This is a genomic window from Leifsonia sp. Y862 (genome assembly GCF_057669585.1).
Genome location: NZ_JBYHFR010000002.1, coordinates 396,047 through 453,717, shown reverse-complemented (window position 1 = coordinate 453,717; position 57,671 = coordinate 396,047). Strand labels below are relative to the sequence as shown.

The following is a 57,671-nucleotide window of genomic DNA, read 5'->3' as shown; positions in this document are numbered from 1 at the left end:
CGGGCAACGGCGCGGGTGATCTTGCGCGTGACGAAGGTGTCGCCGCGGCGCGGGGACTCGTGGTTGAACAGGATGCCGTTAACCGCGAACATTCCATACGCTTCGCGGTAGTTGCGGGTGATCCAGTAGGAGTAGACCTTGGCGACGCCGTATGGCGAACGCGGGTAGAACGGGGTGTCCTCGTTCTGCGGCGGGGGCGTTGCGCCGAACATCTCTGAGCTGCTGGCCTGGTAGAAGCGGCAGTGCAGACCGGTCATGCGAATGGCTTCGAGCAGGCGGATGGTTCCCATGCCTGTCGTGTCACCGGTGTACTCGGGCTCGTCGAAGCTCACGCGAACGTGCGACTGGGCAGCAAGGTTGTAGACCTCGTCTGGGCGGATCTGGTCAAGCAGCGTGACGAGGCGTGAGCCGTCAGTCAGATCGCCATAGTGCAGGAACAGGCGAGCGCCAGACTCGTGCGGGTCCTGGTAGACGTGATCGATACGACTCGTGTTAATGGTCGACGAACGGCGGATGAGGCCGTGCACTTCGTAGCCCTTGGACAGGAGCAGCTCCGCGAGGTAGCTGCCGTCCTGACCGGTGATGCCGGTAATGAGAGCGCGCTTCAGCTGTGTTTCGGTCATTTGGATGTTATTCCCCGTAATTTTTTCCACGGACGTCGTTAGATTGCCGAATCGCCCACTCGTCAATACTGAACCAGCTTACCCCAGCAGAGTTTGCGAGCCGTCAAAGGTCTCGCGGCCGAGTCGCAGGGACAGCTACCGGGCCGCGAGCGAGCGTGCTCGTGCGCTCACACGCTTGGCTGCAACGGATGACGCCCAGCGCACGGGAAGCAACCACAGCGGGCTGATCGGCCGTAGCGCCTTCGGCAGGTGGCGGCGCTTGACCAGCTCGGCTTCCTTGCTGGAGTTCAGACGACCAGCGACCGTGAGCGAATCGGGGTGCCAGCGGAACGCCGACACCGTCTCGCGGGTGGAGATGAACTCGCCGTGCGAACGGAGGGTGAGGAAGGCATCCAGGTCCATCGTGTACTTCAACGTTGAGTCGAAGCCGCCGATGGCCTGCAGCGCGTCGAGCCGGATCATGGTTCCGGGGTGGGGAATGAGGTCTGGACCCCACGGCAGGAGGAACTTCGCCAGTGCGCCGGCGTTGCTCGTGCCAATCGTCAGCCCATTGGGATCGATGTAGTCGCAGCCACCGTACGCGAGCACGGCCTTCGGCCGGGCATCGAGCATCCGCTTGAGTCGAAGCAGACCGCCCGGGCGGAACAGGTCGTCGTCGCCGATCCAGGCGTAATACGTCTCGACCGTGCGCTCGGCCAGGCCACAGTTGATCGCGTCGGAGATGCCCGTCTTCGGGTCATCGACCACGACCGCGCCGGCCGCAAGTGCGAGCTCGCGAGCCGCGGTGGCACCGGCAGGCATGACAGCGACGAGGGTGAGCTCGACATCCTTGCGTTGCGCAGCCACCGTCTCCAGGGTCTGCGCCAGCATTTCCAACCGGTCGCCGAGCGTGGGCAAGACAACGAGCACCTCTGGGTGAGGCATTGAATAGATCCCTTCGATTTTCACAGAGTTGACGCCCGCAATGACAGGGGCGGAGAGCTTCTGCAAGCTCAAACGAGTATAACGAGGCGGTTGATAGCGAGCTGGGTGGGCGCTGGGTCTCGAGACGGCCTGGCGGCCTCCTCGACCAGCGGAAACCCGTCGATTGAGGAGCGCCCGAGGAACGAGGACGCGTCTCGAAATCGCAGTAAGTAGTCTCGAGACCGCCTGGCGGCCTCCTCGACCACCGGGCCGAGAGCGAGCAGTTAGGCCGGCTGCAGCAGGTCACGCAGGATGTCGGTACTGCCCTGGCTCGCGTATCGACCGTAGTCGCGGCTGAGTGCCCGACCGAGCACCGGGAAGATGCGACGGATGCGCCCAGCCGGCAGGTCAGCACGGAATTGCTCGAACGATGCCTTGCCACGCGCCGTCTTCACCAGCTGGGCGCCCCGCTTGCCGTCCAGCTGTCCGTCGCGCTGCAGTGCCTCGCATCGCTCTCGCAGCAGGCGTGAGCGCACGGCGAGATCGCGGTTGCGCTCCCCGCGTGGCTGCAACACGCGCCGCGCCTTGTTGCGGAAGGTCGGCTCCCGCACGCCGATCTCATTGTTGCCGTGCTGGCGGTAGTCGGTGAGCTCGAGTTCGATGAGGTCGACCCTCCCGGTGGCCGCCGCGATGATGGCGAGCCATTCGTCGTGGATCCACTCTGCCGGAAAGGGCATCGCCCGTTCGAGCAGGCTGCGCCGGAACATGACGGTGGCCCCCGTGACGATATTGCGTCGCAGGAACACGGCGAACGCGTCACCGTGACGCACGGCAGTACGGGTCTCCGGGCCGACCTCAAGCGTGGTGAAGAGAGAGGTACCGAGCGGCGCCCCCGCCTCGTCGACCAGGCGAGCGTCCCCGAATACCAAAGTCAGCTCTGCCTGTGACTCGAACGCGGCCAGTTGCAGGGCGATGCGGTCTGGCCTCCACACGTCGTCCTGGTCGCTGAGCGCGATGAAGTCAGACCGGCAGGCCGCGACAGCCCGCTCAAAGTTCTTCGTGACGCCGTTTCCGCCAGGGCCGTCCAGGATCCTGAACTCGATCGTGCTGCCAGCGGCCTTCGACTCTGCGGCGATGGCGCGCACGATGTCGAGCGTCGCATCCGCTGAACCGTCGTCTGCCACAACGATCTCGGCGATGCGTTCACCCTGCGCCAGGATGCTTCGCAGCTGCGGCGCGATGAAGCGCGCGCCGTTATAGGTGCAGAGCGCGACAGAGACCATGGCGCCCGGCGTTGAACCAGATGTCGGCATTACCGCAGGCGCCGCAGACGGCTCTGAACCTTCTTCACCACAACCTTGGGGCCGCCGTGCCTCAGGTAGTGCACGAAGAGGCCAGCGTCGTGACGGATGCCGTGCTTCTTACGACGGATGGCGGGCTTCCGCGCTCCCTTGCCTGAACCGCCAGTGACAGCGCCGCTGGCGACGAGGTCTGGGGCGTGCTGCGGGCTGGCCACGAAGTCAACGAGCGGTGCGAGAACGGTGTCCCACACATAGTCCTCGCGCACCCGCGAGGTGTTCTTGCGGGTCTCCGCTGCGAAGGCGTCGTCGTACAGCACCTTCTCGAGGGCGTCGGCGAGAGCGTTGACATCGGTCGGCGGGACGACAACGCCCAGCTTCTCGGCGGCGATCAGCTCGGCGAAGTGATCGCCTTCCGTGACGACCATGGGCAGCTCGGCCCACAGGTAGTCGAGAATGCGAGTGCGGAACGAGAATGTGGTCTCGACGTGGTCGAAGTGCGTGCTGACACCGGCATCCGCTTCAGCGAGATAGTTGTGTCGGTCTGCGTAGTCCACCCAGGATGCGTTGAAGAAGACTGACGTGTCGAGCACGCCCAGCTCCCTGGCCAGGGCACGTGACTCGGCAACGATGCCCATCTCTGGAACGCCGGGGTGCGGATGCTTGGTTCCCTGGAAGAACAGTCGCACGTTGTCGTGCGTCTCTGACAGCTTGGCCACGGCGCGAATGAGGGTCTTCGGATCGAACCAGTTGTACAGGCCGCCGCTCCAGAGCAGCACCTTGTCGTCTGCATCGATACCGGGCAGCACGCCGCGGAGAGCCGGCTTGGTCTGCGCGGGGAACGTCTCGTTCAGGCCGAACGGCACAACGCTGATGAGGCTGGTGAGGTCGGGGTCTGTGGCGTAGTTGGCCGGGTTGATGCGGCCAAGCGCGGCCAGCTGACCGAGGTAGAAGTGGCGCTGGCGTTCTGAAGCGCACAGGAAGAAGTCACCGCGCAGGAGCTGCTCGTTGAGCACATCCGTTGCATCGCCCACCTGCTTGTTCCACTGCTCTGAACCCAGCTCGCGACCCTGCTCCAGCTGCTCGAGGTGCATGGGGTCATAGATGTCGGCGACGATGATCTTGTCGCTCGTGCGCAAACTGTCGAACAGCGCCATGGCCAGGCCCTGGAAGACGATGACATCTGCGTCGCGCTCCAGCTTGCCCATCGCGCGGTCGTCACCGGGGCGCACGTGCACAATGTCGAACGGGGCGGAGACCGGCTCTGCGCCGGCCAGCGTCACGAGCGTGACGTGGTTGTTGTTCGAGAGCGCTTCGGCCATGTTCCAGGCGCGGATCGCAGGACCGGCCATCTTGGCGCCGATCGGGTCGCCCGTGATCACGATCACACGAGTGACAGCCGGTGACTCGGTCACACCGAAGGTCGTGACGATCTTGTCGTACCCCTCGAGGTAGTGCTCCGACTGGTAGGAGGGGGCATCCGTTTCACCGAAGAGCCGCCAGAGGCGGTTGTCGGTCACGACGCGGGAGGACTGGATCTCGTCGCGTGATTCGCGCAGCGATGGCAGGTTCTCGACGAACTGGTCGATGGCGTACACACCGGCCATCGTCTCCTTGGCGACCTCCATGGTCGGGCCGTTGTCCGCGCCCTTCCGCAGGTCGAACTCGGTGGAGTCGAGGCCGCCGCGGGCGACAGCGCGGCGAACGGCCAAGGCGAGGGTGGCAGGGAGAGCCTGGGCGAGGGCTTCGTCGCCGAGGTTCTTGTACTGCGTGAAGAGCGCGTTGCGCTCGAGCAGGTAGGTCTCCTTGAAGGAGCCGAACGACGACATCGACGCGTGGTGCTTGTGGTACGCCAGCGATGCCGGCTCGTACACGTAGCGCCAGCCGCGCAGGTTGAGACGCCAGCCGAGGTCGACGTCTTCGAAGAACATGAAGTAGCGCTCGTCGAACCCGCCGAGGGCTTCGTAAACGGAGCGGCGCACGAACATGGCGGATCCGGTGCCGAAGAGCACGTCATGCACGCGGTCGGGTTCGCTGGGAACGGGCTGCGCGGTGAGCGGCTTGTAACCCTGGCCGAACCAGGTCATGGCCGAGCCGATGTAGTCGACCAGGTTGCCATCCCAGTCGAGAACCCGGCTGGCGACAGCGCCGATGACGGGGTTCTCTGCGAAACGCTCGACGGCGGCGCGCACCCAGGCGGAGTCCGGCTTCGCGTCGTTGTTCAGGAAGGCGATGAACTCGCCGGATGATGCCTTCACGCCGAGGTTGCAGCCGCCGGCGAAGCCGAGGTTCTTCTTCGACTCGATCAGCAGCACGTGGGGGGCGGCGGCACGGATGCGCTCTGCGCTGTCGTCGCCAGAGGCGTTCTCAACGACGACGATCTCCAGCAGATCGGACGGCCAGTCCAATTTGCCGAGTTTGTCGATGGCTTCGATGGTGTCATCGGTCCCTCGGAAGTTCACAAGGACAACGGAAACGACACCGGGTCGCAGCTTAGGCATGCGGGCCTTTCTATAAGGGAATGGCAGATTTGAGTGTACCAATCGGATTCCTCGTAATCTGAGTGGCACCTCACTTCTGCGCGCAAGTGCTTGACTTCTGCGTTCAGGAGGTGGCAAGAAACCCGTGTTAGTCTCCTGAATTGCCTTGCCGACCGACTCGATCCCCGTTTAAGCGGCCCGGCCACACACCGCTCATCACGTGTAGAACGAGGTATCCCGTTGCAACGCAAAGTCCTTATCATCACCCCGGACTCGATCGGGGTCAAGATGGCCGGTCCTGCGATCCGCGCATTTGAGATGGCGAAAGTCCTCTCCGCCTCCAACGCCGAAGTCCGCCTCGTGTCGAGCGTTCATGCTGAGTTGTCGCATGATGCGTTCTCCATTGAATTTGCACCAGAATCCTTGATGCGCGTCTACGCCGACTGGGCAGACGTCATTGTTTTCCAGGGGCATGTACTCGCTAGCTTCCCGTGGCTGCTTGACCCGCGCTACGTGCTGGTCGCCGACATCTACGACCCCATGCACCTCGAGGTTCTCGAGCAGGGCAAGGACCTCAGTCCCACCGACCGCTACGCCCTGTCGCTGCAGACCGCCGAAGTGCTGAACGTGCAGATTGAACGCGCTGACTTCATGCTGTGCGCTTCTGAGAAGCAGCGCGACTTCTGGCTCGGCCAGCTGGCCGGGCTGTATCGCATCAACCCGTCGACATATGACACCGACGAGAGCCTCCGCTCCCTGCTGGATGTTGCGCCGTTCGGCATTGAAGACAACGCACCTGTGCAGACCAGGCACGGCATCAAAGGCGTCGTACCCGGAATCTCCGAGACCGACACTGTGGTGCTCTGGGGCGGCGGAATCTACAACTGGTTCGATCCGCTGACGCTCATCAGGGCCATTCACGCCCTGTCGCAGCGGCACCCCGACCTTCGTCTCTTCTTCCTGGGCGTCAAGCACCCGAACCCCAGCGTTCCGGAGATGGCTGTCTCGCTGCGCACCCGCGAACTCGCCGAGGAGCTGGGCCTGCTAAACACTGTTGTGTTCTTCAACGAAGGCTGGGTGCCATACGAGGAGCGCTCCAACTTCCTGCTTGACGCCGATCTCGGGGTCAGCACGCACTTCGACCACCTGGAAACCGCGTTCAGCTTCCGCACGCGCATCCTCGACTACTTGTGGGCATCGCTGCCGATTGTGAGCACCGACGGCGACACGTTTGCGAGCATCATCCGGGAGCACGATCTCGGCCGCATCGTCCCGCCTGAGGACGTCCCGGCACTCGAAGCCGCCCTCGAAGACGTGTTGTACAAGGACGGCGAGAAGGAGCGAATCACGGCGAACGTCGAGCGCTTCGCATCAACGATGAAGTGGTCAACTGTGCTCGCACCGCTGGTGGCCTTCTGCACCAACCCGCGCCCTGCGGCCGACAACGTACGTACCGTGATGACCCCGCGAAACGTGCTGCTGCACGAATTGCAGCTGCGCGTTGACGGTCTGGAGCAAAGCACCTCGTGGAAGATCACCCGTCCGCTCCGCTGGGTCACGTCGGCCGTTCGATCTCGTACGCTTCGTCGCTGAATCGCGATGCCCTCTGTTATCGGTAGTCTGATGCCAGCTGTCACGGGGCAGTCGGGGCGGACACGCCGAGACAGGGAGATCAATGACGATCGCACGTCGCTCAACCGCGCGCAGGATTCGCACCCACATGAGGCGTTACACCATGATTAATTCCTACCTCCTCCCTCTCGACCGCTACCGGCAGATCACGGCCATTGAGCGCTCGCCACTCGTTGACCAGGAGTTCTACGAGGTACAGGCGGAAACGACGTTCCGCACCCGTCGTGACGCCGTCATCCACTTCTTCAACACCGGTCTGGCGGCCGGGTTGTCCCTGACGCCGCTGTTCCAGGATGAGTGGTACCGCTTCCACACGTCCCGCGATGAGGAGCCCAGCTTCCTCTCCTTCTTCTTCGGCGCGGAACAGCTCAACACCACCTCGCCATTCTTCGACGCCCGCGTGTTCGCCACCCAGCGCGACAACGCAGGACGGCCGGTTCCCGGAAATGTGCGGGAGGCGATGGAGCAGTTCATCACGACCGCCTCGGATTCCACGGTGTTGCCGACGCCGCACTGGGCCGTCGGCACGCCCACCTGGGGAGAAGCCAGGGCTTTGGCGCTGACCTCAGCGAAGCTCATCAACAAGCGCTCACACTACGTACGCCCGAGGCTCACATCAGAGTGGGCGCCAGACCCCTCCCTGCCGACATCGGTTGCGCCAGCGCAGTCCGAGCTCGTGGTCTCTGCGATCATGCCCGTTCGCAACCGTGCCGGCATCATCGCGGATGCCATCCGCTCTGTGATCGGGCAGACGCACGCCGCGTGGGAACTCATCATTGTCGATGACGGGTCCACCGACGACACGGCCGATGTCGTCAGAAAGTTTGCGGCTGAAGACTCGCGCATCCGGCTGGTCGAACAGTCGCAGAGCGGCGTCTGCGCTGCACGTAACAACGGGTTGGATCGCGCCGCCGGCGAATACGTCGCCTTTATCGACTCCGACAATGCCTGGCTGCCCGACTTCATCGAGGTGAGCCTGCCCGCGTTCTCCGACCCCGGTGTCGTCGCAACCCACGCTGCCGTCGAACTCACAGACGAGCGCGGAGAGCACTCGTTCCTCGCCATGAGCGGCGACCGCGACGATCTGGTCAACGGTGGCAACTTCATCGACCTCAACACCCTCATCGTGCGCCGCTCCGCGGCCATCGAGATCGGCGGGTTCGACAACGACCTGCGACGCTGGGTGGACTACGACCTGGTCATCCGTCTCAGCGCGCTCGGTCGGATGCAGTTCGTACCGGCGATCGGGGTCGCTTACAGCCACCGCGGCGACATCAAACGCATCAGCACCACAGAGCCCAACGGCTGGGAACAGGTTGTTCTCACGAAATATCTGCTCGACTGGCCGGCTATCAAGCGCGGTGCAGCAGAGCGGAACGCTGGCCTCGTTTCGATCGTGATGCTGACATATGCCGATTGGCGTATGACAGTGGATGCCGTGCGATCCATCATCGAGAATTCTGGCGATATCGACTTCGAACTCGTCGTGCTCGACAATGGCTCGCCCCGGTCCGTGCGCGAAATCCTGACGGCCAGTCTCACCTGTAATCCTCGTGTACGCCTGGTTTCCGTTCCCCGCAACACGAATTTCGCGCTCGGTTCAAACCTTGCCTTCGCCGAGACGACGGGCAGCCTCGTGGTGTTCATCAACGACGACGTCGTCGTCGAACCAGGCTGGCTGGCACCACTCGTCGCGGCCATGAACGACGATGAGACGCTCAACGGTGCGCAGGCGGTCATCCGCTCACCTGCAGGACAGATCGAAAGCGCCGGCCTTGTTGTTGATCCAGGCACGGGTCTCCCCCGCGACCTCGAAGAACTCCCCGCTGACGAGGTAGCTCCGCTGGCAATCTCCGGGGTTGCCTGCATCTACCGAGCAGCCGAGTTCGCAGCGGTACGGGGTTTCGATCCGCTGTATTCGAACGGTTTCGAGGATGCCGACCTCGCGCTGCGTCTGGACGCGGCATCGGCACGCACGCCGCGCTTCGCCGTCGTACCCGACTCACGGGTCACCCACTTCAGCGTCTTCAGCCCCGGCCGATTCGCACAGGAATTTAACAACGAGCGGGTCTTCCGTGCCCGCTGGGACAGCGTTCTTCAGGGGTGAGTGTGCGCCACAGCGCAGTCAGGGTCTTCGGAGAGTGCCGCACTATAATCGTGACAGTCCATTGCCCCGAAATGAAATGAACCCGAATGTCAGCTCAGGACCGCTACGCCGCTCTCGCCCAGCAGGAGTTGGTGACGGTGGGCTCCGGTGCCGGCTCAGGCAAAGGAATCATCGCCTCGATTCGTGAAATTTCGAAGCAGCGCGAGATGCTCTCGCTGCTCATCAGGCGTGACCTGAAGTCACGCTACAAAGACAGCGCACTCGGCTTCCTCTGGACGCTGGTGCGACCCATCACGCAGCTGGTCATTTACTACGTGGTGATCGGCCACTTCCTGAAGGCCGCAGACGGAATCCCCGACTTCGCCATCTATGTCTTCACCGGCCTCACCGCGTTCGGGCTCTTCAGCGAGATCATTGCGAGTTCGACCTCCTCGATCGTCGGCAACGCCGGCTTGATCAAGAAGGTCTACCTTCCGCGTGAGATCTTCCCGCTCGCCAGCGTGGGCTCCGCAGTCTTCAACTTCGTGATCCAGCTCGGCATTCTCCTCGTTGCCACAATCCTCCTTCGCGCTTTCCCGATCTCACCTGAGCTCGTCTACTTCATCCCGTCACTGGCCGTCCTGCTGGTGTTTGCCACCGCATTTGGCATCCTGCTGTCGGCGGTAAATGTCTACCTCAGGGACATCCAGTACCTGGTCGAGGTCGCGCTGCTTCTCATGATGTGGGCCTCCCCCATCGTGTATGCCTGGGGAATGGTCAAGAACGCCCTCGGCCCTGGCCTGCTCCTCGAGATCTACACCAACAACCCGGTGACACTGGCCGTGCTCGGCTTCCAACGGACGTTCTGGGTGGCTGGCCACGATGTCGTGCCATACCCCGAGTTCCTGATGCTCAGGCTCGGCATTGCATTCGTCGTCGGCGTGATCCTGATCGCCGTCTTCCATCGAGTCTTCGCAAAGTTGCAGGGCAACTTCGCGCAGGTTCTGTAGCAGGAAGCGACAAGTCGAATGACGCAGGTATACGAAACGGAATCCAAGCCCATGAGCGAAGCCCCCGACATCATCACGATTGACGATGTGTCCAAGCGCTTCGTGCTGCGCAAGGACAACTCGCTCAAGGAACGCCTGACCGGCTTCGGTCGAGGCAAGCAGCACAAAGAAGAGTTCTGGGCACTCAAGGGCGTCAACATCACCATCCAGGCCGGTCACACCGTTGCCCTCATCGGCCACAACGGATCTGGGAAGAGCACGCTGCTGAAGGTCATCGGCGGCATCATCGACCCGAGCAGTGGCCGAGTCGCGCGGCGCGGTCGTATTGCCGCCCTCCTCGAGCTCGGCGCTGGCTTCCACCCCGACCTGACCGGGCGCGAGAATGTGTTCCTGAACGCGTCGATCATGGGTCTCAGCCGGGCCGAAGTCGAGTCGCGCTTCGACGACATCCTCGATTTCTCTGAAATCGGCGAGTTCATCGACACCCAGGTGAAGTACTACTCGTCTGGCATGTACGTGCGCCTCGCATTCGCGGTCGCCGTGCACACCGACCCTGACCTCCTGCTCGTCGACGAAGTTCTCGCCGTTGGTGACGAGGCATTCCAGCGCAAGTGCCTCGACAAGATCCGCTCCTTCCAGGAGGAGGGGCGCACGATCATCCTGGTCACGCACTCGCTCAGCCAGGTGCCCGAAATGTGTGACAGGGCCATCCTGCTCAACAAGGGCGAAGTCGTTTTCGACGGCGAACCGCACGAGGCTGTCGCCGAATTCCGTGACATCCTCGAAGACCGCCGCGTCGCCCACGTGGCCGCCGTCGCCGATCACACCCCGGAAGCTGCAATGCCCGCTGCCCGTGAGGCCGTCATCCATGACGTGGTGGCATACGCTGACGGTCGCGATCCAGACGCCGACGTGAAGCAGGGTGACGACATCCTGATCACGATGTACATCGAACACTTCACCAGCACGGATGACTGGATGTGCGCCATCCAGATCGACAACACCATGGGCCAGGTTGTGTACGGCACGACCACCAAGCGCCTCGGTATCGCGCTCGGCCATTTCGAGGGCAAGCGTCGCGTGCAGTTCCGCTTGAGCGACACGCACTTCGGCACTGGCAAGTACTTCGTGAACGCATCGATCATGGATTCAACCGGACGACACATCTTCGACCTGCCGCAGGGCTGCTCCTTCGACGTCGCTGACACTCCGCTGGCCGTCGGAACGACCTACGCGACACCGGCGTTCGTCGACTTGGGTGCAATGGCCTAACGGTCATTGGCATCGCATGAATCGAAAAGGCAAGATGTCTCCGTCTGTACTCGTCGTCACCGTGACCTACAACACGGGACAGACGTTGGTTCCCTTCCTCGAGTCGTTGTCGACCGCCAGCGTCAACCCGCTCACCGTGGTGATCGTTGACAACGCCTCGGCCGACCTGACGCTGGAGCGCTCTGTCGCGGAGGCTCACGGTGCGATTCTGCTTGAGCTCACGGAGAACCGCGGCTACGGCGGGGGCGTCACCGCCGGTGTCGACGCCTATGGGGCATCCGCCGACTACATTCTCGTCACCAACCCCGACGTCAGCTTCTCCCCCGGCTCGATTGACGTACTGGTCTCGGCAGCTGAAGCAACTCTCGATGCCGGTGCCATCGGGCCCCGAATCCTCGACGCAGACGGAACCGTGTACCCGTCGGCCCGTAATCTGCCGTCACTTCGAACCGGAATCGGCCATGCCCTGTTCGGACGCGTCTGGCCGAGCAACCCGTGGTCGACCAGCTACCGCGCGGAGCGCGACTACGACAACCAAGCCCGCGACGCCGGCTGGCTCTCCGGAGCATGCCTCCTCGTGCGGAAGAGCGCGTATGAAGCGATTGACGGCTTCGACCCAAAGTACTTCATGTACTTCGAGGACGTCGACCTGGGCGCACGGCTCGGCAAGTCCGGTTGGCGCAACGTCTACCTTCCCGCGTCAACGGTGACCCACACGGGCGCCCACTCGACGTCGCGGAGCGCGAAGCGCATGGAGCAGGCGCACCACAGCAGCGCATACCTGTACCTGGCGAACAAGTACTCTGCCTGGTACCTGGCGCCACTCCGCGCCGTTCTGCGGATTGGTTTGGCTGCCCGAAGCTGGTGGGTCACGCGTTGAGCGGGCTCTATCGCTCTGCTCGCTCATTCGGCGGACGCGCACTGCGGTCGCTGCGCCGTCGAGCTGGCGTGGCCAAGCGGCGCACAGCGGCATCCGCTCGCCGCCTCGGCGAAAGTGCTGGCACGGCGAAGGACACGCTCGCCTGGAACACCGCGAACCTCAGAGGCCGCGCGGGCCTGTTCAGGGTGGAGACGCTGCTTGGGACGCCCACCCACGACGCGATTCCCGTCATCCTGTGCCTGTGGAATCGGGCCGCGCGCGTTAACGACATTCTCGCCCAGCTCGATGCGCAGTCAACCGACCAGCGCGTGCGCGTGCTGCTGTGGAACAACAATGCAGCGGATGACGCGTATTACCGGGAACGCATCGCCGCCTTCTCGCCTTCCGGCGCTCTCGACAGCGTCGAGTACGTGCTGAGCCCGCGCAATGTGGGCGGTATGGGCCGGTTCTACCTGGCTCGTCGGCTCCTGACATCTGGAGTGCACGGACACTTCATCACCCTCGACGACGACCAGGACATCACCCCGTCGTTCGTCGACACCCTCAGGGGTTACGCCGCGCCGCGTGAGTTCGCCGGATTCTGGGCGTGGAATTACATTGACTCGCACTGGAACCGCAATCCGACGGCGCCAGGCGAGCTGGCTGACTATGCGGGCACAGGCGGCGCGATCTGCGACATCGAGATTGTGCGGTCATCGCGCTTCTTCACCGAGCTCCCTCGGCGCTACGCGTTCCTCGAAGACCAGTGGCTCTGCGGCTATGCCACGTCACTGGGGTGGCGGGTGCGCAAGGCCGACGTTGACATCACCTTCGTGCTCCACGAGACCAACCAGTTCCCGCAGCTCGCCGATCTGAAGAACGAGTTTCGCGAGTATCTGATCGCTCACAACGCCGGTCGCTGACCACTGGTCTCGAGACGGCCGTGACCGGCCTCCTCGACCAACGGGAACCCCTCGGCTGAAGATGGCCAGTCGATCAACAAGAATGGCCGCACCATCAGGCGCGGCCACTCTCATTCATATCTCAAGCGGGACTCAGCAGACGGCAAGCCGCGCCACGTTGTCTGAGAGTGCGTTTGGTCCACCCAGCAGCACCATGTTTGGTATGTTGCGCCCGGTGATATCCGCACGCACCGTGCTTGGTACGCAGCCAGGCATCGCGATGTACAAGGGACTACCGCTGGCCCCGGCAACGGCTGCGCCCGCCAGCGCGTCTGGGAAGGCAAAGGCTGTTGCAACATAGGCGGTTTTCGCGCTGGGGAACCCGTCGGTGTTGATGAGCACGCCGGTCTGATAGCGGTCAGCTCCCGCGAACCGAGGGGCGTTAATACCCAGGGCCCGCACGCCTGCCTCTTGGCTGGCCGATACAGCATTCAGGCCACCAGCTATCTTCACCGTGGTCATCTTGCTGAGCGAGGCGGCGGCGGCGGCACTGAGTGTCGGAGCCTTGTCGAGGAGAATCACGGGAATCTTCTGCGAGCCCGCCACTGCGCTGGCCGACAGCGCATCGGGGAAGTCAAGGCCTGTTGCGACGTAGGAACTCGTTGCGTTAGGGAATGCCGCGGCCGCAAGCATGCGGGAGGTCTCGTATCGATCCGCGCCGAAAATACGCTGAATATTGGGTTGAATCGCCTTCAGTGCGTCAAACACTGCCGCACCGACTGCAACAGGTCCACCGACTACAACGATTTTCTGTGGAGCAAGACGTCGCAATTCGATCTTGGTCGCCTCTGGCAGATCGCCTGGTCGAACAAGCAGAATGGGCCCTCCCTGCGCTGCGGCAGCAGGTGCTGCACTCAGTGCATCAGGGAAATCCAGGCCCGTTGCGACGTAGACAACGGGAACGCCAGACGATGGATACGCGGTTCTGGAGATAGCAGTTGCGGTGGCAAAGCGATCGTCGCCCGCAATCCGTGCGGTACTCGGGTAGCCTGCCGCCGTTGGGTCACCGAACCAGTCTCGGTAGTAGTTGAAGAAGTTCCGGTTTCCATACGACGCACAAGCATCAGCTGATGCGCCATATCCCGCAGCAAGTGCCGGCCCGTTCGGCTGGTACGGCGTGTAGTAGTAGAGCGCGGCGGTTGCCCGGTTCTGAATCGTGACGTTTCCCGACCCGCACGCAGCGTTCGGGTGATATCGGACGGCGTTGACCTGCCCGATCTTGATCGTGGTGAACGATCCCTCCGGGTTGCTGTACCACGTCAGCTGCCGACCGGCCGTGTAAACCTGGTTGAAGAAACCGTAGAAGTTCGCGTCACACTCGCTGGTATCCGGGCATCCGTATCCCATCGCCTTCCGCAGGATCGCGAGCGACGGTGCGCTGCTCGTGACCAGGCCCTGTTCCTTCTGCAAAGTCACCAGGATTGCTTTGGCACTGATGCCACACGCCCGCTGCACCTTGTAGATGATTCGCGCGGCGCTCTCGTTCGCTTCGCCCTGGTAGGTGGAGCACTGGCCAAAGCTAAAGGATTTGGTCGGAGTGTCCATCCGATAGACGTTCAGGCAATATGAGTTCTGGCAGGCGCCAATCTTGGCGTTGAGAAAATTCTGAATTTCACTCTCGGTCATTGCCCAGGAGTTGTAGAAGTTGTAGTCGCTCACGATGAAGCCAGGATTGAACACACCGGATGCCGCCAGGAGAAGTGGTGATGCGGCTAACGGAGCAATCGGCTGTTCCTGCGGCTCTGCCGGGGCATCCGTTGTGACCGGCTCTTCCGTTGGCACTGGAGCGGCAGTGTCTTCAGGCTCAGGGGTCGGTGTCACAGACGGTTCGACAGTAGCTGTGGGAGCCGGTGTTTCAGCGGGAGTCGGGCTCGGCGACTCAGTAGCTGGGGCAGGGCTCGTTGTTGCACCCGCACCGGATCCTTCTTCGGCCTGCGCTGCACCAATTGGTGTGAATGCGACGCCGGTCGCCACCAGAACTGCGCAGACGCCGACGACCACGGACCGAAAAAGATGAGTGGGGAGCATTTGGCGATCCTATCCTCGTTGTCTACCCCCGGCACGGGGCGACACGCATCATGACCCAGAGCGCGGACAGGCTGTCCGGCGGTGGCCCTCACACCTAACCACGAACCGGCACATCTGAGTCTCGAGACGGCCGCGTGTGGCCATTTGTCCAGCGCGAGGGCTAGGAGAACGCGATCGAGCAGGCGGTGACAAAGACGACCAGGAAGGCGCCATAGCCGACGATGACCCACTCGGCGACATGATTCTTTACGATCATCGCAGCAGCAAGGAAGTACGCGGGGAGCAGTGGAATTGCGTACCGCTCCGCGACAGGGAAGACGTCCCCAAGCAGCACGTACATACCCAAAGCGAGCAACGGTGCAAAAACCGTCGACGCCAGGAGTATCGAGAACGCCAGTGATTTCTCCAGCGCGGTAGCGAATGTGGCACACGCGAAAGCGATGATCCCGGCAATGGTGATGAGCACCAAGGGCGCACTAACGATCTGCGGAATCTTCAGTAGCGGGTCGTAGTTGCCCGACAGCGGACCCGGGTAAATGAAGAGCGCGAGCATTCCGGCAATGTCACGCCACGCCAGCGGCTGCGCCAGTCCCTGATCGGGGCCAGCGCCCAACGAAATTTGCGCACGAATCAGGAGCCAGGCCACTTGCACGATACCTGTCGTAGCCACAGCGACGACGATCGGTATCAGCAATCGACGTTTCGCCGCCCGATCAGCTTCCTGCTTGGCAAATATGACAAAGAACACGATGGCGAGGGCCACGAGCCCCAGAGCCAGAATCGTCGTCACCTTGAGCAGGATGCCTACCACCGCTATCGGAACCAGCCACCATGGGCTGCTTTTCCCCTTGATCGCGCTGACGCCGGCCCAGAGCAGGGCCGCACCAACGAGGAAGGCGGGGGCATCCGTTGAAATATAGGTGTTCGACCAGAAGGTCGTTGGAGCCCCGATAATGCCAAGCCCGAGCCCCAGCGTCACGACGCGTCGAACCTTCATCAGCTCAAGAAGCTTGTAGAAGACAAGTAAACCGCCGGCGAGCCACAGGATGCCCGTCGCTCGCGCCGCTGTCAGGAATTCGGCCCCCGTGACGAGCTGGATCGCCTTGCCGAGCGCCCACGTGATTGCGAAGTAGACGGGGGTGTAGATGTCGGCCGATGTCTTTCCGCCCTGCGGATAGCTCGCGTTAATGTCTTGAACGTTGTCGCATGGTTCGCCACGCGGGCCGAATGAATCACCGTTGCAGGCCATGCCGACGAGCGCCTCGTGCCCGATCAGTTCACCTTGACGCACCACACCCTGAGTCGGAATCTTCACCGTGTAGTCGTAGTAGACCCACTCGTCCAACGGTGAGAATTGGCTGGAATGGTTGGCGGTGATGATGCCGCCGCTCACGCAGGCGACCAGCACCAGAATGATCGGCACCCAGGCGTTGCGAATCCATAGCGCTACAGCTCGTCGCCTCGCTGCGAAGTCCATCATGCTCCTAGCTGGATCCCACACGGGTGCCAGACAACGCCCCCGCAGTCGCTGAGGGAACGGCGCCGTCTGGGGAGCATATTGCGATCCTTTCTCGCCCGGTTTAGGCCAGAACTTCGACGAGCCATGCGACAGGCCGGGGCCACGCAGGTATCGACCAGCCTGCCCCGATTAGGCTTCAAAGGCGACTCTGTGTAGCTCAGGGCTCGCTGATTGAGGAAAAAGTGACATTTACACGAGTTCGCCCAAAAACCGACGTCCGTGGCTCAGTCCACCCCATTTCGGCCAGAATTGTTCTTCCAATCCTCGCCCTCTTCATGCTCCTGACTACGGCGTGGTCGCTCGCAACACCACTCGCTGCATCCCCTGACGAACCCGCACACTTCGTGCGAGCAGGGGCCGTTGCGCAGGGCCAGCCAATTGGCACGGTAAAGAAAACCTCGGACTACCCCTACGTGCAGGTGCCGGAATACGTCGAAGAGACACGCCGGATGACCTGCTTCGCGGGCAATCCGACGCTGACTGCTGACTGTCAGGATGAGGTCTCGGGTGACCAGTCACTCATTGAGAGCCAATCAACCGGTTCGCTCAATAGCCCTGTGTACTACGCGCTCGTCGGCTGGCCGAGCCTGCTGCTTTCCGGCGCTCCTGCCCTGTACGCAATGCGCATTGTGAGCGCGTTACTGACGTCGCTGCTCCTCACCACGATGGTCGTCGCGCTCCTGGCCCAGTCACGCTCGTGGTGGCCGGTGATTGCATCGGTGGTGGGCGTCACCCCCATGGTGTTGTTCCTCGGCGGCTCGTTGAATCCCAACGCGCCAGAGATCGCAGCGGCCGGTGCTGTGCTCTCCCTGCTCACCCTGATGCTCCGTCGACCCCTTACGCAGAAGCAACTGTGGCTGGCGGGATCGCTCACGATCGGCAGCGCGGTGGCGCTTACATCCGGGAGGTCCATCGGGCTGCTGTGGCTGGCAATCGCTGGCGTCGCCGCCCTCATTTCCGTTCCGTGGTCGACGGTAGTCGACCTGCTCAAACGCCCTCCCGTGTGGTTCACACTGGCGGGAATCGCGGCCGCCGTCATCGGGACTCTGGCCTGGGTGGCCACCTACGGTGCAGCGACGGCAGATGCCAGTGCGAAAGTAGTCGAGCCGAGGGCCCCTGGACTGACCGCGATCGTTCTGCTCATGGTCGAGAGCACGTTCGATTACTGGCAGGGATGGATCGGCCAATTCGGCTGGATTGACTATCCAGCTCCTGCCGGGGTCGTCGTGGTCTGGTTCGGCGCGATCGCTGCCGTACTCTTCTGCGGCTTCGCACTGACCAAGGGTCGCGCACGGCTTGCGCTCATCGTTGTCGCCGCTGCCGCGTTCGTCGTTCCACCCGCCGTGCAGGCGTCGTTTTACAACGAAATCGGCTGGATGTGGCAGGGCCGATACGCGATCCCGCTGTACCTGTGTGTGCTCATCCTGGCCGGACTCGCCCTGGATGACACATTCCCCGGTTCCAGGGTGACGACGGCGCGCAAGGCGGTCGTTGGCGGAGTCGTGGTGCTCGGGATCGCGCAGATCGCAGCGTTCATCTTCGTCTTGCGCCGCTACGTCATCGGCACTCAGACCTGGATCGACATGATTCAGGCACCCGCCTGGCAGCCGCCGCTCGGTTGGATTGTGCTCGTAGTCCTCTACGCGGCGACGTGGGCCGGAGTCGTCGCGCTCGTCGCACGCTGGACCAGGGTCGATCCCGACAGCGAGCTGCTGGTGCAGTCGGACGTATCGCAGCTGGCGCGGACCTAGTACCCCGTTCGTTGGTCGAGGAGGCCGCCAGGCCGTCTCGAGACCCACAACCACGAGGTCGGCCCGCTGGATTTCGAGACACTCGCTGGCGCTCGCTCCTCAATCAACGAACAGTGGCCCGACTCCTTTCGGAGCCGGGCCACTGCCGTACTGGTCTGTGTGCGCTACGCGATGAGTGACATCAGGTAGCGGCCGTATCCGCTCTTCACCAACGGTGCTGCGATGACGGCGAGCTGGGCGTCGTCGATCCAACCGGCGCGCCAGGCGATCTCTTCGATGCAGCCGACCTTGAAGCCCTGGCGGTCTTCGATCACGCGCACGTACTCGGAGGCCTGCATCATCGATTCGAATGTGCCGGTGTCAAGCCAGGCCGTTCCGCGGTCGAGCACCTGCACGTGCAGGTTGCCCTGCTCGAGGTAGCGCTCGTTGACGGTACTGATTTCCAGCTCGCCACGCGCACTGGGCTCAATGGTCTTGGCGATCTCGACAACTGAGTTGTCGTAGAAGTACAAGCCGGGCACCGCGTAGTTGCTCTTGGGCTTTGTCGGCTTCTCTTCGATCGACAGTGCAGTCATCGACTCGTCGAACTCGACGACGCCATACGAGGTCGGGTTGCTCACGTGGTACGCAAAAATGCGCGCACCCTTCAACTCGTGGTTCGCGCGCAGCGATGTGCCGAGGCCAGCGCCGTGGAAGATGTTGTCGCCGAGCACCAGCGCAACGCTCTCGTCACCGATGAATTCCTCGCCGATGATGAAGGCCTGCGCCAGCCCGTCTGGCGAGGGCTGCACGGCGTACTCAATGCGGATGCCGAGCGTTGACCCGTCGCCGAGCAGAGCACGGAACTGGTCGTTGTACTCCGGCGTCGTGATGATGAGGACCTCGTTGATCCCGGCCATCATCAACGTCGACAAGGGGTAATAGATCATCGGCTTGTCGTAGATCGGCATCAGCTGCTTGGAGATGCCCTTGGTGATTGGCCAGAGCCGGGTACCGGAACCGCCGGCGAGAATAATTCCGCGCATTGTTACTTTCCCTCATTCAGGGTCTGGTAGAACGCCTTGACGGCATCCCACGTCGGGAGCAGACCGGATGCCGCAGCCTCGGCCAGACCGGGCGCATCCGTGTCCTTCGGCGAGAGCAACGGCTCCCCCGCTTCCTTCGGGAAGATGAGACCCACCTGCTCATCGAGCGGGTTGATGCCGTGTTCGCGTGTCGGGTTGAAGACATCCGTTACGAGGTAGCTGACGGTGGCGTTGTCGGTCAGGGACACGAAGCAGTGACCGAGCCCCTCGGCGATGTAGATGGCGCGGCGATCGGTGTCGTCGAGGAGGACGGTGTCCCACTGCCCGAAGGTCGGAGACCCCACCCGGATGTCGATGACGTAGTCGAGCACGGCACCATGGGTTGCGGTTACGTACTTGGCCTGGCCGACGGGCACATCAGCGAAGTGGATGCCGCGTACGACTCCTCGCTTCGAGACCGATGTGTTGGCCTGCCGCAGGTTGATTGAGTGCCCGATGGTCTCTTCGAGCTTGTCGAAGCGGTACCACTCGAGGAAGACTCCTCGGTCGTCGCCAAACTGCTTCGGCGTGATTTCGTAGGAGTCTGGGATGGAGAGTTCACGGATCTGCACCAAAGCATCCTACCAATGGCAGTTCTATGCCCGGCTACGTAACTGTTCAGCGTGTATTGACCGCGTAAATGTAGAACTCTCTGTCGCCGCTTGTGGTTGCCACCGGTACCAGACACGATGCGTCAAGCGGGGTCTCAGAGACCGCCCAGCCCGGTTGAACCATTTCGGCAATCACGTCATCGCACGGATCGATGGTCAACGTCATCCCGCTGCCATTCACTCGCTCAATGACGGGGGCTGTCCCTGAGGCCGCTGGGATCCACTGATACTGCGCGTAGTTGTTCCAGAGCTTCTCCTGAAGAGGGGCGAGCGCAGTCATCAGCTCGACGTCTGGATAGGCGGTCGCTCCTGACACGCTCTGCAGGCCGGCAGCACGCACCTTCGCAACGGTGAAGAAGTCGCCGAAGACCATAGTCCGCGGGTTGTCACTGTCACCAGCCACAGTCTGCAGTTCCTTCACCAGCGCGTTATTGGTCAGCGGCGCGAGCCCGTGTTGCAGGGGATTGATGGGGGCCCAGCTGACAAACGCGAAGATCGCGAGCAGTACAGCGGCGAGCGCGGGCTTCTGAGATCCCAGCAGCATTGCGAACAGCACGCCGAGAACAAGCCCAGCCACCGCAACCAGCTTCATTGAGACGAGACTCGTATCCCACGGGAGCCGTTCGGCCGACCACACCGTGATGACAGCGGTCAATGCAGATGCAGCCAACAACCACGGCCAGCTCCACACCTGCGGGCGCCGCCGCACAGTCGTCGCCACAGCCACCAACATGATTGCGGCGAAGCCCAGGGCCAAGGACGTTCGCGACGGTTGCACTCGCTGCAATTGGGTCACCACGCCAAACCAGTCGGGCATCGGCAAGAGAGTCCAGCCCAGCAGCACGAGGATGACGACCGACAGAAGCGAGAGCATCCACACGGGCTCTGACCGGGCTGCAGCAGAGTCGTTCAACAGATCCGACTGCACCGCAAGACCACGTCGCGCAGCGCGCCCCTGACGCACAGTCCTGACAACGATGAACCCCACCCCCAGGATCCCGAGTGCGATGACAGGCAGCGGAAACCAGCTCGATGAAGACTCGGAGAGGTTGGCATACGGGCCCACTCGACCATCTGCACCGAGAGACGTGCCAGCGTCACCGACCATCCAGAAATTCAAAGGCGCGCTGAGTAAGGTCTCCAGTGATCCTGTCCCGGCGACCGTCTTGCGTTGACCGGGATAGTAGGTGCTTGAGACGGCCGCGATTGTCTGACCATGCTGCAGCATCCATACGAGGGCGACGCCGGCGGTCACAGAAACTGCTGCGCCCGTCGTCCACGCAACTCTCCGCCATGGGATGCGCTTGTCCAGCGCAAAACCGATACCGAGGGCAGCGACAACCAGCGCGAGCGAGACCTGCCAGGGGGGATACAGCGTGAGCGCGAAGACAGCCCCGCTCCATCCTGCGACGATGGACAGCAGAATTGCCCACCTCGTCCGTCGCACAATCCACGCCCCGAGGACAGCGGCCGCCGCGACCACCACGTGACCGACGGTGAATGAAGGCAACCACCATCCCGTATATGGAGTAAAGGTCGCTGCAACTGCAAGTCCGGCGGACAGCAGCGGTCGTCGTGTCAGGATTCCCAGAAGCCCGAAGAAGCCCCAGAGGCTGATTGCAAATGGCCACCACCAGTACACCGCCAGCCCTCGGCTCGCCCCCAGGAGCACATAGCCCCAATCCTGCGGGATGAATAGCGTTGACCAGTCGAGAGTCGCCCCTCCTCCGGCAGCCACGGCCTGGTCGGCGTTGTTCAGCCCAATCCATGCGTTGGCAGGCAGCCCGTGCGCAACCGACGAGATCGCGTTCGGGGTCTGGAGAAGAAACTCATCGCTTCGGATTCCACGGGGGGTTCCCGCCATCAGCCCATCAGCGTCGGGCTGGGAGGAGAAGACGGCGATCGACGAGCCGTTGACGTCGAAGCCGACAAGGGCGATGAAGACGACCAGAACGGCCAGGGGAAAGATCGCCCAACGAACAATGGATTGCCGAACGAATCCTGGTGAGATTACTCGTCGCAATCGCTATCCTCCTGTTTTGTGCAGTGAGGTTGCCGATGTGGACGCACTCTTGCCGCAGACGTAGAGAATACCTCAGCGCCCTGCCATGATGTGTCTCCCCTAGGCGCACTTGGTCAGGGTGCCCACCGCGGTACCCAATGCGTTCACCCCACCAATCAGCGTGACTTTCGACGCTCCCAGTCGCGTGACGTCGGTCACCACACCGACCGGCACGCAGCTGGGCGGAACTACATAGAGGGGCGCTGTGCGGGAGCCAGCAAGCACGGCGCCGGCAAGTGCGTCAGGGAATTGGTGACCCGTGGCAATGAACATCTCGGCAGCCGTGGAGAACGCTGCCTGGTTGATGAGCCGCGAGGTCTCGAACCGGTCGCTGCCACCCTGCCGCGCAACCGTCAACCCTGCGCTCTTGAGCGTCGCTTCAATCCCGGATGACACGACAGCGGTTCCACCGGCGATCGTCACTTTCTTGATCCCCAGCGAGGAAATCAGTCCTGTGGTTCCCGAGTCGACCGCCGCTGCGCGGCCGTCAATGAGAAGCACGGGGACTCCTCGCCCGCCTGCTGCTGCTGCCGCTGACAGAGCATCGGGGTAGTCCAGCGCAGTGGCGAGATAGGCCTCGCTCACAGGCCCGAACGCATCCACAACGATCTTGCGTGCAGTCTCGTAGCGGTCAACCCCGTCAATCCTGTCGACCCGAGCGGCCAACTGTTTCAAGCTGTTGAAGACCGAAGCAGACACGGCATTGGGGCCGCCGACCACGACGATCCGACTAGGGCTCAGCCGCTTGATCTCCGTGGCCACGGACGCCGGAAGCACCCCTGCATCCGTCAGGAGCAATGGACCGCCCTTGAGAGCGGCCGCGGGAGCTGCGGCGAGCGCATCGGGGTAATTGGCACCCGTCGCCACGTACACGATTGCAGCGGTGGACGGGAAGCCAGTCTGTGACACCTGGACCGCCGTCGCATACCGGTCGTCCCCCGAAATCCGCGCCACCGTCGGCGTCGGGGCCGAGGGAACAGGGATAGCCCCCGCCGACGCCAGCTTGATTGTCACGTTCGCAACGCCGTTCCCGGCGCTGTTCACGACCACGGTCACGCCGCCCGACCTGGTCGAGAGGGTCTCCCCCGCCACCACGTAGAGCTTGCTGCCGGTGCGCGGGGCCCTCTCTGGGCTGTTCAGCACGATCGAGGCCCCATCGGCCCGGGTCGTCAAGAGTCGAACGCCCATGGCCGTGCCCCCGGAGACCAACTTGCCCGATTCGTACAGCGAGCCGGCATCCGTTCCCCCGCCACCGCGGTAGTCGACGTAGTAGACCCGCCCGGTTTGAGGGTCGGTCACGGCAATGTCGCGCAGGCCGGAGCTCAAGCCAACGGATGCCAGGGAGTACGTCTGTGCCCAGGTTGCGCTGCCAGCAGGCAACGACAGCGCGGTCATCTCGCCGTTTGCCACAGCACCCAGGCGAATCTTGTGGGTCACGTTGAGAGCCGTTGGCCGGGCATTCGTGTAGACGACACCGCCTGGGCCATTGACCGCCCAGCTCGGCCCCATCACGTCGAAGTAGTCGCCATAGGGGTAGTCGGCGCATCCGTCGGAAAACGCGCCGGTCGTCGCGTCGATCAGGCCCTCGCTCATCGTTGCGACGGGACACTTATGTGAGTTGGAGTGGTTCAGCCCGAGATTGTGACCGAATTCGTGCGTCACCGTGTCGGTGTCGCCGTATCCCTTCATTGACACCCACATGAGACCGCCGTAGTTGGCGCTGGCCGAGCCGCTCGTGTTGATGCCGACGCTGCCGAGGCCCGACGCCGCGCACGCCTTGGGAACGAGGACCAGGAGGTGCTGGGCGTCGGTCGTGGAATATGACCTGGTTGTGCGGCCCAACGTGAGCGCAGCTTCGTTCCACGTCGGGATCGGCTCCGCGCAGGAGTAATTGCTGGTGTAGCGCTGTATCGGGCCGCTGACGGCCACGGACAGCACCTGGTTGTTCGACTGCACGTTCCAGGACGCGCTGACCTCGGCCAGCATCGCCGTGATTGCGGCATCGGTGATGAACGACACATCTGTTCCGGCGTCGCGCGGTGCCACCACGGCCACGTTCACCGTGTGGTTCGACTGCGAATAGGCGGCAAGCGGGATGCCGTCATCCAGAGTCTGGTCCTGGGATCGAAGCCGGTCGGTCGCGCCCGTTCCGTCGTCGACGGCGACCATATCATCGCCCTGCGACCGGGTGGTCGGGACGAGCTGGTCTTCGTCACCCGCGGCAAATGCCGGTCCAGCCTGCAGGAGCCCGAGCACCAGCGCTCCGGTGACGAGGACACTGCCACGGCGCAGGAGCGTATGCACGTTGATCACGATGGCCTCTCGAACGGCAGTTCTGTGGGGTGCGGCGACGCCTCACCTGGTCTTGCCGTGGTGCCAAACTATCGGCACGAACCGTCGTGGGGGCAGCAACCACCGTCTTTTTACGCAAAATGCACGATCAGCGGCCCCTCAGCACCCGCCCGGTAGACTGACGACGCCTCTTTTACGTATACAGACAGGTTACGAACACCTATGAAGATTCTCGTCACCGGCGGCGCCGGCTTTATCGGCTCGAACTTTGTTCGCCGCACACTGCAAGACGCATACCCGGGCCTCGAAGGAGCTGAGGTCGTCGTACTCGACGCACTCACCTACTCAGGCAACCTGGCGAACCTCGCCTCCGTCGCAGATTCACCGCGCTACACCTTCATCAAGGGCGACATCCGCGACGGCGCACTGCTCGACCAGCTGTTCCCCGACATCGACGCTGTCGTGCACTTTGCTGCAGAGTCACACGTCGACCGCTCGGTGCGCGACGCCACCATCTTCGTCGAGACGAACGTGCTCGGCACCCAGCAGCTGCTCGACGCTGCCCTTCGCAACAACCTCAAGCGCTTCGTGCACGTCTCGACCGACGAGGTCTACGGCTCGATCGCAGAAGGTTCGTGGGACGAAGAGCGCCCGCTCGAGCCCAACTCGCCGTACTCGGCGTCGAAGGCCGGCAGCGACCTGCTCGCCCGCAGCTACCACCGCACGCACGGACTCAACGTCTCGATCACGCGTTGCTCGAACAACTACGGCCCCTTCCACTTCCCTGAGAAGGTCATCCCGCTGTTCGTCACGAACCTGATCGATGACAAGCACGTTCCTCTCTACGGTGAGGGCAACAACATCCGTGACTGGCTGCACGTTGACGACCACACCCGTGGCATCGCCATGGTGCTGGTCAATGGCCGCGCCGGCGAGATCTACAACATTGGTGGCGGCACTGAGCTCACCAACAAGGAGCTCACCCAGTTGCTGCTCGACTCGACCGGCAAGGACTGGTCGTACGTTGACCGCGTCGCCGACCGCCTCGGCCACGACCTGCGCTATTCGGTCGACATCTCGAAGATCCAGGCTGAGCTCGGCTATGAGCCCCAGGTTCCCTTCGAGCAGGGCCTGGCCGAGGTCGTGCAGTGGTACCGCGACAACCGCGAGTGGTGGGAACCGCTCAAGGCTCGCGCGGCCCTGGCCTAACTGGCACTCACCATGACCCGCTATCTCATCACTGGCGCATCCGGCATGCTCGGGCGCGACCTGCAGACGGCACTCGCCGGGCGCGAATTCACCGCGCTCGGCCGTGCCGACCTGGATGTCACCGACCTGCAGGCCGTGACGGATGCCGCGCGCGGCCATGACGTCATCATCAACGCCGCCGCATACACGAAGGTCGACGACGCCGAGACGAACGAAGACGCTGCTTACGCGGTGAACGCGATCGGACCGCGCAATTTGGCGACCGCCGCCGCGGCGCAGGGTGCACGCCTCGTGCAGGTCTCCACCGACTACGTCTTCAACGGCAGCGCCACGTCTCCCTACCAGGAGAACGCACCCATCGACCCGATCTCCGCCTACGGCCGCACCAAAGCCGCCGGCGAGAAGTTCGTGCTCGAAGAGAACCCTGCTGGCAGCTTCATCGTTCGCACGGCGTGGCTGTACGGCGCACACGGCCCGAACTTCGCCAAGACGATGGTGCGCCTGGCCGGCTCCCACGACACGGTCAGCGTCGTCAATGACCAGCTCGGCCAGCCGACGTGGACCGGCGACCTCGCCGCCCAGATCGTGGCGCTGCTCGATTCAGAGGCACCGGCCGGCATCTACCACGGCACCAACTCCGGAATCGCAAGCTGGTTCGACTTCGCCCGCGCCATCTTTGAGGCTGCAGGCCTCGACCCTCAGCGCGTCACCCCGACAGACAGTTCAACATTCGTGCGACCGGCTCCGCGGCCGTCGTACTCTGTCTTAGGGCACGATGCCTGGCTCGCAGCCGGACTGGAACCGATGCGTGACTGGCGCGAAGCCCTCACCGAGGCAGCACACCAGGGAGTTTTGGGAGACGCATGACCACGTTGCGGGTAGTCGTTGACCAGATGGTCGCGCCGGTGCCCGGCAGCCTGGGCCGTTACACCGAAGAACTGACGCGGGCGCTGATTGCATCAGCGCCCGCGAACTGCGATGTCGAAGGCATCGTGTCTTCGTCGAGCCCTGAACAGTATGCGGCGATCGAGAAAGCCCTTCCGGGACTCGGCGGCCTGTACAAGACGACGCTCGGCCGACGGGAGATTTCTGCGGCCTGGCAGCTGCGCGTTTCAAAGTCACCTGGCCCCGGCATGATCCATGCCCCCGGCCTACTCGCGCCGCTTCGCCGGCACGACGTGGTGAACGACGGCACACAGGTGGCCGTGACCATTCATGATCTGCTCGCCTGGACGCATCCGGAGTCGTTGACGCCCACCACTGTCGCGTGGAGGAAGGGCATGGTCAACCGCGCTCGCAAACACGCGGATGCCGTCGTGGTTCCGAGCCATGCCGTCGCCATGCAGCTGAGTGAGATCGTTGATTTCGGCGACCGCCTTCGCGTGATCGGCGGCGCGGTTGGCAACGGCTTTCGGCTGCCGGGTGGCCAGCTGGCCCGCGGCTTCGCCGACGAACTCATCGCGGAGCGTGTCGAGGCGCTTGGCCTGCCGGAGGAGTACATCCTCACCATGGGCAGCCTTGAACCCCGCAAAGCCGTCACGGCGCTCATCACGGCGCTCGGACTGCCTGGCGCACCCGACCTGCCCCTGGTCGTCATCGGGCCTGACAGCTGGGGCGAGCTCACCCTCGCGTCTGTCGCCGACGAGGCGGGGCTGCCGATAGGACGCGTGCAATCCCTGACCGACCTCAGCGATGAAGATCTTGCGCTCGTCTATTCGAGGGCATCCGTTTTCGTGTACCCAAGCCTGGACGAGGGCTTCGGCCTGCCGATCATCCAGGCGTTCCAGATGGGGACACCTGTGATCCACTCCGATGCCCCTGCGCTCATCGAGGCCAGTGGAGAAGCGGGCTACGTCGTCGCCCGCGCCGACCCCGCTGGATACCCGACCCGCCTTGCCGAAGCCATCAGCACCGTCTTGACCGACAGCGACCTGGCCGACCGCCTGAAGATCTATGGCAGCGATCGTGCCAAGGCATTCAGCTGGCGCGACTCAGCCGAGCGAATATGGCAGCTGCACGCTGACATCTAGGTTCTCCGGATGAGTAGTGCACTTTCCCCGCAGGACCCACATGCGTAAGGCTTTCGGGCTCCTGCGCGTGCTCACCGCCGCGACCGGACTCGTCGCGCTGGTGGGCTACTTCAACTACTCCATCGGCACCAGCCCGCTGGCGATCGGCAACTACTTCAGCTACTTCACCGTGCAGAGCATGATGTTCGCGGTCATCGTGTTCATCATTGCCGCAATCTATGCGTTCATTTCAGCGGATGACCCGCTCTGGCTCGACGTGATCCGTCTGCTGGCGACCACCTACGTGATCGTCTCCGGCATTGTCTTCGCGGTGATCCTGCTGCAGGGCACCCTGCGGGGCATCCCAGTCTGGTCGCCGTGGTCGAGCCAGCTGCTGCACTTCGTGATTCCGGTGGTTGCCCTCGTCGATTGGTTCATGGCGCCCGGCCGGTCTGTGCCCTGGAAGAGCATCGCCTGGGTTTTGGTCTTCCCCGTCATCTGGATCGTCTACACGATGATCAGGGGCAGCTCCGTCTACTGGTACCCGTACTTCTTCCTCGACCCTGACCAGGTGGAATTCCCCCTCGAGTTCGGCATGTACGCGGTGGTGATCGTCGCCATCATCACCGGCATCACGGCACTGCTTCTCGGCATCAGCCGGCTGCCACGCGTCGAGCGGATGCGTGCGCGGGTGGCCCGCATTCGTTCACGGGAGGAAATTGCCACCCTCGTCGATTGAGGAGCGAGCGCCAGCGAGTGTCTCGAAATCTCGCTGGCCGGTTTCGAGACGCGGCCTCGTACCTCGGGCGCTCCTCAACCAACGAAAAGAACGATTAGGGCGTTGGCGTTGAGGTTGGGGTTGGCGCGGCCACGAACGGCACCAGGCTCTCCAGCGCGGCGCTCAGCGCGTCATCGTCGCTGGCCTTCGCCTGGCGGAGTGCGGCATCCGCTCCCACCACACCGACCAGCACCGGCTCCCCTGTCAGGGGCAGCATGTTGTACCAGAGCGGATACGCCACATCGGGGCCGACGATGGTCCAGACGGTTTCGTCCGTCGACCAGAACGGCTCGTCGAAGCGCAGGATCAGCTTCTCCTGCATGCCCATGCCGAGCGCGCTGATGGCGTTGCGGTGGCTGAACGGCAGCCCGGGTTCGAAGGTGACGGCTCCGCTCTTCAGCACCCCGAGCGGCACGGTGACGACGACGCGATCGGCCGAGAGCGAGTCGCCCCGTGAGAGGCGCAGGCTCACGCCGCGCTCGGTCTGACTGACCATGGCGACAGCGCTCGACGGCAGAATATCGAGGCCGTCGAGGGCCGTCGTGACGAGGCTCTGGAATTCTCCAGTGACGTAACGATCGTCGTCGGTGCTGCGTGTGGGGTTTCCGGGGAACCAGGCAGACAGGCTGCTTGGATCCGCACCGCTGTCGACGTCGACCCTCGTGGACAGGAAGGTGTCCAGGCGCTGCTTGTCTGACACTCCGTTGGCGTCTGGCTGGTCGCTGAGGTTGTCCGCGCCCGACTCGGTCAGTGCATCGGCCACCGATACATCGGCTGGCTGCGTGTCTGCCCAGGCGAGGGCTGCAGTGACGGCATCCGCTCCGACGGGGCTGGACTCGATGGCGATGCCCGCGGGCGTGCGCTCTCCGGGAACGGCATCGAACGGGAGCGCGTCAACGCTCAGCGCTTCGAGATCTTCCAGCAGCGTGGTGCGCGAGGAATCCCGCACCCAGGCGGCGCCGAGCTCGATCGGTTCAGGCCAGTTGTCGTCGACCAGGGTTTTGATTCGACCACCTGAGCGATCGCTGCCCTCGACGATGACAACGGAGAAGCCCGCATCGGCGAGCCGCCTCGCGGCCGTTGCACCGGCGATGCCCGCCCCGATGACGGCGATGCGCTCGTCGGGCGCCGCGATCTGGGCGATTGCATCGGCCGCACGCTCACCGGATGTCTGTGCGCCCTGAACGGTGCCGGGGCTCACCTCGTCGGTGTGCTCGCCGGCAAAGAAGATGCGGCTGTTGACGGGCTGCCGAAGGGCCACCCGCTGGTCGGGCAGCGAGCCGACCGGCTGATAGCTGAACGCTCCGAGCGCAAAGGGATCAGTCGACCACGACGTGCGCTGCATGGCACTCGGCTTCGGAACGATCGTCGGTGTCGGCTTTTTCGTCGGACCGGGCGATGGCGACGGAGTCGGACGCTCGGGCACGCAGCCGATCAGGGCGACGGCAGAAAGCCCTGTCGCCGATCCGATGAGAAAGTTCCGTCGCTTCATAGTTGCCGCTTCATAGTCATTCCTCGGTCACTGTATCCGCTGGCCGACCCGGTGTGCCACTGGGCGGCATCCGCTGCCAGCTGGAGTCGCCTATTCGGCCGGCGTTTCAGTGGCCGGCGGTGTGAGCGCAGTGTCGATCATCTGACGGATGTAGTCGTAGTCGGGATCCGTCGGATCGATGTCGTTGTCCGGCGTCAGGTTGATCGAGTTGATCGGCAGCGTCTTGGTCTTCGACGAGAGATTCACGAAGTATCCGAGCATGCTCTGCGGAATATCGGTCTTCACGACCTGCTTCCCTGCAGAAGCAACGGCCTCGAACTTCGACAGCACATTCGTCGGATTCGCCTGCGCGAGGATCGCCTCCTGCAGCTGGTGCTGCCGGTTCATGCGGTCGTAGTCGCTGGTGCCGTGACGCGAGCGAGCAAACCACAGGGCGTGATAACCGTCCATGTGCTGCATACCCGGCTCGAACCAGAACGCCACATCGGTGAAGGTCTCGTCTGAGTGCACGGGAACGCGGCTCTGCACGTCGATGTCGACACCGCCGAGCGCGTCGATGAGGTCGGAGAAGCCCTGCATGTCGATCAGCACGTAGTACTGGATGCTCAGGCCGGTGATGCCCTCTGCAGCGTCGCGCATGCCTTCGATGCCGGGTTCGCTGCCTTCGGCGACCGCGTTCGGGTACATCTCGGGGCTCTTCACGTCGACCTCGGTGTACACCGAGTTGAGCTGGCAGGCGTCAACCTCGCAGCCGTCGATCGCGGCGTAGCCCTCTGGGTAGAGGTCGGCAAGCGGGCCGGCTGAGAAGGGGAACCACTCCAGATCGCGCGGCAGGCCGATCATAGTGGCCTGGCCAGATTCAGCGTCGATGCTCACGACGGAGATGCTGTCGGGTCGCATGCCATCCCGGTCCGCACCGGCGTCGCCGCCGAGCAGCAGGATGTTGTACTTCCCGTCAACCGGGGGCGCTGAGGGTCCAGCCGAGAACACAGACGACAGGAACCCGCTGGCGGATGTCGCAACGTACGCCCCATAAGACGCCGTTCCGGCCACAACCACCATCAGGATCGTCGCAAACATGGCGATGAGCGGGCGGGCGCCAGGCGCTGCCCGCACCAGGCGAACCAGGCGCAGAGTATCGACGGTCAGGATCACCCAGATTAGGGCGTAGAAAGCGAGAACGATCGCAACGGCCCACAGGCCGATGAAGCTCGTAAAGATCGTGAGCACGGCGGCCGGCCACAACAGGTAGGACACACCACCGATGATCGCGAGCGCCCACAGCGTGAGGGTTGCGCCCAGGCCGAAGCGGCCAAGACGGCGGTTACCGGCCAGTACCTGGGCGGAACCGGGTACGAGGAAGTTCAGGAGGACCAGCCACCAGCCGCGCTTGGTCATCACGCGGGCGGAGCCGACATCCGGGTACCGGATCGGGCTGCTCACACTAGTCATAGTTTGGCTCGGAGATCCCGGCTCTTCTGCTCAACCTGCGCTGACAGTGAAGCCGCGTACTCCTCCAGCTTGATGCGGAGGGAGTCGTCAGCCGTTGCGAGAACCTTAACGGCGATCAGTCCGGCGTTCTTGGCGCCGCCGATCGAGACGGTGGCCACCGGAACGCCGGCGGGCATCTGAACAATGGACAGCAGGGAATCGAGACCATCAAGCCTGCTGAGGGGAACGGGAACACCCACGACAGGCAGGGTGGTGACAGAGGCCAGCATTCCGGGCAGGTGTGCAGCACCACCGGCACCAGCGATGATCACCTTGAGGCCGCGCGCCTGCGCAGACGAGCCATAGTCGATCATCTTCTGCGGGGTGCGGTGCGCAGACAGAACGTCGACCTCGCACGGTACTCCGAAGTCGCGAAGTACCTGGACGGCGTCGCTCATGACGTTCCAGTCAGAATCGGAACCCATCACGACGCCAACGAGTGGAATCGCCTCGTCGACGAGTGTCTGGGCAACTCCTGCTGTTTCGGGTTCAGGCACGTTGTTCTCTGGCACGGAGTCGATCTTATGGGTCAGTCCTGAAAGAAAGCCGCAGTGGCACGCGCTTCATATGCGACGTCATCGAGGTTGTCCCCACCCGCCGTGACGTGACCGACCTTGCGTCCGGGGCGCGGATCCTTGCCGTAGTTGTGGATCTTGACCGTCGGATGCTCCGCCAGGGCTGCCGGGTAACGGTCGCCGAGCGAGCCCTCCGTTGGCCCGCCGAGGATGTTCACCATGAATGACCAGGCGTCCCGCACGCCCGTCGCACCCAGCGGCAGGTCGAGCACGGCACGCAGGTGCTGTTCGAACTGGCCGGTCGTCGAACCGTCGGTCGACCAGTGCCCGCTGTTGTGCGGCCGCATGGCCAGCTCATTGATCAGCACCCTGTCATCGGTTGTCTCGAAGAGTTCGACGGCGAGAACGCCGGTGACGCCAATGCCTTCGGCCACGGCGATCGCGATATCGCTGGCCATGTCAGCGACCTTGCCTGCTGAGCCAGGGGCAGGAGCAATGACCTCTGCGCAGACACCGCCCTGCTGCACCGTCTCGACGACGGGCCAGGTCACGATCTCCCCTGACGGACGGCGGGCAACCAGCTGTGCGAGTTCACGCTTGAAATCGACGAGCTCTTCGACGAGCAGCGCACCACCGTTGGCGTCTTCGGCGAGCGCGGCGAACCAGTCATCTGCCTCGTGTGCATGCCTGACGACCCGCACACCCTTGCCGTCGTAGCCGCCCCTGGCCGTCTTCACGACGGCCGCGCCGCCGTGCTCTGCGAGGAAGTCGGCGAGCTGCGCGGCATCCTCGACGCGTGCCCAGTCGGGAACAGGCAACCCGAGCTCGGAGAGCTTCTGGCGCATGAGCAGCTTGTCCTGGGCGTACAGCAGTGCGTCTGGACCTGGGTGCACGGAGACGCCGCGCTCAACCAGCTCACGCAGGATCTCCTGGGGCACATGTTCGTGATCGAAGGTGATGACGTCGACAGTCTCCGCGAACGCGAGCACGACCTCGCGGTCGCGGTAGTCGCCGACGGAGACTGCGGCGAGTTCCGCTGACATGCCATCGTTCTCCGCGAGCACCCGCAGTTCGATGCCCAGGTTCACCGCGGCGGGGATCATCATCCTGGCCAGCTGACCGCCGCCAATGACGCCAACAATCATGCTCATATGTACACCAATTTCTGTGCGAGCTTTCATAGCGCCGCAACGTAATCTCAGGATGGGTTCCGCGGATCGACCTAGACTTCGGATGGTCTTGATCCATCTTGGCTCCATTTTAGCTTCGCGGGATTGCTCGGTGATCTCCACCGGGACTCTCCCCCACACCACCCGGACGGATGCATGTCACTGAGCACAAAGAGCCGCACCCGACTTGTGACTTTCCTCACACAACTCGGCAAGTTCGGCGCGGTGGGACTCGTCGGCTTCGCTGTCGACATCACCGTCTTCAACCTGCTGCGAGCGACGATCTTTGACCCACAGGTCGTGCACGCCGGCCCCATCTACGCGAAGGTCGTCTCCACGATCCTGGCGATCCTGGCCAACTGGCTGGGCAACCGCTACTGGACCTTCGGCGAGAGCCGCCAGAGCCAGACCCTGCGGGAGGGCATCGAGTTCTTCGCCGTCAGCCTGGTCGGCATGGGCATCGGCCTGGCCTGCCTGTGGTTCACCCACTATGTGCTCGGCTACACCAGCGTTCTCGCCGACAACATCTCCTCCAACGTCATTGGCCTCGGCCTCGGTGCGATCTTCCGCTTCCTGCTCTACCGCTACTGGGTGTTCTCGCCCACCCGCAGCGCTGCGAGGGCGGCTGCTGCAGTGGCAACCACCGTCTCAGCACACCGGGCAGCTGAGCCGACTACGTCGACAGGGCGCCTAACGACCGTTCCAGAACGTTGACTCATCCGAAAGCGTTGATTGCTGGGTCTGTCGTCTCGAGCCGATCACGGTCTGTGACGACTCCATCAAGTCATGCAGCGTCCGTTGCACGAGATCGGCGTTCGGCACGTCTTTCATGATGAGCGGATGCTCGAGCCCTGAGTTGATCAACACATTGCCGGAGCGGAACGCTGACTGCACCCAGTTGCGGCGCACCGTCACGTCGTAGCCGCGACTGTGCAGCAGTTCCTGCCTGGTGCGCACGAATACGCCCCGCTTGAAGATGATTCGCCTCGTCGTGATGGTGTACTGGTGATTCAGCCAGAAGATGAGCGGCAGCAGCCAGAGCAGCACAATCAGGAGCGCGGCAGCCGTGAGCAACGCCACGTTCTCCCACGATTCCGGAAACTGCCCAGAGAAATAGCCGGTCACACCCGAGATGACGAAGAGTGCAATAGTCGGCCAGAACAGCACCCTGGCGTGCGGACGCAGGCGGGCCACGACCCGCTCTGTCTGCACCGGAGCCGGAGCATCCGTTGGAACCACTGGACTGTTCGTCATAAGCCCATTAATACCTCAGGTGCGTGACATCGCCAGCCGCGACAGCCTGCAGCTCGCCATTCGCCTGATTCCGGACGATCAATCGGCCAGTCGCGTCGAGCGCCATCGCGGTACCCACGAGATCATCGCCGCCTGGCAGCTCGACCCGCACCTGCGAGCCAAGCGTTCCGCAGAGTTGGGAGACCGCGTCGAACACACCGCTGGCCACTGGATCTCCGCCTGCCGCGGTGAATGCCCTGTACAGGGTCGTGAGTTCTGTGAGGTAGTCGGCCAGCACAGCATCGGGGTCTTGGCTGCTGCCGGTGACCAGCGACAGCGACGTCGAGGTGAGCGTCGGCAGGTCGTGCTCGTCGAGCGACACATTGAGTCCTGCCCCAATGACGAGGCCGTCTGCGCCCGGCAGCAACTCCGACAGGACGCCGGAGACCTTGTAGCCGTCGATCAAGACGTCGTTCGGCCACTTGAGCGCCACCTGGTGGCGGGGAGTCTCTGCCTCGCGCACGTCGGTGACCGGCTTGATGCTGGCGTCGATGACAGTCCGAACGGCGCGCGTCATTGCCGCACCGGCCAGCAGCGGGAACCAGCCGAAGTGCTCGATGGACAGCGGCTGCCCAGTGGGCAGCGCGGGCCGCAGCAGCACGGAGATTGCCAGCGATTTGCCCGTCGGCGCCAACCAGGTGCGGCCAAGGCGCCCGCGCCCACGGGTCTGGTTGTCGGTGACGACAACCGACAGGTCTGGCCATGACGCGGCATCCGCCCCTGTTGCATGCGCCACGAGCACGTCGTTCGTCGATCCAGCCTCTGCCAAATACTCGAATCGCGCTACAGCGCCGCGGCTCTGCGTGAACAAAGGTGCGGGTCCTGTGCCGGTGAATTCCATCTGCCACTCTCTCGACTCGTGCCGCCGTCGTCCCGACTATCCGGCATAACTCCTGCAATTCTCGCCGATGCCGGCCCAAACCGGGGTTATCGGGTCCGAATCGCGCATTCTGCAGGAGTTATGCCGGGGAAGAACGGGGGGCTCGCGCCCATGCTGGGTGGAAGTGACCAGCGATTGCGCCGAGATTTGTAGACATTCGTCAACACTCTGGCCCAAGGGTTGGCCGGTAGAGTGAACCGCGTGACTGATACCGCACCTACTTCTGGCCACGACCTGTATACGACGGCCGGCAAACTCGCTGATCTCAAGGACCGCTACCACGAGGCCGTCACGGCCAGTGGTGAAGCAGCCATCGAAAAGCAGCACGCCAAGGGCAAGATGACGGCTCGCGAGCGCATCGACCAGCTGCTGGACCAGGGTTCATTCGTCGAACTCGACGAGTTCGTGCGCCACCGCACCCACGCTTTCGGCATGGAAAAGAAGCGCCCGTACGGCGACGCCGTCGTCACCGGAACCGGCACCATCCACGGCCGCCAGGTCGCCGTCTACTCGCAGGACTTCACCATCTTCGGCGGCTCGCTCGGCGAGGTCGCCGGCGAGAAGATCATCAAGGTCATGGACCTCGCACTGAAGACCGGCGTGCCGATCATCGGCATCCTCGACTCCGGCGGAGCCCGCATCCAGGAGGGTGTCGTCGCGCTCGGCAAGTACGGCGAGATCTTCCGCCGCAACACCGCAGCCTCCGGCGTCATCCCCCAGATCTCCATCATCTGCGGCCCGGCTGCCGGCGGCGCGGTCTACTCGCCAGCCCTCACCGACTTCGTGATCATGGTCGACAAGACCAGCCAGATGTTCGTCACAGGACCGGATGTCATCAAGACCGTCACCGGCGAAGACGTCGGCATGGAGGAGCTCGGCGGCGCGCTCACCCACAACAAGGTCTCCGGCGTCTCCCACTACCTGGCGAGCGACGAGGCGGATGCACTCGACTACGCCCGCACGCTGCTCAGCTTCCTGCCGGACAACAACCTGGCTGAACTCCCGGTCTTCGAGAGCGACGTACAGCTCGAAGTCTCTGACAATGATCAGAAGCTCAACACGATCATCCCCGACTCCCCCAACCAGCCATACGACGTGAAGACCGTCATCGGGCACATCGTCGACAACGGCGACTTCCTCGAGACCCAGCCGCTCTTCGCGCCCAACATCGTCGTCGGGTTCGCCAGGGTCGAGGGTCGCTCCGTCGGCATCGTCGCCAACCAGCCGAACGCCATGGCCGGAACCCTCAACATCGAGGCCGGAGAGAAGGCCGCCAGGTTCGTGCGCTTCTGTGACGCGTTCTCGATCCCGATCCTCACACTCGTCGATGTTCCCGGCTACCTGCCTGGCACAGAGCAGGAATGGACCGGCGTCATCCGCCGCGGCGCCAAGCTGCTCTACGCATACGCCGAAGCGACCGTTCCGCTGATCACCGTCATCCTGCGCAAGGCCTATGGCGGGGCATACATCGTCATGGGTTCCAAGCAGCTCGGCGCAGACATCAACCTGGCCTGGCCGACCGCCGAGATCGCGGTCATGGGTGGGCAGGGCGCCGTGAACATCCTCTACCGCGCTGAAATCAAGGCAGCAGAGACCGCAGGCGAGGATGTCGCGGCCGTGCGCACACGCCTGGCAAACGAGTACACCTACAACGTGGCAAGCCCGTTCCTGGCGGCTGAGCGCGGCGAGCTCGACGGTGTCATCGAGCCGGCCGCCACGCGCGTGTCGATCACGAAGGCGCTGCGCGCCCTTCGCACCAAGCGCTCCAGCCTCCCGCCCAAGAAGCACGGCAACATCCCGCTGTAAGGGGCACCCATGACACCGACACACACGCCAGCCCAGGGCTCAGAGTTCGATCCAAGCGAGATCCACTTCGTCACCCAGCGGGTCAACGCAACCGAGGTCGCCGCGGTGACTGCGGTCATCCGCGGCTTGCTCCAGGAGGAGTCCGCCGACCTGCGCACGCCGACGCACGGCCAGAGCGCCTGGGAGGCGAGCCAGCGCCCGCTGCGCCAGCCGTTGACGCCAGGATACGGCCAATGGCGAGGCTTCAGGGGCTGAGCGGTTGCACCAGACTCGGAGTTTGTCCCCCCAAATGCCGACTATCGCCCCTGATATCAACGGGGCACTATAGATATTGCTAGGTGTAACTCATTGAGTTGACACCACCAATCATTCGCCCACTAGGGTAAGCAGGCGAATGTTTTGGGGGCGAGTCAGGGTAATATTCGGGTTGTTGCCCTGACTCGGATTTTCGGAAAAGGGGATCGATCGAAAGATCGGTCCCCTTTCTCGTATCCGGATGCCGTCGTCTCAGACGTGCGTTGTCGTCTCTGTTATATCTTAGGAAATCAGCGCGGTACCAGGCTGTCGAGGGATCTCCAGCCAGAGTTCCACCTCGTCGTCCTGCGAGTCCTGGCCGAGAGCGCTGGCGCTGGTATCAGCGCTACTGAGGCCCACTACCGTGATCGCCGTGCGAGAGGCGTCCGCCGCGGTGCGCGCGATGATCTTGTCTGCGTCTGTGCGCCCGATGGCCGCGGCAAGCTTGCCGAGGACAACGTCGAGTTCTTCGCCCTCGAGGTCATCGATACCGCCCTCGTCGAGCAGCGTCACGATCGCTCCACGGCGGCGTGCGGCCATCACCTGGTCACGCACAGCATCGTTCAAAAGCTTGCGTCCGCGGATCTCGTCCCTGATCGCCGCCTCCAGGTAACGACACTCCTGGCGTTGCATCTCCGTGAGCTCACCGTGGCGGTCGACGATCCGCCGCAGCATGGGTGCTGCCAGGCGGTTGGTGTGAGCGAGCCGCAGCTGGCGCTCTGAGAAGTGCGCTTCCTGGGCGGCCTGCCATTCCGTCGCTTCTCGCTCCGCCAGGGCGTACTGCCGCACGTCCCTGCCCGCTTTGGTCAGCGCGCGCGACAGCAGGGCCGCCGCCGCCACCCACACTGCGCTGCCGATCACGCCCATCGAGGCGAGAGCGCCGACTCCGGCCCACAATACGGTGTGCACAATCAGGAAACCGATGCCAACCCAGGCCAACTGCTGCTGCTTGCGGGTTGCCGTGATTGTCATGAGAGTCCCGACGGCGGCCACGTACCACGTCGCGTACCCGTTGTAGACAGCACCGTCGAGCTGGCTGGCCACGAGCAGCGGCAGCGCCAGGCACACCGCCACATTGAACAGCGCAAGCCACAGCGGCATCTTGGTCGGGCTTGTCGGCCACAGGCTCAGGATGGTGGCGGTGGCATACAACACCAGGCTCACCACAGCGGGCCCTGGCATGGCAGGCACCCCGATCGAATAGAGGCCGAGCACAATGTGGTAACCGGAGAACAGCGCCGCCAACCCGAGGATGAGTCGGCGAGAGAGCTTGATCATGCGCGCCCAGCTCTCTCGTCTCCATAGTCGGCCAGGTCAAGGTTCGGAAGATCGGCGGCGAACTGGCTGGACAGCGAGCTGTCGCCCTCTGGGTTCGGCCAGTCCAGCGTGACCGATGTTCCCTGGCCGATGGCCGTCTCGATGTGGGCGATACCGCCAACACTGGCAACGCGCTCCATGATGGAAATTCGCAGGCCCAGCCTGCCGCTTGGCACGGCATCCGGATCGAAGCCGATACCGGAATCGGTGATCACGATGGTGCAGCCGCCGTGGTCGTTGGCACTCATGGTCAGGCTCCTGACGAGCACGGCGTCTGGAGCACCGGCGTGCTGCATGCTGTTGAGCATCGCCTGGATGGTTGCAGAGAACAGCGCTTCGCTGGCCGCAACCGGAATGACGACGCAACCGATGCCTATTTCAGACACCGTGAACGGCAGCGACAGGGTATCCGCGGTCTGCTTGATCCTGGTGCTGAGCCGCGTGAATGGAATTGTCGCCTCATCGGCCAGCGGGGCGGCACCGGCCTCATCGAGGCGAGCGATGGCCTGCCTGGCCATACTGGCAGCGAGCTCCGCCTCCTTCGGCGTACTCACGGCAGCGGCAGAGAGCAACGTGGTCAGCACGCTGTCGTGCACGATGGCATCCACCTGGACCCGCTCCAGCTCTGTAGCGTGTTGCCTGACAGCGTTGGCGTACTTGTGCAGGGCATTCGACTGGGCGACATCCACCTCCGCCGTCGCGTGCCTGAGCATGTGGATGATGATGACGATGACCTGGCCGAGGATCACGGCGTACACGACGTCGAGTGTCGCGAGGCTGAGACTGGCGCCGCCACCCGACGGCAGCATCCGCACGAGTCCATAGATGACGGGTACGACGCTCGTGTAGATCGCGGCCGCGGCCACCGGGAACGCCAGGGCGGCGCAGGACGTCGCCACGGTGCATACGTACCACAGCCACGGGCGGCCATCGAGGGTATGGGCGGGATCCAGCACCAGCGTCGGCCAGGCCAGCATCGCGATGGCGTATGCCACCGCGACGAATGTTGCTGCCGCCCTGATGCCCACCTTGACGAGCGTTGCCAGCACGACCATGGCGATGCCGCCGTAGATCACGACGGCGAGCACAATGCCGAACTCTGTCTTCAGCTCCGCCTGCTGATGCAGCATGAGCGTCAGCGTCTGCAGCGCGAAGACCAGGCCGATGCCCCCGACCGACCGGGAGATGACTGTTTCGATCTGGCGTTGGCTGATCGGATTCAACGGTCGCTTCGCCTCGCCACGTGCGCCGCCGAGAATCTCGGCCGAGGCTGGAAGCCTAGGCGCGACCATCCCCGCCATCCGGGTCGAGTCCCGGAAGGATGCCGTCTTCAACTGCCCGCCGCAACAAGTCCACCTTTGTGGGCGCCGGACGACCAACCTCGACATACTTCACGCGAATGCGATCAAGATATTCACGAGCCGTTGAGTGCGCGATACCCAGCTGCATGGCCACCATCTTGAGGGGCAGGCCGGATGCATAGAGGTGCAGCACGTCCCGTTCCCTGCGCCCGAGCTGCGCCTTGGCGAAGTCGCGATCCGCGTCGATGGCGGTCGCCCACTCCAGGTTGTTGAGCACCTCGCCCCGCGCAACCGTGGCAACGGCAGCCATCACCGTCGTCGTCGGCGATGACTTGGGGATGACCCCTGCCGCGCCGGCCGCGAGAGCCTCGCGAACTGACGCGACCCTGTCGGCGATGCTGTGCACCAACACTGCGGCACCTGTCGACTGCACTAGATGCACGTTGTCGGTCACGAGGGATCCGTCACCGAGCGAGAGGTCGAGCACGATCACATCGCAGAGACGACCGTCAAGTCCCGTGATCAACGCGCGGGCGCTCTCGGCCGCGTAGATGACCTCGTACCCGGAATTCACGCACGCTGCGGCCAAACCAAGGCGCACAGACTCATGGTCATCGACGATCCCGACGCGAACAGGGCGGTCACTAATACCGGCAATGCCAGATGATGCTGTGGTCACGGTGGAGGTTATCCTTCGTTTCTATGTCTACGACAACGATAGCTAGTGCGAGAGGAGTGCGACGGCTTCGACATGGTGCGTATTCGGAAACAGGTCGAAGGCACGCAGGGTCTTCATCTGGTAGCCGTGCTCCGCAAACAGGGCAACATCGCGCGCCAATGCAACGGGATCGCAGGCAACATAGACAATCTGGCTCGGGGACAGTGCACCCAGCTGATCGACGACCTGTCGACCAGCGCCAGAGCGGGGCGGGTCGAGAATCACTGTTCCGGCGGCGAGGCGGCTGCGCTCAGCTGCACTGGCATCCTTGCTGATACGGGCCAGGTAACGGTCGACCCTGTCGGTCTGCGCGCTGGCGCCCATCCAGTCGGAGAGGTTCTCTGAAGCGAAGTCCGTCGCGGTTGCGTCGCTCTCCACCGAGGTGATGCGCGTTGCCGGTCCGAAGCGGTCGCCAACGGCCGCTGCCAGCAGCCCGACTCCACCGTAGAGGTCGAGGTTTGCGGCACGCGGATCGAACAGTGCTTCGTCGATGGTGTCCTGCACGGCCTTGTACAGCGTCTCGGCCGCACGGGCGTGCACCTGCCAGAAGCCGGTCACGTCGAGTTTGAACTCACGCTCGCCCACTCGCTCGGTGATCACGTTGCGCGGGCCAGGCTTGCGCTTGCCCTTGGCGTCGGTCTCAGCGACGATGACCTGGACACGGCCGGTGCTCGGTCCGACGATGTCGACCGATGCCGCACCGGGGAACCGTCCGTCAAGCGGCGCAGCCATTTCGACGTCGTGCGTGGCCAGCGGCAGGTCGTCCACCGCAATGATCTTGTGTGAGCGTGCGGCGTACGGGCCGACGAAACCGTCTTCTCCGACGTGCAGGCGAACCCTGGTGCGCCATCCGGTGCCGTCGAGCTCGTCGCCAGGAGAGGCGTTTGGTCCGACGGGCACGGCCTCGACCGCAACATCCGTCTCAATTTTTGCCATGCGCAACATGGCGTCGGCGAGAACCTGACGCTTCAGCTCTCGCTGGTGGGCGAGCTCAATGTGCCCGAATTCTGCGCCACCCGCACGGTTTTCAGGGGCGCGCTCGATAGCAGCTGCTGCCCAGACGTGGGGCTGGCGCTCTGGTGCTGGGGTGAGGACCTCGACGGTCTCCGCGCGCCAGAAGCTCTTGTGATTCGCTTCGGTGAGTCGAGCGCGAACGCGCTCCCCAGGCAGGGTGTCACTCACGAAGATGACGCGGCCCTCATGGCGTGCCACGAAGATTCCACCGTGGGCTACGTTGGTGACATCAAGCTCGAGTTCGGTGCCGACCTCTGATCCCGGAGTTTTCTGTGACGGTTGAGAGTTTCGGTTTGACTGCGTGCGATTGGTGCCCATATATCGATAATCCCACACCCCAGGAGTAGCAGCATGCGCCTCTTTTTGGCCTCCACCTCGCCCGCACGGCTTGCGCTGCTCCGATCCGCCGGCATCGAGCCGCTGCTGGCTGCACCGGATGTCGACGAAGATGCCGTTGCCGACGCTGCCGCCACCGCCGCCGGCGCGCCATTGGACCCCGCCACTCTCGTCGAGTTGCTGGCCAGGGCGAAGGCAGAGGCTGTCGCGAGTTCAGCAGCGGATGATGGCGCGGGGCGCACCGGGCTCATTCTGGGCGGCGACTCGATGTTCGTCGTTGACGGCGTGATCTACGGCAAGCCGCACACCAGCGAGAAGGCCACGGCCAGGTGGTTGATGCAGCGCGGCAAGACCGGGCAGCTCTACTCGGGCCACTGGCTCATCGAGCAGGTCGACGGCGTCACCGTGGCGGCCAACGGGGCCGTCGCCGTTGCAGACGTGACGTTCACCGACGATATGACGGATGCCGAAATCGATGCGTACGTCGCAACAGGCGAACCGCTCTTCGTCGCCGGCGCTTTCACCATTGACAGCCTCGGCGCACCCTTCATCACGCATATCTCCGGCGACCCGTCGACGGTGGTCGGGCTGTCGTTGCCGACGCTCCGCCGAATGGTGCGCGCGATGGGGCACGAGTGGTCGAGCCTGTGGAACCGTTCCTAGGAATCTGACGTTCTTGTAGGCATCCGCAGGAGAGACGCGTTCTTTTTTGTCGAACAGATCCAAAACAACGCACGAAGCGGGCAATAGGCTAGGGGACTGTGTCTCCTATAACGAAGGTTCTCATCGCCAACAGGGGCGAGATCGCAGTACGAGTGATCCGCGCCGCGAAAGACAGCGGGATTCTCTCCGTTGCCGTCTACGCCGACCAGGACCGTGACGCCCTGCACGCCCGCCTCGCAGACGAGGCATACGGGCTGGACGGAACAACGAGCGCAGAGACGTACCTCGTCATCGAGAAGATCCTCGCCATTGCGCGCCGCTCTGGAGCCGACGCAGTGCACCCCGGCTATGGGTTCCTCGCCGAGAACGCAGACTTCGCCCGCGCCGTGATTGCGGCCGGCATCACCTGGATCGGCCCGTCGCCTGAGGCCATCGAGAAGCTCGGCGACAAGGTGTCGGCCAGGCACGTTGCCCAGCACGTCGGCGCACCGCTCGCACCCGGCACGCTGAACCCGGTCTCCGATGCCTCAGAGGTGCTTGACTTCGTCGACACCCACGGACTGCCCGTTGCCATCAAGGCAGCATTCGGCGGCGGCGGCCGCGGCCTCAAGGTCGCACGCACCCGTGAAGAAGTCCCAGAGATGTTCGACTCAGCCACCCGCGAGGCGATCGCTGCCTTCGGACGTGGCGAGTGCTTCGTCGAGAAGTACCTCGACCAGCCGCGTCACGTCGAGACCCAGTGCCTGGCTGACGCGCACGGCAACGTCGTCGTCGTGTCGACTCGCGACTGCTCGCTGCAGCGCCGTCACCAGAAGCTCGTCGAAGAGGCCCCGGCGCCGTTCCTCACCGAGGAACAGACAGCACTGCTGTACAGCGCGTCGAAGGCCATCCTCAAGGAGGTCGGCTATGTCGGCGCCGGCACCTGCGAGTTCTTGATCGGCAAGGACGGCACCGTCTCGTTCCTTGAGGTCAACACCCGCCTGCAGGTTGAGCACCCCGTCTCAGAAGAGGTCACCGGAATCGACCTCGTCCGTGAGCAGTTCCGGCTCGCCGCCGGCGGCGTGCTCGACTACGACGACCCCATCGCCACCGGCCACTCCTTCGAGTTCCGTATCAATGGAGAGGATGCCGGCCGCGGCTTCATCCCCTCCCCCGGCCCGGTTCAGATCTTCAAGCCGGCCGGCGGACCCGGCGTGCGTGTCGACAGTGGCGTGCAGTCAGGCGATGTCATCTCCGGCTCGTTCGACTCCCTGCTGGCCAAGCTCATCGTCACCGGCGCCACTCGCGAAGAGGCCCTTGAGCGTTCGCGCCGCGCCCTCGATGAGTTCGAGGTCGCCGGCCTGCCCACCGTCTTGCCGTTCCACCGTGCGATCGTGCGCGACCCTGCTTTCGCTCCCGCCGACGGCGCACCGTTCTCGGTGTACACGCGCTGGATCGAGACCGAGTTCGACAACACCATTGAGCCATGGACCGGCACCCAGACCGACACAGAGGCGTCGCACAAGCGCCACAGCGTCGTCGTCGAGGTCGATGGCCGCCGCATCGCCGTCACCCTTCCGGTGCGTTTGCTGCCGGGAGCCGCCGCAGGCGCATCCGCTGGAGCAGCACCCAAGCGCCGCGCTGGGGCGCACGCGATCGACACCGCCACCGGCGATGCCGTCAAGGCGCCGATGCAGGCAACCGTCGTGAAGATGGCCGTCGCTGAGGGTGACACGGTCGTCAAGGGTGACCTGCTGGTCGTGCTCGAGGCCATGAAGATGGAGCAACCACTGACCGCACACAAGGACGGCATCGTCGGCAGCATCACCGCGGTTGTCGGAGCAACGGTGGCGTCGGGTCACCTGCTGCTCACCGTCGTGGACGCCGCAGCAGACGCCGCGTAAGCGTTCGCACTTAACACCGTTCGGCCCGCGCACTGCGGGCCGAACGCCGTTAAGCGCGTGTTCGTTCTGGGCTCTTTTTTCTGGGCTCGTTCTTCTGGGCTAGAGGACGACGTGCATGGCGCGCGCGGCATCCGAAATGGAGCCGGTGAGCGACGGGTAGACGGCGAACGCCCGCGCGACCTCGTCAACGCTGAGGCGATGTTCGACGGCCAGGGCCAGCGGGAAGATGAGCTCACTGGCCTTGGGGGCGACGATAACGCCGCCGATGACCGTGCCGCTGCCGGTGTGGGCGAACAGCTTCACGAAGCCGTCCTTGATTCCCATCATCTTGGCGCGCGGGTTCGACGCGAGCGGCAACTTGTAAATCTCGCCCTGCACGAGGCCGTCCTGAATCTGCTTCTCTGTCCAGCCGACCGTGGCGATCTCCGGCTGGGTGAAGATGTTCGACGACACGTTGCGAATCTCGATGGGGTTGACCGTGTCACCCATGGCGTGGAACACGGCGGTGCGCCCGGCCATTGAGGCAACGGATGCCAGGGGCAGCTGTGTCGTGCAGTCGCCGGCCGCGTAAATGTTGGGGACGGACGTGCGGGATACCCGGTTGACCCTGATGTGGCCGGAGTCGGTCATCTGCACCCCGGCCTCTTCCAGCCCGACGTCTGCGGTGTTGGGGATGGACCCGACGGCCATCAGGCAGTGGGTTGCCTCAACGGTGCGGCCGTCTGACAAGGTGGCGATCACGCCGGTCTCCGTGCGCACGACGGAGTCGGCACGCGACTTCGACAGCACAACCATGCCGTTGCGCTTGAACACGTCTTCGATGACGCGTGCGGCATCGACGTCTTCGCCTGGCAGCACCTGGTCGCGGCTGGAGATCAGCGTCACCTTCGCACCGAGCGCACGGTATGCGGAGGCGAACTCTGCGCCGGTCACGCCAGACCCAACGACGATGAGGTGCTCAGGCACCGCCTTCAAGTTGTAGAGCTGGGTCCAGGTGAGGATGCGCTCCCCGTCGGGAATTGCAGACGACAGGATGCGCGGGCTCGCACCGACGGAGACAATGATGGTGTCGGCGTCGAGACGTTCGAAGTCGGTTCCGGCGTCGCCGGGGGCGGTCGAGACAATCACACCGCTGGGCCCGTCGAGTCTGCCCTGTCCCTGGATGAGGCGCACTCCTGCCCTGATGAGGCTGGCCTTCATGTCTTCGGACTGCTGCCGCGCGAGCCCGAGCAGACGCTTGTTGACCGTGGCGAGGTTGATGGCAACCTCTGGGCGCGTCGGCTTTCCATTCTCTCCGCGTACGAAGAACTGCACGCCGAGCTCGGAGGCTTCCCCAATGGAGTTGGACGCCTCTGCCGTCGCGATCAGCGACTTTGAGGGGACAACGTCGGTGATGACGGCCGAGCCGCCGACGCCGACTCGCTCGACCAGGGTGACATCCGCTCCCTGCTGGGCGCCGGCAATGGCAGCTTCGTATCCGCCAGGCCCTCCGCCGAGTACAACAATTCTCTGCTTGCGTTCGAACTCGTAGGGCATGCCCCCATTCTTCCCTACCTGTGGACGTGCCGACAAACGGCTGGGGCCCGTGCTCTTTCGCGCGCGCCTGCAAAAACGCGCTGCTCAAAATCGATCGGGAATTAGAGTGGTGGAATGCTTACCCTTCTGACCAATCCTCTTGATGACCCCCAGACTGACCCGTTCGACGTTGCGCGGATTGCTGCAGAGCAGATCAGTGCTGCCACCGGTGTCGAACGACACGACATCGCGCTCACCCTGGGCAGCGGATGGGGCAAGGCTGCCGACTTGATCGGTGAGACCACCCACACCATTCCCGCACAGGAGATCACCGGATTCAGCGCACCGGCACTCGAAGGCCACGTCGGCACGCTCCGCTCTGTGCTGCTGCCGAGCGGCAAGCGCGCGCTCGTCATCGGCGCTCGCACCCACTACTACGAGAACCACGGCGTGCGTCGCGTCGTGCACAGCGTGCGCACCGCAGCGGCGACCGGTGCGACGACGATGATCCTCACCAACGGTGCGGGCGGCATCCGTGAGACCTGGACGCCGGGAACCCCCGTGCTCATCAGCGACCACATCAACCTGACGGCCGACTCACCGCTCGAGGGCGCCACCTTCATCGACCTCACCGACCTGTACTCGACGCGCTTGCGCGACCTGGCCCGCGACATCGAACCCAGCCTGGACGAAGGCGTCTACTGCCAGTTCCGCGGCCCGCACTACGAGACGCCGGCCGAAGTGCAGATGGCGAAGGCCATCGGCGGTCACATCGTCGGCATGTCCACCGCCCTTGAGGCAATTGCCGCCCGCCAGGCCGGTATGGAAATCCTCGGGATGTCGTTGATCACCAATCTGGCAGCCGGCATCCAGAAGACGCCGCTCAGCCACCAGGAAGTCATTGAGGCCGGCCGCGACGCCGAACCCGTGATCACCGCGCTGCTGGCGAAGATCGTGGCCGCACTGTGACCGGCGACCTGAGCCGCGGCCGGCACGCAGCGGGCCCAGACGAGAACTTCGAGCCGACCGACACCCGCACGGCGGCGCTCCCCGTCGTTCCTGACGAGTCGCAAGTCGAGTCGCCTGCGGATTCGCCGGCCGACGACATCACCGCGATCGCGACGGCCTGGCTGCTGCAGGATCCAGACCCGGAGACCCAGGCCCAGCTCCGCGCCCTGATCAACGCTTCCCGCGATGGAGACCAGGCGGCGACAGCCGACCTGCACTCCCGGTTCGACCATCGCCTGGCGTTTGGAACGGCTGGCCTCCGCGGCGAGATTGCCGCAGGCTCCAACCGGATGAACCGTGTGCTCGTGTCCCAGGCCGCCGCCGGTCTCGCCGCGTACCTGATCGGCGCTGCCCCTGCCGGCACCACGCCATCCGTCGTCGTCGGCTATGACGGCCGCAAGAACTCCCAGATCTTCGCCACAGACACGGCAGAGCTGATGGCGGGAGCCGGCGTCCGCGCCATCCTGCTGCCGCGCCTGCTGCCGACCCCCGTTCTCGCGTTCGCGGTACGGCACCTGAACGCCAGCGCCGGCGTCATGGTCACCGCCTCGCACAATCCACCCAACGACAACGGCTACAAGGTGTACCTCGGCGGCGATGACCACGGGTCGCAGATCGTCTCCCCAGACGACGCCGCGATTGCCGCCGAGATTCTGAAGGTCGCCTCAGAGCGCCTCGTTCCTGAGCTGCCCCGCGCCGCGTACGAAACCGCGGATGAGAGCGTCGTTCAGGCGTATGTCGACGCGACGGCGAGTCTCGCTCCTGCGCCACGCACCCAGGTCAATTCTGTGTACACCGCCTTGCATGGTGTCGGCTGGGACACCACCAGGCGAGTGCTCGAGAAGGCCGGCTTCGACCAGCCGACGCTCGTCGACGCGCAGATCGCCCCCGACCCTGCGTTCCCGACCGTCTCCTTTCCGAACCCGGAAGAGCCCGGCGCCATGGACCTCTCCTACGAGACCGCGCGCGAGGTCTCGGCCGAACTCATCATCGCCAACGACCCGGATGCCGACCGCCTCGCTGTCGCCATCCCCGACGCGGCAGAAGAGAGCGGATACCGTCGCCTGAGCGGCAACGAGGTCGGGGCGATCCTCGGCTGGCGCGCCGCGCGCATCGCCGCCGACGTGCAGGGAGATGGTGCAGCCGAAGGCACACTGGCCTGCTCGATCGTGTCGACCCCAGCGCTGAAGGCGGTAGCGGATGCCTACGGCCTCGGCTTTGCAGACACGCTCACCGGTTTCAAGTGGGTGTCTCGTGCCCCCGGCATCATCTTCGGCTTCGAGGAAGCCCTCGGCTACCTCGTCAACCCTGGCACGGTGCACGACAAGGACGGCATCTCCGCCGCTGTCGCGCTGCTCTCCCTGGTCAGTGAGCTGAAGGCTGATGGCTCAACGCTGGCGGAGCACCTCGACCACTTCGCAGAGACGTTCGGCTACTTCGCGTCAGGGCAGATCTCGGTTCGCGTGACCGACCTGTCCCAGATCAGCACCGTCATGACCAGGCTCCGCGACACTCCCCCGGCATCCGTCGGGTCTGTCGCCGTGTCGCGCATCGACGATCTGAGTGGCGGGTTCGCCGGGCTGCCGCCGAGCGACGTGCTGCGCATCTGGCTGGCAGACGGCTCCCGCGTCATGGTGCGGCCGAGCGGCACGGAGCCGAAGCTCAAGGTCTACCTCGACACCCAGAGCACCGATGGCACCGTCGCCGAGCGCAAGGCTGCGGCCACCGCGACCCTCGCAGAACTCGACCGCGGAATGCGCGCACTGATCGGCTGACGCCTGCGTGCACGGCATCCATTCGCAAGAAATCGACCTATACGTGCGCGTTTAGGTCGATTTCTTGCGATCGGAGCGCATTCGTCGAGGCGATGACCGGCGCACGGCGCCCCTTCCTGGCCCGCACGGCGATGCCCGCGCACAGGATGACAGCCAGGCCACCGACGATCGTCGGCCAGGTGAGGTCTTCGTGCAGCAGCAGGAACGCCCACAGGATGGTCAGCACCGGTTGCACAAGCTGCACCTGGCTCACCTGCGTCATGGGCCCGATCGCGAGCCCGCGATACCAGGCGAAGAAGCCGAGGAACATGCTCACCACGGCCAGATAAGCGAATGCGGCCCACTCCGTCGGCGTTCCCGTTGGTGGTTGCTGCACCGCAGCGGCGATGGTGAGGCCGAGCATCAACGGTGAGGCCAACACCAGTGCCCACGAGACGGTTTGCCAGGCGCCGAGTTCGCGGGCGAGCAAGCCTCCCTCTGCATAGCCGATCGCCGCGGCGACCACAGCGCCGAACAGCAGCAGGTCGGACGCCGTCAGTTGCGCGAAGCCACCGCCCTGCAGCGAGGCGAACGCGATCGCGACCATGGCGCCCACCCCGGCCATCACCCAGAACGATACCGGTGGGCGTTCCTTCCCACGGATGACCGCCATCACCGCTGTGGCAGCGGGGAGCAGGGCGATGACGACGGCGCCGTGACTCGCCGGAGCTGTCGTGAGCGCGAACGAGGTCAACAGCGGGAAGCCAAAGACGACGCCTCCGGCGACAACCGCCAGACGGACCCACTGGATACCGTGTGGACGTTGCTGCTTCGTCAGCGCCAGGGCGGATGCGGCGAGCACGGCGGCGACGACAGCCCTGCCAGATCCGATGAACAGCGGCGACAACCCGCCGAGGGCGATCCGCGTGAATGGCACGGTGAAGGAGAACGCGAGAATTCCCGCGAGTCCCCACCAGAGGCCCGCGTGAGACCGGGATATCACTGGCAACGCGATACGAGTAGCGCTACTGTCTACATTCATGGACAACGATAGCACCTCTCGGATTGTCGCCGACCTTCGCACCTGGATCTCCGCCGCTCCCGCCGGAGCGAAGCTTCCGTCGACACGTTCCCTGGTCGCCAGGTACGAGGCAAGTCCGGTGACCGTGCAGAAGGCGATGCGGGCGCTCACCGCGCAGGGCTTGATCGACAGCCGCCCTGGCGTCGGTACGTTCGTCCGTTCGGTGCGCACCGCACGCCCGCTCGACTACGGCTGGCAAACGGCGGCCCTGCGCCCACTCCACACCCGCTTCTCCACGTCGTCGTCGACGATGCGAACCGGCACGCACGGAGCGATCGCCCTGCACGCTGGATACCCCGACCGTGAGCTCCTGCCGGAGCGACTCGTTCGGGCAGCACTCACCCGCGCGGCGCGGGGCGACGCAGCACTCTTCCGCTCGCCAGCTTCTGGGCTTCCCGAATTGCAGTCGTGGTTCGCGACAGAGCTCGCTGCCGCCACTCCGGTCGGAATCACGCCCCCCACACCGAGTGATGTCATCGTGCTCCCCGGTAGCCAGAGCGGTCTCAGCTCGATATTCCGAGCCCTCGTCACCGCCGGACAACCCCTGCTCATGGAGTCGCCGACCTACGGCGGGGCGATCCTTGCGGCCGCACAGGCCGGCGTGCAGGTCATTCCCGTGCCCAGCGGCCCGAACGGACCTGAGCCCGACGTGCTCGCACGCGCGTTCGAGGAGAGCGGGGCTCGGGCCTTCTATGCCCAGCCAAACTATGCCAATCCCACCGGTGCACAATGGTCGCCGGACACGGCGAGCCAGATTCTGGACATCGTCCGCGCAGCCGGCGCCTTCCTCATCGAGGATGACTGGGCTCACGACTTCGGCATCACCACGACACCGACCCCCCTCGCCGCCCAGGATGACGCTGGACATGTCGTCTACATTCGCTCGCTGACCAAGAGCGTGTCTCCGTCCATCCGAATCGCCGCCGTCATCGCTCGCGGGCCGGCGCGTGAGCGGATCCTCGCCGACCGCAGCGCGTCGTCAATGTATGTGAGCGGCATCCTTCAGGCTGCTGCACTCGACGTGGTGACCCAGCCAGGATGGCAGACCCATCTCCGCGGCCTTCGACAGCAGCTGCGCTCACGCCGCGATCTGCTCATCGACAGCCTTCAGGAGCATGCGCCTCTCGCCCATCTCACCACCATCCCGGCAGGCGGGCTCAATCTCTGGCTCCGACTTCCGGACGGCACGCCTCTCGACCGGCTCGTGCGCGAATGCGAAGACGGCGGCGTACTCATCGCCGCCGGCAGCGAGTGGTTCCCGGCAGAGCCGGCTGGCCCGTTCGTCCGCCTCAACTTCTCGGGCGCCAATCCTGGCGCTTTTCCGGCGGGCGCACGCATCCTGGGCCAGGCCCTCGGTTCCTAAGCCAGCCGCATAAACCAGCTGCAGCCATACCGGCGGTAGCTAGCCCAGCGCCTTTTCGAGCTTGTCCGACAGCTCATCGAGGTCGAAGTAGTTGTCGATCACGATGACATCGGCGTTGGTCTTACCGATGAAGCCAACAAGCTCAGATGATGTCAGGATCACCTGCGCGTCGGCGGCCACCAGCGCAACGCTCGCGACATCGGTCGCCGTGACGTCGGCCTGGATGTCCAGCCGGTCGAGGGCGCGCTCCGCGTTTGTCTTGAGGATGGCGGATGTTCCGATTCCCGCTCCACAGATGGTTACGATTTTCATTCTGAATCCTCAGGTATGGAGCCGGCATCGGGAGCATTTTCGGCACGCGGAACGGCTGCGTCAGCCGAGATGGCACCGAGCAGAGAGCGAATCTCGTCGGCGTGCGTGGCGGCCCGAATGGCCGGGATGACGCTCGGGTCGTTGAATACGTTGGCGAGTTCTGACACGAAGCGCACGTGTTCGTCAGAGCTGGTCACGGCCAGGCCGAGCACAACGCCAACAGGGTCATTGTGCGGATGCCCGAACGCCACGGGCTCGGCCAGGGTCACGACGCTCAGTCCCTCGGCCACAACGTCCCCACCCGGCCGCGCGTGTGCAAGGGCCAGCCCGGGCGCAATCACGATGTAGGCGCCGAATTCGTCGATGACGCCGATCATGCGGCCGGTGTAGTCGGCGGTCGTTGAGCCAGACCGCTGCAGCGCATCACCGGCAAGCGTGATCGCTTCGCGCCAATCGGACGCGTGCGCACCAATTGCGATTGCGGAGTCAGGCAGTGGAGGAAGGGACATGGCTGCTTTCGAGGAGCGCGGCACGATGGACGAACGCGAGGTTAGGCGCGGCTGAACCCGGCGACGATGGCATCACTGAGTTCTTCCCGGTCTTCCAGCGCCAGGAACGATGCGGAGACGGCGTTGTGCTGAAACACTTCGAAGTCGTCGAGGTCGTAGCCGAAGGCATCGCTGAGCAGCGAGAGCTCGCGGCTCAGCGAAGTGTTGCTCATGAGTCGATTGTCCGTGTTGACCGTGACGTGGAAGCCCAGCTGGTACAGCAGGTCGAACGGGTGGTCGAGCAGGTCGTCACCCCACGCGGCGATGGCGCCGGTCTGCAGGTTGGAGGAGGGGCTGAGCTCGAGCGGGATCTCGCGGTCGCGCACCCACTGCGCCACCGAACCGAGCGTGACGTAGGTGTTGTCGTTGTCTTCGCGTTCGATCGAGATATCTTCGGCCAGGCGCACACCGTGGCCGAGGCGCAGTGCGCGACCGTCGACCAGGGCGCTGCGGATGCTCTCAACGCCGTCTGCCTCTCCGGCATGAACCGTGACGGGGAACAGCTCGCTGGCCAGGTAGTCGAACGCAGCCTTGTGGTTGCTGGCGGGGAAACCAAGCTCTGCACCGGCGATATCGAAGCCGACGACGCCGTTCGCGCGGTGGCGCACAGCGAGCTCCGCAATCTCGAGGCCGCGGCCCGCGTGGCGCATTGCGGTGAGGAGCTGGCCAATGCGAATGCGGGCGCCAGCCTTCTTGACACTCTCGATGCCGGCCTCTATACCCTCCTGCACCGCCTCAACGGTCTCGTCGAGGGTGAGCCCGCGCGCGAGGTGCTGCTCTGGCGCCCAACGAATCTCGCCGTAGATCACGCCGTCTACAGCGAGGTCTTCGACGAACTCGCGTGCGACCCGTACGAGACCCTCGCGGGTCTGCATGACGCCGGTCGTCACCTCGAAAGTCTTCAGGTATTCAACGAGCGAACCGGAGTTCGACTGGGATGCGAACCACTCGCCGAGCGCTGCGGCGTCGGTGACGGGCAGTTCCATGCCGATCGCGTCGGCCAGCTCAATAATCGTCTGGGGGCGCAATCCGCCATCAAGGTGATCGTGCAGGGAGATCTTGGGCAGCGCGTTGATGCTGATGCCCGTGCGTGGCAACAGGAATACCTCTGAGTTCGTGTTCACGTCACTAATCTACCGGCGTGAGGCGAACTGAGTCGCTCTGAAACCTGAACGAGCGCTGCACGTTCTCCCCGATGGCAGGGCGTTGGCCTAGCGACCGATGCGCTCGGCGATCAGGGGGCCACCATCGAGAATCGGCTCACCTGGATCACCGATGCGCCAGGCGCCCTCGATGGCCTCGAGTGCGCGAGCGAAGCGCTCCGGCTCGTCGGCGCTGAGCGTGAACAGTGGCTGGCCGGCGCGCACAGGAGCACCGGGCTTCACGTGCAGGTCGATGCCGGCAGCGTGCTGCACTGGGTCCTGCTTGCGTGCCCTGCCTGCACCGAGACGCCAGGCGCCGATTCCGAAGGGCAGCGCCTGCTGCTCGACGAGCACGCCGTCGCGATCGGCGGTGACGACGTGGCTTTCACGCGCGACGGGCAGCGCGGCATCCGGGTCTCCACCCTGCGCGCGAATGACTGCACGCCACTTGTCCATGGCGCGTCCATCGGTCAGTGCTGCCTCAACGTCGACATCCGTCTTGCCGACGAGCGCCAGCATCTCCCGCGCAAGTGCAACGGTGAGCTCGACGACGTCTGCTGGCCCGCCGCCGGCCAGTACCTCCACCGATTCGCGCACCTCGTTCGCGTTACCGATGGCCAGGCCGAGTGGCACGTTCATATTGGTGAGCAGAGCGGATGTCGCCACGCCGGCATCCTCGCCGAGTTCGACCATCGTGCGGGCGAGTTCGCGAGAGCGCTCGATGTCTTTCAGGAATGCACCAGAGCCGAACTTCACGTCGAGCACCAGCGCGCCGGTGCCCTCAGCGATCTTCTTCGACATGATCGAGGAAGCGATGAGCGGAATGGCCTCGACAGTTCCCGTGATGTCACGGAGGGCGTACAGCTTGCCGTCTGCTGGCGCGAGCCCGCTGCCAGCGGCGCAGACGACGCCGCCCACATCGCGGAGCTGGGCCAGCATCTCCTCGTTCGTGAGGTTCGCCCGCCAGCCGGGGATGGACTCCAGCTTGTCGAGCGTGCCGCCGGTGTGGCCGAGGCCACGGCCGGACAGTTGGGGAACGGCCGCACCGAACACGGCGACGAGCGGCATGAGCGGGAGGGTGATCTTGTCGCCGACGCCGCCGGTGGAGTGCTTGTCGGTCGTCGGCTTCCCGAGTCCGTCGAAGCTCATCCGCTCACCGCTGGCGAGCATCGCCATGGTCAGGTCGCGGATCTCAGAGCGACTCATGCCGTTCAGGAAGATGGCCATGGTCATGGCCGCCATCTGTTCGTCGCCCACATACCCGCGCGTGTACGCGTCAATGAGCCAGTTGATCTGCGCCGTGCTCAGTTCACCCTTGTCGCGCTTGGCGTGGATCAGGTCGACGGCGTCGAACGACTCAAGCGCGATACCGGCGTTCGAGGCACTCATTCGGTGTCCGCCCTGTACTCGTCAAGCTGCCTCGGCCCGAATGCGTCGGGCAGCACCTCGTCGATCGTGCGAATGCCAGACACCGTCTCCAGCAGCATGCCGGCGGCGGAGTGCTCGAACAGAAGCTGTCGGCAGCGGCCGCACGGCATCAGCACCCCACCGGTGCCGTCGACACAGGTGAACGCCACCAGGCGGCCGCCGCCACCCATGATGAGGTCGGTGACCAGTGAGCACTCAGCACACAGCGTGACGCCGTACGAGGCGTTCTCGATGTTGCATCCGCTCACCACACGACCATCGGTCGTGATCGCCGCCGCCCCGACGGGGAACTTTGAGTACGGCGCGTACGCCTTACGCATGGCGGCGTCTGCGACGGCGCGCAGCGCATCCCAATCGATGGCTGACACCTGGTTGTCGGATACTGAATCCACGCTCTGACTTCCTGCCTACGACTTTATGTACGGTTTACCGGATGCGGCCGGGCCTCTGGACTTGCCCACCAGCCCCGCCACGGCAAAGATCGTGACCAGGTACGGCAGCATGAGCATGAACTCGCTCGGCACCGGGGACCCGATAATGCTGAGCACGTTCTGCAGGTTGCTGGCGAAGCCGAACAACAGCGCGGCGAGCGTGGCCCTGATGGGATCCCAGCGGCCGAAGATGACGGCGGCCAGGGCGATGAACCCGGCGCCCGCTGTCATCTCCTTACCGAAGGCGCCCACCGAACCAAGCGTGAAGTACGCGCCGCCGAGTCCGGCGATCGCGCCGGCGAGTGAGACGTTCCAGAACCGAGTCGACGTCACATTGATACCGACGGTGTCTGCCGCCTGCGGGTGCTCACCGACGGAACGAAGTCGGAGTCCCCAGCGCGTGTGGAAAATGCCGAAGTACACGGCGGCAACGGCGATGTACATGATGTACACGATGAGCGTCTGACGGAAGAAGACAGGCCCGATGATCGGGATCTCAGACAGCAGCGGAATGTTGATCCTGTCGAACCGCGGCGGCTGGTTGAGGGTCGCGGCGTTCGGGGCAAGCACCTGGGAGTAGAGGAACCCGGTGAGACCGGTGACGAGCACGTTGAGCACCACACCGACGATGACCTGGTCAACGAAGTACTTGATCGCGAACGCGGCGAGCACGAACGACACCAGCACACCGGCGACCATGGCAGCCACCAGACCGAGCAGCGGCTGACCGGTGAGCGAGGCAACCAGGGCAGACGTGAAGGCGCCGGCGAGCAGCTGACCCTCGATGGCGACGTTGACGACACCGACGCGCTCAGAGATCACGCCGCCGAGCGCACCGAAGATGAGCGGCACGGCCAGGCTTAGCGACCCGAAGAGCAGTCCGGGGACGGGGATCGTCGCACCAGCGGATGCCCAGGCCAGGAAGCCGAGCAGCGCCAGGAACGCAAACACCGAGATGAGCCAGAGTGGCGTCTTGCGGTGCGTCTGCACCATCCAGACGCTCAGCAGGGTGATCGCGAGCAACAGGATCGTCACGACGATACCGGTGGCCCTGGTGGGCAGCAAGAGATCGGGCAGCTGGATCAGGTCGTCTGAGGTGGACAGCTGCATGGTGCTGACACCGTCACGGCCGAAGACGACAAGCAGCACGAACGAGAGCAGGGTGAACACACCGAGTGCGATCGGCGTTTTCCAGCTCTTGATCATGGCGACGGCGGGTCCGGCAGTCGGTTCAACCGGCTGGGTGGGCTGTGAAACGTGGGCTACCGTACTCACTTTGCAGCCACCTCCTTGGTGACAGACGGGAGTGCGCGGCGCGGAGTTGAGCCCGGCGCCGGCAACCGGAAGATCGCGCGCACCAGCGGCGGTGCTGCGATGAAGAGAACGATGAGTGACTGCACGACGAGCACGATGTCGACCGGAACACCCTCGGCCGCCTGCATGGCGAAGCCACCAGCCTTGAACGCACCGAACAGGATGCCGGCGACGAAGACGCCCCACGGCTTCGAGCGACCGAGCAGCGCAACGGTGATGGCGTCGAAGCCGATGCCGGAGTCGATGCCGGCGCCGAAGCCACTTGTGGTTGTACCGAGGACCTGGTTGATTCCAGCCAGGCCGACGAGGCCACCAGAGAGCAGCATCGCGTAGACGTACATGCGGCTGACGTGGATGCCGGCAACGCGCGCAGCGTTCGGATTCACACCGACTGCCTTGAACTGGAAGCCCAGGTTCGAGCGGGAGAGCAACCACCAGGTGAAGATCGTTGCCGCGATCACCAGGATGAAACCGAAGTGCAGGTTGTAGTTCGGACCGAGCAGGTCGAAGAACACGGCCGTCTCCTTGGCCGCCGGGCTCTTCGGGTTGTTCGATCCAGGCGTCTTCAGGAATCCGTCGCGCAGCAGGTAGCTGACCAGGTAGAACGCCACATAGTTGAGCATGATCGTGGTGATCACCTCATGGGCTCCGGTGCGGGCTTTCAGCAGCCCGACGATTCCGCCCCAGAGCGCACCGCCCAGGATGCCGGCGACGAGCGCGACGACCATGTGGAGGCCGTACGGCAGGTCGAGTGCGAACGCCACCCAGCCGCCGAGGGCCGCTGCGATGAGCATCTGGCCACGGCCACCGATGTTGAACAGTCCGACGCGGAAGCCCAGCGCGACACCGAGGCCGGCAGCGATCAGCGGTGTGGCGAAGGTGAGCGTCTCGGTGAGTGGCTTGATGCCATCAGCGAATGACGGGCGACGGAAGTTGTAGATCGAGCCCTGGAAGAGCGCAGAGTATGCCCCTGACACCGAGTTCCACACCGCGGAGAGCAGGTCGCCAGGACGCGAGAAGAAGTATCCGGCGCTGGCCTGCACCTCTTTGTCGGTGAACGCGATCATGATCGCGCCAACAATGAGTGCGAGCACGACGGCAAGGACGGAGATGATCGCGCTGCCCGTCGTGATCTCGCGGAACATGGTGTGCCAG

Annotated in this window: 48 protein-coding genes (2 of these 48 running past the window's edge); 19 read left to right on the top strand and 29 right to left on the bottom strand. The window is 64.1% G+C overall.

Annotation, left to right across the window (positions count from 1 at the left end; genetic code table 11):
• The 4 genes from gmd to AC25Z0_RS12190 form a co-directional block, all read right to left on the bottom strand.
• Nucleotides 1-623: the 5' portion of a GDP-mannose 4,6-dehydratase gene (gene gmd / locus AC25Z0_RS12205; RefSeq protein ID WP_488133369.1), read on the bottom strand. Its footprint begins 406 nt before the window's first position; 623 of the gene's 1,029 nt are visible here — the first part of the coding sequence; it begins with the start codon at nucleotides 621-623; the stop codon falls past the left edge of the window.
• 135 nt (nucleotides 624-758) lie between these two features.
• Nucleotides 759-1,613 (bottom strand): glycosyltransferase family protein, encoded by an 855-nt coding sequence (locus tag AC25Z0_RS12200; protein WP_488133368.1) that lies wholly within the window; start codon nucleotides 1,611-1,613, stop codon nucleotides 759-761.
• 197 nt (nucleotides 1,614-1,810) lie between these two features.
• Nucleotides 1,811-2,839, bottom strand: coding sequence for a glycosyltransferase family 2 protein (locus tag AC25Z0_RS12195; RefSeq protein WP_488133367.1), 1,029 nt, complete (start codon nucleotides 2,837-2,839; stop codon nucleotides 1,811-1,813).
• Nucleotides 2,839-5,325, bottom strand: coding sequence for a glycosyltransferase (locus AC25Z0_RS12190; protein ID WP_488133366.1), 2,487 nt, complete (start codon nucleotides 5,323-5,325; stop codon nucleotides 2,839-2,841). The genes AC25Z0_RS12195 and AC25Z0_RS12190 overlap by 1 nt, the downstream gene beginning before the upstream one ends.
• 219 nt (nucleotides 5,326-5,544) lie before the next feature.
• Between AC25Z0_RS12190 and AC25Z0_RS12185 the strand changes: the two genes are divergently transcribed.
• The 6 genes from AC25Z0_RS12185 (at nucleotide 5,545) to AC25Z0_RS12160 (ending at nucleotide 13,086) form a co-directional block, all read left to right on the top strand.
• Nucleotides 5,545-6,897, top strand: coding sequence for a glycosyltransferase family 4 protein (locus AC25Z0_RS12185; protein ID WP_488133365.1), 1,353 nt, complete (start codon nucleotides 5,545-5,547; stop codon nucleotides 6,895-6,897).
• Between the two features lie 142 nt (nucleotides 6,898-7,039).
• On the top strand, nucleotides 7,040-9,043 hold the full coding sequence (locus AC25Z0_RS12180) for a glycosyltransferase (protein WP_488133364.1): 2,004 nt from the start codon (nucleotides 7,040-7,042) through the stop codon (nucleotides 9,041-9,043).
• An 86-nt stretch (nucleotides 9,044-9,129) separates the two neighbouring features.
• Nucleotides 9,130-10,032, top strand: a complete 903-nt coding sequence (locus tag AC25Z0_RS12175; protein ID WP_488133363.1) for an ABC transporter permease — start codon at nucleotides 9,130-9,132, stop codon at nucleotides 10,030-10,032.
• Nucleotides 10,033-10,050: 18 nt separating this feature from the next.
• Nucleotides 10,051-11,304, top strand: coding sequence for an ABC transporter ATP-binding protein (locus AC25Z0_RS12170; protein WP_488133362.1), 1,254 nt, complete (start codon nucleotides 10,051-10,053; stop codon nucleotides 11,302-11,304).
• Nucleotides 11,305-11,338: 34 nt separating this feature from the next.
• Entirely contained in the window at nucleotides 11,339-12,184 is an 846-nt protein-coding gene (locus AC25Z0_RS12165; protein WP_488133361.1) for a glycosyltransferase family 2 protein, read from the top strand.
• Entirely contained in the window at nucleotides 12,181-13,086 is a 906-nt protein-coding gene (locus AC25Z0_RS12160; RefSeq protein WP_488133360.1) for a hypothetical protein, read from the top strand. The genes AC25Z0_RS12165 and AC25Z0_RS12160 overlap by 4 nt, the downstream gene beginning before the upstream one ends.
• A 132-nt stretch (nucleotides 13,087-13,218) precedes the next feature.
• Here the strand turns inward: AC25Z0_RS12160 and AC25Z0_RS12155 are convergent, their stop codons facing one another.
• Together AC25Z0_RS12155 and AC25Z0_RS12150 are read right to left on the bottom strand one after the other, a co-directional pair.
• On the bottom strand, nucleotides 13,219-15,153 hold the full coding sequence (locus AC25Z0_RS12155) for a cell wall-binding repeat-containing protein (protein WP_488133359.1): 1,935 nt from the start codon (nucleotides 15,151-15,153) through the stop codon (nucleotides 13,219-13,221).
• A 160-nt stretch (nucleotides 15,154-15,313) separates the two neighbouring features.
• On the bottom strand, nucleotides 15,314-16,633 hold the full coding sequence (locus AC25Z0_RS12150) for a hypothetical protein (RefSeq protein WP_488133358.1): 1,320 nt from the start codon (nucleotides 16,631-16,633) through the stop codon (nucleotides 15,314-15,316).
• A gap of 314 nt (nucleotides 16,634-16,947) precedes the next feature.
• On the opposite strand from AC25Z0_RS12150, the gene AC25Z0_RS12145 reads away from it, so the two are divergent.
• On the top strand, nucleotides 16,948-18,423 hold the full coding sequence (locus AC25Z0_RS12145; RefSeq protein WP_488133357.1) for a DUF2142 domain-containing protein: 1,476 nt from the start codon (nucleotides 16,948-16,950) through the stop codon (nucleotides 18,421-18,423).
• A 164-nt stretch (nucleotides 18,424-18,587) separates the two neighbouring features.
• Here the strand turns inward: AC25Z0_RS12145 and rfbA are convergent, their stop codons facing one another.
• From rfbA to AC25Z0_RS12125, 4 genes are all read right to left on the bottom strand, one after another.
• Nucleotides 18,588-19,448, bottom strand: coding sequence for a glucose-1-phosphate thymidylyltransferase RfbA (gene rfbA, locus AC25Z0_RS12140; RefSeq protein WP_488133356.1), 861 nt, complete (start codon nucleotides 19,446-19,448; stop codon nucleotides 18,588-18,590).
• Between the two features lie 2 nt (nucleotides 19,449-19,450).
• Nucleotides 19,451-20,059 (bottom strand): dTDP-4-dehydrorhamnose 3,5-epimerase family protein, encoded by a 609-nt coding sequence (locus AC25Z0_RS12135; protein ID WP_488133355.1) that lies wholly within the window; start codon nucleotides 20,057-20,059, stop codon nucleotides 19,451-19,453.
• Nucleotides 20,060-20,105: 46 nt separating this feature from the next.
• Nucleotides 20,106-22,121: a DUF7657 domain-containing protein gene (locus AC25Z0_RS12130; RefSeq protein WP_488133354.1), complete on the bottom strand. Its 2,016-nt coding sequence runs from the start codon at nucleotides 22,119-22,121 to the stop codon at nucleotides 20,106-20,108.
• 99 nt (nucleotides 22,122-22,220) lie between these two features.
• Entirely contained in the window at nucleotides 22,221-24,473 is a 2,253-nt protein-coding gene (locus AC25Z0_RS12125; protein ID WP_488133353.1) for a cell wall-binding repeat-containing protein, read from the bottom strand.
• Between the two features lie 201 nt (nucleotides 24,474-24,674).
• Between AC25Z0_RS12125 and rfbB the strand changes: the two genes are divergently transcribed.
• The 4 genes from rfbB to AC25Z0_RS12105 are packed head-to-tail and all read left to right on the top strand — an operon-like array spanning nucleotide 24,675 to nucleotide 28,409.
• Complete coding sequence (gene rfbB, locus AC25Z0_RS12120; protein WP_488119909.1) at nucleotides 24,675-25,661, top strand: dTDP-glucose 4,6-dehydratase; 987 nt, start codon at nucleotides 24,675-24,677, stop codon at nucleotides 25,659-25,661.
• A gap of 12 nt (nucleotides 25,662-25,673) precedes the next feature.
• A complete protein-coding gene (gene rfbD, locus AC25Z0_RS12115; RefSeq protein ID WP_488133352.1) occupies nucleotides 25,674-26,528 on the top strand; it encodes a dTDP-4-dehydrorhamnose reductase in 855 nt (284 codons plus the stop codon).
• Nucleotides 26,525-27,691 (top strand): glycosyltransferase family 4 protein, encoded by a 1,167-nt coding sequence (locus AC25Z0_RS12110; RefSeq protein ID WP_488133351.1) that lies wholly within the window; start codon nucleotides 26,525-26,527, stop codon nucleotides 27,689-27,691. Before rfbD ends, AC25Z0_RS12110 begins: the two co-directional genes overlap by 4 nt.
• 40 nt (nucleotides 27,692-27,731) lie before the next feature.
• Nucleotides 27,732-28,409, top strand: coding sequence for a Pr6Pr family membrane protein (locus tag AC25Z0_RS12105; protein WP_488133350.1), 678 nt, complete (start codon nucleotides 27,732-27,734; stop codon nucleotides 28,407-28,409).
• Nucleotides 28,410-28,503: 94 nt separating this feature from the next.
• Here the strand turns inward: AC25Z0_RS12105 and AC25Z0_RS12100 are convergent, their stop codons facing one another.
• The 4 genes from AC25Z0_RS12100 to AC25Z0_RS12085 all read right to left on the bottom strand — a co-directional run bounded on the left by AC25Z0_RS12100 (nucleotide 28,504) and on the right by AC25Z0_RS12085 (nucleotide 33,127).
• Nucleotides 28,504-29,940 (bottom strand): flavin monoamine oxidase family protein, encoded by a 1,437-nt coding sequence (locus AC25Z0_RS12100; RefSeq protein WP_488133349.1) that lies wholly within the window; start codon nucleotides 29,938-29,940, stop codon nucleotides 28,504-28,506.
• A 90-nt stretch (nucleotides 29,941-30,030) separates the two neighbouring features.
• Nucleotides 30,031-31,392, bottom strand: coding sequence for an LCP family protein (locus AC25Z0_RS12095; protein ID WP_488119904.1), 1,362 nt, complete (start codon nucleotides 31,390-31,392; stop codon nucleotides 30,031-30,033).
• Nucleotides 31,389-31,856 (bottom strand): 5-(carboxyamino)imidazole ribonucleotide mutase, encoded by a 468-nt coding sequence (gene purE / locus AC25Z0_RS12090; RefSeq protein ID WP_488120453.1) that lies wholly within the window; start codon nucleotides 31,854-31,856, stop codon nucleotides 31,389-31,391. The genes AC25Z0_RS12095 and purE overlap by 4 nt, the downstream gene beginning before the upstream one ends.
• 104 nt (nucleotides 31,857-31,960) lie before the next feature.
• A complete protein-coding gene (locus AC25Z0_RS12085; protein WP_488133348.1) occupies nucleotides 31,961-33,127 on the bottom strand; it encodes a 5-(carboxyamino)imidazole ribonucleotide synthase in 1,167 nt (388 codons plus the stop codon).
• A 144-nt stretch (nucleotides 33,128-33,271) separates the two neighbouring features.
• Between AC25Z0_RS12085 and AC25Z0_RS12080 the strand changes: the two genes are divergently transcribed.
• Nucleotides 33,272-33,829, top strand: coding sequence for a GtrA family protein (locus AC25Z0_RS12080; protein WP_488133347.1), 558 nt, complete (start codon nucleotides 33,272-33,274; stop codon nucleotides 33,827-33,829).
• Here AC25Z0_RS12080 and AC25Z0_RS12075 read toward each other — a convergent pair.
• On the bottom strand, nucleotides 33,806-34,369 hold the full coding sequence (locus AC25Z0_RS12075) for a PH domain-containing protein (protein WP_488119901.1): 564 nt from the start codon (nucleotides 34,367-34,369) through the stop codon (nucleotides 33,806-33,808). The two genes, AC25Z0_RS12080 and AC25Z0_RS12075, sit on opposite strands and share 24 nt — an antisense overlap.
• Before the next feature lie 7 nt (nucleotides 34,370-34,376).
• Nucleotides 34,377-35,249 (bottom strand): biotin--[acetyl-CoA-carboxylase] ligase, encoded by an 873-nt coding sequence (locus AC25Z0_RS12070; RefSeq protein ID WP_488133346.1) that lies wholly within the window; start codon nucleotides 35,247-35,249, stop codon nucleotides 34,377-34,379.
• A gap of 231 nt (nucleotides 35,250-35,480) precedes the next feature.
• On the opposite strand from AC25Z0_RS12070, the gene AC25Z0_RS12065 reads away from it, so the two are divergent.
• Nucleotides 35,481-37,094, top strand: coding sequence for an acyl-CoA carboxylase subunit beta (locus AC25Z0_RS12065; RefSeq protein ID WP_488119899.1), 1,614 nt, complete (start codon nucleotides 35,481-35,483; stop codon nucleotides 37,092-37,094).
• A 9-nt stretch (nucleotides 37,095-37,103) separates the two neighbouring features.
• Nucleotides 37,104-37,349 carry an acyl-CoA carboxylase subunit epsilon gene (locus tag AC25Z0_RS12060; RefSeq protein ID WP_488119898.1) on the top strand — a complete coding sequence of 82 codons (246 nt, stop codon included), beginning with the start codon at nucleotides 37,104-37,106 and terminating at the stop codon, nucleotides 37,347-37,349.
• Between the two features lie 282 nt (nucleotides 37,350-37,631).
• On the opposite strand, the gene AC25Z0_RS12055 is transcribed toward AC25Z0_RS12060, so the two are convergent.
• Genes AC25Z0_RS12055 through AC25Z0_RS12040 form a run of 4 tightly spaced genes read right to left on the bottom strand, consistent with a single transcriptional unit; the run spans nucleotide 37,632 to nucleotide 42,056 of the window.
• Nucleotides 37,632-38,666: a hypothetical protein gene (locus AC25Z0_RS12055; protein ID WP_488133345.1), complete on the bottom strand. Its 1,035-nt coding sequence runs from the start codon at nucleotides 38,664-38,666 to the stop codon at nucleotides 37,632-37,634.
• Nucleotides 38,663-39,997 carry a sensor histidine kinase gene (locus AC25Z0_RS12050; RefSeq protein WP_488133344.1) on the bottom strand — a complete coding sequence of 445 codons (1,335 nt, stop codon included), beginning with the start codon at nucleotides 39,995-39,997 and terminating at the stop codon, nucleotides 38,663-38,665. The genes AC25Z0_RS12055 and AC25Z0_RS12050 overlap by 4 nt, the downstream gene beginning before the upstream one ends.
• Entirely contained in the window at nucleotides 39,984-40,685 is a 702-nt protein-coding gene (locus tag AC25Z0_RS12045) for a response regulator transcription factor (RefSeq protein ID WP_488119895.1), read from the bottom strand. Before AC25Z0_RS12045 ends, AC25Z0_RS12050 begins: the two co-directional genes overlap by 14 nt.
• Nucleotides 40,686-40,727: 42 nt before the next feature.
• A complete protein-coding gene (locus AC25Z0_RS12040) occupies nucleotides 40,728-42,056 on the bottom strand; it encodes a class I SAM-dependent RNA methyltransferase (protein ID WP_488133343.1) in 1,329 nt (442 codons plus the stop codon).
• 33 nt (nucleotides 42,057-42,089) lie between these two features.
• Between AC25Z0_RS12040 and AC25Z0_RS12035 the strand changes: the two genes are divergently transcribed.
• Both AC25Z0_RS12035 and AC25Z0_RS12030 read left to right on the top strand, forming a co-directional pair.
• Entirely contained in the window at nucleotides 42,090-42,737 is a 648-nt protein-coding gene (locus AC25Z0_RS12035; RefSeq protein ID WP_488119893.1) for a Maf family protein, read from the top strand.
• Between the two features lie 98 nt (nucleotides 42,738-42,835).
• On the top strand, nucleotides 42,836-44,620 hold the full coding sequence (locus AC25Z0_RS12030) for an acetyl/propionyl/methylcrotonyl-CoA carboxylase subunit alpha (protein WP_488119892.1): 1,785 nt from the start codon (nucleotides 42,836-42,838) through the stop codon (nucleotides 44,618-44,620).
• 99 nt (nucleotides 44,621-44,719) lie between these two features.
• On the opposite strand, the gene AC25Z0_RS12025 is transcribed toward AC25Z0_RS12030, so the two are convergent.
• Nucleotides 44,720-46,156 (bottom strand): NAD(P)H-quinone dehydrogenase, encoded by a 1,437-nt coding sequence (locus AC25Z0_RS12025; protein WP_488119891.1) that lies wholly within the window; start codon nucleotides 46,154-46,156, stop codon nucleotides 44,720-44,722.
• A 114-nt stretch (nucleotides 46,157-46,270) separates the two neighbouring features.
• On the opposite strand from AC25Z0_RS12025, the gene AC25Z0_RS12020 reads away from it, so the two are divergent.
• Nucleotides 46,271-47,104, top strand: a complete 834-nt coding sequence (locus tag AC25Z0_RS12020) for a purine-nucleoside phosphorylase (protein ID WP_488133342.1) — start codon at nucleotides 46,271-46,273, stop codon at nucleotides 47,102-47,104.
• A gap of 137 nt (nucleotides 47,105-47,241) precedes the next feature.
• Nucleotides 47,242-48,918 (top strand): phospho-sugar mutase, encoded by a 1,677-nt coding sequence (locus AC25Z0_RS12015; protein ID WP_488133633.1) that lies wholly within the window; start codon nucleotides 47,242-47,244, stop codon nucleotides 48,916-48,918.
• 37 nt (nucleotides 48,919-48,955) lie between these two features.
• Here the strand turns inward: AC25Z0_RS12015 and AC25Z0_RS12010 are convergent, their stop codons facing one another.
• Nucleotides 48,956-49,939 carry a DMT family transporter gene (locus AC25Z0_RS12010; RefSeq protein WP_488119889.1) on the bottom strand — a complete coding sequence of 328 codons (984 nt, stop codon included), beginning with the start codon at nucleotides 49,937-49,939 and terminating at the stop codon, nucleotides 48,956-48,958.
• Between AC25Z0_RS12010 and AC25Z0_RS12005 the strand changes: the two genes are divergently transcribed.
• A complete protein-coding gene (locus AC25Z0_RS12005) occupies nucleotides 49,938-51,341 on the top strand; it encodes an aminotransferase-like domain-containing protein (protein WP_488119888.1) in 1,404 nt (467 codons plus the stop codon). The two genes, AC25Z0_RS12010 and AC25Z0_RS12005, sit on opposite strands and share 2 nt — an antisense overlap.
• Nucleotides 51,342-51,380: 39 nt before the next feature.
• Here the strand turns inward: AC25Z0_RS12005 and AC25Z0_RS12000 are convergent, their stop codons facing one another.
• The 7 genes from AC25Z0_RS12000 to AC25Z0_RS11970 all read right to left on the bottom strand — a co-directional run.
• Nucleotides 51,381-51,653, bottom strand: coding sequence for a PTS sugar transporter subunit IIB (locus tag AC25Z0_RS12000; RefSeq protein WP_488119887.1), 273 nt, complete (start codon nucleotides 51,651-51,653; stop codon nucleotides 51,381-51,383).
• Entirely contained in the window at nucleotides 51,650-52,162 is a 513-nt protein-coding gene (locus AC25Z0_RS11995) for a PTS sugar transporter subunit IIA (RefSeq protein WP_488119886.1), read from the bottom strand. Before AC25Z0_RS11995 ends, AC25Z0_RS12000 begins: the two co-directional genes overlap by 4 nt.
• Before the next feature lie 41 nt (nucleotides 52,163-52,203).
• A complete protein-coding gene (locus tag AC25Z0_RS11990; RefSeq protein WP_488133341.1) occupies nucleotides 52,204-53,325 on the bottom strand; it encodes an adenosine deaminase in 1,122 nt (373 codons plus the stop codon).
• Between the two features lie 87 nt (nucleotides 53,326-53,412).
• Nucleotides 53,413-54,732 carry a thymidine phosphorylase gene (locus tag AC25Z0_RS11985; RefSeq protein ID WP_488133340.1) on the bottom strand — a complete coding sequence of 440 codons (1,320 nt, stop codon included), beginning with the start codon at nucleotides 54,730-54,732 and terminating at the stop codon, nucleotides 53,413-53,415.
• Nucleotides 54,729-55,163, bottom strand: coding sequence for a cytidine deaminase (locus AC25Z0_RS11980; protein ID WP_488133339.1), 435 nt, complete (start codon nucleotides 55,161-55,163; stop codon nucleotides 54,729-54,731). The genes AC25Z0_RS11985 and AC25Z0_RS11980 overlap by 4 nt, the downstream gene beginning before the upstream one ends.
• A gap of 15 nt (nucleotides 55,164-55,178) precedes the next feature.
• Complete coding sequence (locus tag AC25Z0_RS11975) at nucleotides 55,179-56,408, bottom strand: ABC transporter permease (RefSeq protein ID WP_488133632.1); 1,230 nt, start codon at nucleotides 56,406-56,408, stop codon at nucleotides 55,179-55,181.
• 65 nt (nucleotides 56,409-56,473) lie between these two features.
• Nucleotides 56,474-57,671 carry the 3' portion of an ABC transporter permease gene (locus tag AC25Z0_RS11970; protein WP_488119882.1) on the bottom strand. The gene runs 53 nt beyond the window's last position, so only the last 1,198 of its 1,251 coding nucleotides appear in the window; its start codon lies off the right edge, out of view; the stop codon is at nucleotides 56,474-56,476.

What these genes read in the sequence shown, in the direction of transcription:
- AC25Z0_RS12005 (WP_488119888.1), top strand. Translation starts at nt 49,938, where the DNA reads ATGGACAACGATAGCACCTCTCGGATTGTCGCCGACCTTCGCACCTGG.
- rfbA (WP_488133356.1), bottom strand. Translation starts at nt 19,448, where the DNA reads ATGCGCGGAATTATTCTCGCCGGCGGTTCCGGTACCCGGCTCTGGCCA.
- AC25Z0_RS12010 (WP_488119889.1), bottom strand. Translation starts at nt 49,939, where the DNA reads ATGAATGTAGACAGTAGCGCTACTCGTATCGCGTTGCCAGTGATATCC.
- AC25Z0_RS12105 (WP_488133350.1), top strand. Translation starts at nt 27,732, where the DNA reads ATGCGTAAGGCTTTCGGGCTCCTGCGCGTGCTCACCGCCGCGACCGGA.
- AC25Z0_RS12175 (WP_488133363.1), top strand. Translation starts at nt 9,130, where the DNA reads ATGTCAGCTCAGGACCGCTACGCCGCTCTCGCCCAGCAGGAGTTGGTG.
- rfbB (WP_488119909.1), top strand. Translation starts at nt 24,675, where the DNA reads ATGAAGATTCTCGTCACCGGCGGCGCCGGCTTTATCGGCTCGAACTTT.
- AC25Z0_RS12100 (WP_488133349.1), bottom strand. Translation starts at nt 29,940, where the DNA reads ATGAAGCGACGGAACTTTCTCATCGGATCGGCGACAGGGCTTTCTGCC.
- AC25Z0_RS12085 (WP_488133348.1), bottom strand. Translation starts at nt 33,127, where the DNA reads ATGAAAGCTCGCACAGAAATTGGTGTACATATGAGCATGATTGTTGGC.
- AC25Z0_RS12050 (WP_488133344.1), bottom strand. Translation starts at nt 39,997, where the DNA reads ATGGTCGCGCCTAGGCTTCCAGCCTCGGCCGAGATTCTCGGCGGCGCA.
- AC25Z0_RS12000 (WP_488119887.1), bottom strand. Translation starts at nt 51,653, where the DNA reads ATGAAAATCGTAACCATCTGTGGAGCGGGAATCGGAACATCCGCCATC.
- AC25Z0_RS12035 (WP_488119893.1), top strand. Translation starts at nt 42,090, where the DNA reads ATGCGCCTCTTTTTGGCCTCCACCTCGCCCGCACGGCTTGCGCTGCTC.
- AC25Z0_RS12070 (WP_488133346.1), bottom strand. Translation starts at nt 35,249, where the DNA reads ATGGAATTCACCGGCACAGGACCCGCACCTTTGTTCACGCAGAGCCGC.
- AC25Z0_RS12195 (WP_488133367.1), bottom strand. Translation starts at nt 2,839, where the DNA reads ATGCCGACATCTGGTTCAACGCCGGGCGCCATGGTCTCTGTCGCGCTC.
- AC25Z0_RS12165 (WP_488133361.1), top strand. Translation starts at nt 11,339, where the DNA reads ATGTCTCCGTCTGTACTCGTCGTCACCGTGACCTACAACACGGGACAG.
- AC25Z0_RS12025 (WP_488119891.1), bottom strand. Translation starts at nt 46,156, where the DNA reads ATGCCCTACGAGTTCGAACGCAAGCAGAGAATTGTTGTACTCGGCGGA.
- purE (WP_488120453.1), bottom strand. Translation starts at nt 31,856, where the DNA reads ATGGGTTCCGATTCTGACTGGAACGTCATGAGCGACGCCGTCCAGGTA.
- AC25Z0_RS12040 (WP_488133343.1), bottom strand. Translation starts at nt 42,056, where the DNA reads ATGGGCACCAATCGCACGCAGTCAAACCGAAACTCTCAACCGTCACAG.
- AC25Z0_RS12080 (WP_488133347.1), top strand. Translation starts at nt 33,272, where the DNA reads ATGTCACTGAGCACAAAGAGCCGCACCCGACTTGTGACTTTCCTCACA.
- AC25Z0_RS12190 (WP_488133366.1), bottom strand. Translation starts at nt 5,325, where the DNA reads ATGCCTAAGCTGCGACCCGGTGTCGTTTCCGTTGTCCTTGTGAACTTC.
- AC25Z0_RS12150 (WP_488133358.1), bottom strand. Translation starts at nt 16,633, where the DNA reads ATGATGGACTTCGCAGCGAGGCGACGAGCTGTAGCGCTATGGATTCGC.
- AC25Z0_RS11975 (WP_488133632.1), bottom strand. Translation starts at nt 56,408, where the DNA reads ATGATCAAGAGCTGGAAAACGCCGATCGCACTCGGTGTGTTCACCCTG.
- AC25Z0_RS12155 (WP_488133359.1), bottom strand. Translation starts at nt 15,153, where the DNA reads ATGCTCCCCACTCATCTTTTTCGGTCCGTGGTCGTCGGCGTCTGCGCA.
- AC25Z0_RS12170 (WP_488133362.1), top strand. Translation starts at nt 10,051, where the DNA reads ATGACGCAGGTATACGAAACGGAATCCAAGCCCATGAGCGAAGCCCCC.
- AC25Z0_RS12020 (WP_488133342.1), top strand. Translation starts at nt 46,271, where the DNA reads ATGCTTACCCTTCTGACCAATCCTCTTGATGACCCCCAGACTGACCCG.
- AC25Z0_RS12060 (WP_488119898.1), top strand. Translation starts at nt 37,104, where the DNA reads ATGACACCGACACACACGCCAGCCCAGGGCTCAGAGTTCGATCCAAGC.
- AC25Z0_RS11985 (WP_488133340.1), bottom strand. Translation starts at nt 54,732, where the DNA reads ATGAGTGCCTCGAACGCCGGTATCGCGCTTGAGTCGTTCGACGCCGTC.
- AC25Z0_RS12110 (WP_488133351.1), top strand. Translation starts at nt 26,525, where the DNA reads ATGACCACGTTGCGGGTAGTCGTTGACCAGATGGTCGCGCCGGTGCCC.
- AC25Z0_RS12180 (WP_488133364.1), top strand. Translation starts at nt 7,040, where the DNA reads ATGATTAATTCCTACCTCCTCCCTCTCGACCGCTACCGGCAGATCACG.
- AC25Z0_RS12075 (WP_488119901.1), bottom strand. Translation starts at nt 34,369, where the DNA reads ATGACGAACAGTCCAGTGGTTCCAACGGATGCTCCGGCTCCGGTGCAG.
- AC25Z0_RS12055 (WP_488133345.1), bottom strand. Translation starts at nt 38,666, where the DNA reads ATGATCAAGCTCTCTCGCCGACTCATCCTCGGGTTGGCGGCGCTGTTC.
- AC25Z0_RS11995 (WP_488119886.1), bottom strand. Translation starts at nt 52,162, where the DNA reads ATGTCCCTTCCTCCACTGCCTGACTCCGCAATCGCAATTGGTGCGCAC.
- AC25Z0_RS12145 (WP_488133357.1), top strand. Translation starts at nt 16,948, where the DNA reads ATGCTCCTGACTACGGCGTGGTCGCTCGCAACACCACTCGCTGCATCC.
- AC25Z0_RS12095 (WP_488119904.1), bottom strand. Translation starts at nt 31,392, where the DNA reads ATGACTAGTGTGAGCAGCCCGATCCGGTACCCGGATGTCGGCTCCGCC.
- rfbD (WP_488133352.1), top strand. Translation starts at nt 25,674, where the DNA reads ATGACCCGCTATCTCATCACTGGCGCATCCGGCATGCTCGGGCGCGAC.